The sequence below is a fragment of the Nocardia sp. NPDC049149 genome (assembly GCF_043197455.1).
Taxonomy (GTDB): Bacteria; Actinomycetota; Actinomycetes; order Mycobacteriales; family Mycobacteriaceae; genus Nocardia.
This window is the reverse complement of record NZ_JBICTD010000004.1, coordinates 795,054-850,496: the sequence shown is the minus strand read 5'-3', so window position 1 is coordinate 850,496 and position 55,443 is coordinate 795,054. Positions and strand designations below refer to the sequence as shown.

At 66.2% G+C, this 55,443-nt stretch carries 57 protein-coding genes and 4 pseudogenes (2 of these 61 running past the window's edge); 35 read left to right on the top strand and 26 right to left on the bottom strand.

All coding sequences use genetic code 11. From position 1 onward, the window contains the following. The 4 genes from ACGFNJ_RS19655 to ACGFNJ_RS19640 form a co-directional block, all read left to right on the top strand. Positions 1-292, top strand: the 3' portion of a protein-coding gene (locus ACGFNJ_RS19655) for a VOC family protein (protein ID WP_393449684.1). Its footprint begins 92 nt before the window's first position; 292 of the gene's 384 nt are visible here — the last part of the coding sequence; the start codon falls outside the window, past its left edge; its stop codon occupies positions 290-292. Continuing rightward, positions 252-803, top strand: coding sequence for a DUF2199 domain-containing protein (locus ACGFNJ_RS19650; RefSeq protein WP_393449681.1), 552 nt, complete (start codon positions 252-254; stop codon positions 801-803). The genes ACGFNJ_RS19655 and ACGFNJ_RS19650 overlap by 41 nt, the downstream gene beginning before the upstream one ends. Before the next feature lie 66 nt (positions 804-869). Further along, positions 870-1,520 carry a transcriptional repressor LexA gene (gene lexA, locus ACGFNJ_RS19645; protein ID WP_393449678.1) on the top strand — a complete coding sequence of 217 codons (651 nt, stop codon included), beginning with the start codon at positions 870-872 and terminating at the stop codon, positions 1,518-1,520. 33 nt (positions 1,521-1,553) lie between these two features. Then, positions 1,554-2,429: an NAD-dependent protein deacetylase gene (locus ACGFNJ_RS19640; RefSeq protein ID WP_393449675.1), complete on the top strand. Its 876-nt coding sequence runs from the start codon at positions 1,554-1,556 to the stop codon at positions 2,427-2,429. Between the two features lie 76 nt (positions 2,430-2,505). On the opposite strand, the pseudogene ACGFNJ_RS19635 reads toward ACGFNJ_RS19640, so the two are convergent. Then, a pseudogene (locus ACGFNJ_RS19635) lies at positions 2,506-2,641 on the bottom strand (phosphate ABC transporter substrate-binding protein PstS); the annotation flags it as partial. A gap of 462 nt (positions 2,642-3,103) precedes the next feature. Between ACGFNJ_RS19635 and ACGFNJ_RS19630 the strand changes: the two are divergent. From ACGFNJ_RS19630 to ACGFNJ_RS19620, 3 genes are all read left to right on the top strand, one after another. Next, positions 3,104-3,286: a DUF6011 domain-containing protein gene (locus ACGFNJ_RS19630; RefSeq protein ID WP_393449672.1), complete on the top strand. Its 183-nt coding sequence runs from the start codon at positions 3,104-3,106 to the stop codon at positions 3,284-3,286. 806 nt (positions 3,287-4,092) lie between these two features. Further along, positions 4,093-5,025, top strand: a complete 933-nt coding sequence (locus tag ACGFNJ_RS19625) for an alpha/beta fold hydrolase (RefSeq protein ID WP_393449669.1) — start codon at positions 4,093-4,095, stop codon at positions 5,023-5,025. Further along, entirely contained in the window at positions 5,022-5,480 is a 459-nt protein-coding gene (locus tag ACGFNJ_RS19620; RefSeq protein WP_393449666.1) for an SRPBCC family protein, read from the top strand. Before ACGFNJ_RS19625 ends, ACGFNJ_RS19620 begins: the two co-directional genes overlap by 4 nt. A 174-nt stretch (positions 5,481-5,654) precedes the next feature. Here the strand turns inward: ACGFNJ_RS19620 and ACGFNJ_RS19615 are convergent, their stop codons facing one another. The 3 genes from ACGFNJ_RS19615 to ACGFNJ_RS19605 are packed head-to-tail and all read right to left on the bottom strand — an operon-like array spanning position 5,655 to position 7,894. Further along, positions 5,655-6,275: a LysE family translocator gene (locus ACGFNJ_RS19615; protein ID WP_393449663.1), complete on the bottom strand. Its 621-nt coding sequence runs from the start codon at positions 6,273-6,275 to the stop codon at positions 5,655-5,657. Positions 6,276-6,317: 42 nt separating this feature from the next. Beyond that, positions 6,318-7,271: an ATP-grasp domain-containing protein gene (locus tag ACGFNJ_RS19610; RefSeq protein ID WP_393449660.1), complete on the bottom strand. Its 954-nt coding sequence runs from the start codon at positions 7,269-7,271 to the stop codon at positions 6,318-6,320. 8 nt (positions 7,272-7,279) lie between these two features. Further along, positions 7,280-7,894, bottom strand: a complete 615-nt coding sequence (locus ACGFNJ_RS19605; RefSeq protein WP_393449657.1) for a winged helix-turn-helix transcriptional regulator — start codon at positions 7,892-7,894, stop codon at positions 7,280-7,282. Between the two features lie 92 nt (positions 7,895-7,986). On the opposite strand from ACGFNJ_RS19605, the gene ACGFNJ_RS19600 reads away from it, so the two are divergent. The 4 genes from ACGFNJ_RS19600 to ACGFNJ_RS19585 all read left to right on the top strand — a co-directional run bounded on the left by ACGFNJ_RS19600 (position 7,987) and on the right by ACGFNJ_RS19585 (position 13,038). Further along, complete coding sequence (locus ACGFNJ_RS19600) at positions 7,987-9,198, top strand: pyridoxal phosphate-dependent aminotransferase (RefSeq protein ID WP_393449654.1); 1,212 nt, start codon at positions 7,987-7,989, stop codon at positions 9,196-9,198. A 42-nt stretch (positions 9,199-9,240) separates the two neighbouring features. Then, the gene (locus ACGFNJ_RS19595; RefSeq protein ID WP_069167238.1) at positions 9,241-9,699 is read left to right on the top strand and encodes a GNAT family N-acetyltransferase; all 459 of its coding nucleotides are present in this window, start codon (positions 9,241-9,243) and stop codon (positions 9,697-9,699) included. A gap of 467 nt (positions 9,700-10,166) precedes the next feature. Further along, a complete protein-coding gene (locus tag ACGFNJ_RS19590) occupies positions 10,167-11,819 on the top strand; it encodes a heme peroxidase family protein (RefSeq protein WP_393449650.1) in 1,653 nt (550 codons plus the stop codon). Positions 11,820-12,372: 553 nt separating this feature from the next. Next, on the top strand, positions 12,373-13,038 hold the full coding sequence (locus tag ACGFNJ_RS19585; protein ID WP_393449647.1) for a hypothetical protein: 666 nt from the start codon (positions 12,373-12,375) through the stop codon (positions 13,036-13,038). Positions 13,039-13,208: 170 nt separating this feature from the next. Here the strand turns inward: ACGFNJ_RS19585 and ACGFNJ_RS19580 are convergent, their stop codons facing one another. Next, entirely contained in the window at positions 13,209-14,018 is an 810-nt protein-coding gene (locus ACGFNJ_RS19580; RefSeq protein WP_393449644.1) for a hypothetical protein, read from the bottom strand. Positions 14,019-14,438: 420 nt separating this feature from the next. Between ACGFNJ_RS19580 and ACGFNJ_RS19575 the strand changes: the two genes are divergently transcribed. Then, the gene (locus ACGFNJ_RS19575; RefSeq protein WP_393449641.1) at positions 14,439-14,690 is read left to right on the top strand and encodes a hypothetical protein; all 252 of its coding nucleotides are present in this window, start codon (positions 14,439-14,441) and stop codon (positions 14,688-14,690) included. 59 nt (positions 14,691-14,749) lie between these two features. Here ACGFNJ_RS19575 and ACGFNJ_RS19570 read toward each other — a convergent pair whose 3' ends face one another. Then, on the bottom strand, positions 14,750-15,133 hold the full coding sequence (locus ACGFNJ_RS19570; protein WP_393449638.1) for a DoxX family protein: 384 nt from the start codon (positions 15,131-15,133) through the stop codon (positions 14,750-14,752). A gap of 175 nt (positions 15,134-15,308) precedes the next feature. On the opposite strand from ACGFNJ_RS19570, the gene ACGFNJ_RS19565 reads away from it, so the two are divergent. After that, complete coding sequence (locus tag ACGFNJ_RS19565) at positions 15,309-15,707, top strand: VOC family protein (RefSeq protein ID WP_393449635.1); 399 nt, start codon at positions 15,309-15,311, stop codon at positions 15,705-15,707. A 200-nt stretch (positions 15,708-15,907) separates the two neighbouring features. On the opposite strand, the pseudogene ACGFNJ_RS19560 reads toward ACGFNJ_RS19565, so the two are convergent. Next, a pseudogene (locus tag ACGFNJ_RS19560) lies at positions 15,908-16,360 on the bottom strand (SRPBCC family protein); the annotation flags it as partial. Positions 16,361-16,378: 18 nt separating this feature from the next. After that, positions 16,379-16,909 (bottom strand): annotated as a pseudogene (locus ACGFNJ_RS19555) (YbhB/YbcL family Raf kinase inhibitor-like protein); the annotation flags it as partial. A 120-nt stretch (positions 16,910-17,029) separates the two neighbouring features. Between ACGFNJ_RS19555 and ACGFNJ_RS19550 the strand changes: the two are divergent. After that, a complete protein-coding gene (locus ACGFNJ_RS19550) occupies positions 17,030-17,710 on the top strand; it encodes a GntR family transcriptional regulator (RefSeq protein WP_393449632.1) in 681 nt (226 codons plus the stop codon). 53 nt (positions 17,711-17,763) lie between these two features. Here the strand turns inward: ACGFNJ_RS19550 and ACGFNJ_RS19545 are convergent, their stop codons facing one another. Continuing rightward, entirely contained in the window at positions 17,764-18,564 is an 801-nt protein-coding gene (locus ACGFNJ_RS19545; RefSeq protein WP_393449629.1) for a GNAT family N-acetyltransferase, read from the bottom strand. Positions 18,565-18,981: 417 nt separating this feature from the next. Between ACGFNJ_RS19545 and ACGFNJ_RS19540 the strand changes: the two genes are divergently transcribed. Next, entirely contained in the window at positions 18,982-19,731 is a 750-nt protein-coding gene (locus tag ACGFNJ_RS19540; protein WP_393449626.1) for a dienelactone hydrolase family protein, read from the top strand. A gap of 37 nt (positions 19,732-19,768) precedes the next feature. Here the strand turns inward: ACGFNJ_RS19540 and ACGFNJ_RS19535 are convergent, their stop codons facing one another. Together ACGFNJ_RS19535 and ACGFNJ_RS19530 are read right to left on the bottom strand one after the other, a co-directional pair. Beyond that, positions 19,769-20,545 carry a class I SAM-dependent methyltransferase gene (locus ACGFNJ_RS19535; RefSeq protein WP_393449623.1) on the bottom strand — a complete coding sequence of 259 codons (777 nt, stop codon included), beginning with the start codon at positions 20,543-20,545 and terminating at the stop codon, positions 19,769-19,771. Positions 20,546-20,662: 117 nt separating this feature from the next. After that, on the bottom strand, positions 20,663-21,325 hold the full coding sequence (locus ACGFNJ_RS19530; protein WP_393449620.1) for an MBL fold metallo-hydrolase: 663 nt from the start codon (positions 21,323-21,325) through the stop codon (positions 20,663-20,665). A 107-nt stretch (positions 21,326-21,432) separates the two neighbouring features. Here ACGFNJ_RS19530 and ACGFNJ_RS19525 point away from each other — a divergent pair, with 107 nt between their 5' ends. From ACGFNJ_RS19525 to ligA, 3 genes are all read left to right on the top strand, one after another. Beyond that, positions 21,433-22,044 (top strand): TetR/AcrR family transcriptional regulator, encoded by a 612-nt coding sequence (locus ACGFNJ_RS19525; protein ID WP_393449617.1) that lies wholly within the window; start codon positions 21,433-21,435, stop codon positions 22,042-22,044. 154 nt (positions 22,045-22,198) lie between these two features. After that, positions 22,199-23,335, top strand: a complete 1,137-nt coding sequence (locus ACGFNJ_RS19520; protein ID WP_393449614.1) for a glycoside hydrolase family 3 N-terminal domain-containing protein — start codon at positions 22,199-22,201, stop codon at positions 23,333-23,335. Between the two features lie 36 nt (positions 23,336-23,371). After that, positions 23,372-25,363, top strand: a complete 1,992-nt coding sequence (ligA, locus tag ACGFNJ_RS19515; protein WP_393449611.1) for an NAD-dependent DNA ligase LigA — start codon at positions 23,372-23,374, stop codon at positions 25,361-25,363. A gap of 40 nt (positions 25,364-25,403) precedes the next feature. Here ligA and ACGFNJ_RS19510 read toward each other — a convergent pair whose 3' ends face one another. Next, positions 25,404-26,009, bottom strand: a complete 606-nt coding sequence (locus ACGFNJ_RS19510) for a hypothetical protein (protein WP_393449608.1) — start codon at positions 26,007-26,009, stop codon at positions 25,404-25,406. 101 nt (positions 26,010-26,110) lie between these two features. On the opposite strand from ACGFNJ_RS19510, the gene ACGFNJ_RS19505 reads away from it, so the two are divergent. The 5 genes from ACGFNJ_RS19505 to ACGFNJ_RS19485 all read left to right on the top strand — a co-directional run bounded on the left by ACGFNJ_RS19505 (position 26,111) and on the right by ACGFNJ_RS19485 (position 30,382). Then, complete coding sequence (locus ACGFNJ_RS19505) at positions 26,111-26,998, top strand: LLM class flavin-dependent oxidoreductase (protein WP_393449605.1); 888 nt, start codon at positions 26,111-26,113, stop codon at positions 26,996-26,998. Between the two features lie 153 nt (positions 26,999-27,151). Continuing rightward, positions 27,152-27,319: a hypothetical protein gene (locus ACGFNJ_RS19500; protein WP_393449602.1), complete on the top strand. Its 168-nt coding sequence runs from the start codon at positions 27,152-27,154 to the stop codon at positions 27,317-27,319. Between the two features lie 8 nt (positions 27,320-27,327). Continuing rightward, complete coding sequence (locus tag ACGFNJ_RS19495) at positions 27,328-27,819, top strand: hypothetical protein (protein ID WP_393449599.1); 492 nt, start codon at positions 27,328-27,330, stop codon at positions 27,817-27,819. 348 nt (positions 27,820-28,167) lie between these two features. Next, on the top strand, positions 28,168-29,766 hold the full coding sequence (locus ACGFNJ_RS19490; RefSeq protein WP_393449596.1) for an MFS transporter: 1,599 nt from the start codon (positions 28,168-28,170) through the stop codon (positions 29,764-29,766). Positions 29,767-29,851: 85 nt separating this feature from the next. Then, entirely contained in the window at positions 29,852-30,382 is a 531-nt protein-coding gene (locus ACGFNJ_RS19485) for a hypothetical protein (RefSeq protein WP_393449593.1), read from the top strand. Between the two features lie 10 nt (positions 30,383-30,392). Here the strand turns inward: ACGFNJ_RS19485 and ACGFNJ_RS19480 are convergent, their stop codons facing one another. Next, a complete protein-coding gene (locus tag ACGFNJ_RS19480) occupies positions 30,393-30,902 on the bottom strand; it encodes an Ltp family lipoprotein (protein WP_393449590.1) in 510 nt (169 codons plus the stop codon). A gap of 386 nt (positions 30,903-31,288) precedes the next feature. Beyond that, positions 31,289-31,453, bottom strand: a complete 165-nt coding sequence (locus ACGFNJ_RS19475) for a carbohydrate-binding module family 14 protein (RefSeq protein WP_393449587.1) — start codon at positions 31,451-31,453, stop codon at positions 31,289-31,291. A gap of 681 nt (positions 31,454-32,134) precedes the next feature. Between ACGFNJ_RS19475 and ACGFNJ_RS19470 the strand changes: the two are divergent. Next, positions 32,135-33,214, top strand: a pseudogene (locus ACGFNJ_RS19470) (IS110 family transposase); the annotation flags it as partial. Positions 33,215-33,379: 165 nt separating this feature from the next. Here ACGFNJ_RS19470 and ACGFNJ_RS19465 read toward each other — a convergent pair. Then, entirely contained in the window at positions 33,380-33,964 is a 585-nt protein-coding gene (locus tag ACGFNJ_RS19465; RefSeq protein WP_393449584.1) for a hypothetical protein, read from the bottom strand. 364 nt (positions 33,965-34,328) lie between these two features. On the opposite strand from ACGFNJ_RS19465, the gene ACGFNJ_RS19460 reads away from it, so the two are divergent. The 3 genes from ACGFNJ_RS19460 to ACGFNJ_RS19450 all read left to right on the top strand — a co-directional run bounded on the left by ACGFNJ_RS19460 (position 34,329) and on the right by ACGFNJ_RS19450 (position 36,780). After that, a complete protein-coding gene (locus ACGFNJ_RS19460; protein ID WP_393449581.1) occupies positions 34,329-34,643 on the top strand; it encodes a hypothetical protein in 315 nt (104 codons plus the stop codon). Further along, positions 34,637-35,794, top strand: a complete 1,158-nt coding sequence (locus ACGFNJ_RS19455) for a DUF6973 domain-containing protein (protein ID WP_393449578.1) — start codon at positions 34,637-34,639, stop codon at positions 35,792-35,794. The genes ACGFNJ_RS19460 and ACGFNJ_RS19455 overlap by 7 nt, the downstream gene beginning before the upstream one ends. Positions 35,795-36,222: 428 nt before the next feature. After that, positions 36,223-36,780, top strand: a complete 558-nt coding sequence (locus ACGFNJ_RS19450) for a hypothetical protein (RefSeq protein WP_393449575.1) — start codon at positions 36,223-36,225, stop codon at positions 36,778-36,780. A 275-nt stretch (positions 36,781-37,055) separates the two neighbouring features. Here ACGFNJ_RS19450 and ligD read toward each other — a convergent pair whose 3' ends face one another. Continuing rightward, positions 37,056-38,024, bottom strand: coding sequence for a non-homologous end-joining DNA ligase (gene ligD / locus ACGFNJ_RS19445; protein WP_393449572.1), 969 nt, complete (start codon positions 38,022-38,024; stop codon positions 37,056-37,058). A gap of 153 nt (positions 38,025-38,177) precedes the next feature. On the opposite strand from ligD, the gene ACGFNJ_RS19440 reads away from it, so the two are divergent. Together ACGFNJ_RS19440 and ACGFNJ_RS19435 are read left to right on the top strand one after the other, a co-directional pair. Next, complete coding sequence (locus ACGFNJ_RS19440; RefSeq protein WP_393449569.1) at positions 38,178-38,699, top strand: hypothetical protein; 522 nt, start codon at positions 38,178-38,180, stop codon at positions 38,697-38,699. 83 nt (positions 38,700-38,782) lie between these two features. Continuing rightward, positions 38,783-39,601 carry an SDR family oxidoreductase gene (locus tag ACGFNJ_RS19435; RefSeq protein ID WP_393449566.1) on the top strand — a complete coding sequence of 273 codons (819 nt, stop codon included), beginning with the start codon at positions 38,783-38,785 and terminating at the stop codon, positions 39,599-39,601. 90 nt (positions 39,602-39,691) lie between these two features. On the opposite strand, the gene ACGFNJ_RS19430 is transcribed toward ACGFNJ_RS19435, so the two are convergent. Next, positions 39,692-40,450: a nucleotidyltransferase domain-containing protein gene (locus ACGFNJ_RS19430; RefSeq protein WP_393449563.1), complete on the bottom strand. Its 759-nt coding sequence runs from the start codon at positions 40,448-40,450 to the stop codon at positions 39,692-39,694. Positions 40,451-40,698: 248 nt separating this feature from the next. Here ACGFNJ_RS19430 and ACGFNJ_RS19425 point away from each other — a divergent pair, with 248 nt between their 5' ends. Further along, positions 40,699-41,550: an ADP-ribosylglycohydrolase family protein gene (locus tag ACGFNJ_RS19425; RefSeq protein ID WP_393449560.1), complete on the top strand. Its 852-nt coding sequence runs from the start codon at positions 40,699-40,701 to the stop codon at positions 41,548-41,550. A gap of 58 nt (positions 41,551-41,608) precedes the next feature. Here the strand turns inward: ACGFNJ_RS19425 and ACGFNJ_RS19420 are convergent, their stop codons facing one another. Together ACGFNJ_RS19420 and ACGFNJ_RS19415 are read right to left on the bottom strand one after the other, a co-directional pair. After that, positions 41,609-42,046, bottom strand: coding sequence for a GNAT family N-acetyltransferase (locus ACGFNJ_RS19420; RefSeq protein ID WP_393449557.1), 438 nt, complete (start codon positions 42,044-42,046; stop codon positions 41,609-41,611). A gap of 20 nt (positions 42,047-42,066) precedes the next feature. Beyond that, entirely contained in the window at positions 42,067-43,326 is a 1,260-nt protein-coding gene (locus ACGFNJ_RS19415; RefSeq protein ID WP_393449554.1) for an MFS transporter, read from the bottom strand. Positions 43,327-43,632: 306 nt separating this feature from the next. On the opposite strand from ACGFNJ_RS19415, the gene helR reads away from it, so the two are divergent. After that, the gene (gene helR, locus ACGFNJ_RS19410; protein WP_393449551.1) at positions 43,633-45,849 is read left to right on the top strand and encodes an RNA polymerase recycling motor ATPase HelR; all 2,217 of its coding nucleotides are present in this window, start codon (positions 43,633-43,635) and stop codon (positions 45,847-45,849) included. A 145-nt stretch (positions 45,850-45,994) separates the two neighbouring features. On the opposite strand, the gene ACGFNJ_RS19405 is transcribed toward helR, so the two are convergent. The 3 genes from ACGFNJ_RS19405 to ACGFNJ_RS19395 are packed head-to-tail and all read right to left on the bottom strand — an operon-like array spanning position 45,995 to position 48,138. After that, positions 45,995-47,206, bottom strand: a complete 1,212-nt coding sequence (locus tag ACGFNJ_RS19405; protein WP_393449548.1) for a site-specific integrase — start codon at positions 47,204-47,206, stop codon at positions 45,995-45,997. Further along, positions 47,191-47,523 carry a carboxymuconolactone decarboxylase family protein gene (locus ACGFNJ_RS19400; RefSeq protein ID WP_393449545.1) on the bottom strand — a complete coding sequence of 111 codons (333 nt, stop codon included), beginning with the start codon at positions 47,521-47,523 and terminating at the stop codon, positions 47,191-47,193. The genes ACGFNJ_RS19405 and ACGFNJ_RS19400 overlap by 16 nt, the downstream gene beginning before the upstream one ends. A 51-nt stretch (positions 47,524-47,574) precedes the next feature. Continuing rightward, positions 47,575-48,138 (bottom strand): TetR/AcrR family transcriptional regulator, encoded by a 564-nt coding sequence (locus tag ACGFNJ_RS19395; protein WP_393449542.1) that lies wholly within the window; start codon positions 48,136-48,138, stop codon positions 47,575-47,577. Between the two features lie 86 nt (positions 48,139-48,224). Here ACGFNJ_RS19395 and ACGFNJ_RS19390 point away from each other — a divergent pair, with 86 nt between their 5' ends. Further along, on the top strand, positions 48,225-48,707 hold the full coding sequence (locus ACGFNJ_RS19390) for a DUF6463 family protein (RefSeq protein WP_393449539.1): 483 nt from the start codon (positions 48,225-48,227) through the stop codon (positions 48,705-48,707). An 18-nt stretch (positions 48,708-48,725) separates the two neighbouring features. Here the strand turns inward: ACGFNJ_RS19390 and ACGFNJ_RS19385 are convergent, their stop codons facing one another. Beyond that, complete coding sequence (locus tag ACGFNJ_RS19385) at positions 48,726-50,192, bottom strand: carboxylesterase/lipase family protein (protein ID WP_393449536.1); 1,467 nt, start codon at positions 50,190-50,192, stop codon at positions 48,726-48,728. Positions 50,193-50,288: 96 nt separating this feature from the next. On the opposite strand from ACGFNJ_RS19385, the gene ACGFNJ_RS19380 reads away from it, so the two are divergent. Then, positions 50,289-51,026, top strand: a complete 738-nt coding sequence (locus tag ACGFNJ_RS19380; protein ID WP_393449533.1) for a VOC family protein — start codon at positions 50,289-50,291, stop codon at positions 51,024-51,026. 561 nt (positions 51,027-51,587) lie between these two features. Here the strand turns inward: ACGFNJ_RS19380 and ACGFNJ_RS19375 are convergent. Then, positions 51,588-52,586, bottom strand: coding sequence for an Lrp/AsnC family transcriptional regulator (locus ACGFNJ_RS19375; protein WP_393449530.1), 999 nt, complete (start codon positions 52,584-52,586; stop codon positions 51,588-51,590). Between the two features lie 135 nt (positions 52,587-52,721). Here ACGFNJ_RS19375 and ACGFNJ_RS19370 point away from each other — a divergent pair, with 135 nt between their 5' ends. Beyond that, positions 52,722-53,633, top strand: coding sequence for an NAD(P)H-binding protein (locus tag ACGFNJ_RS19370; RefSeq protein WP_393449527.1), 912 nt, complete (start codon positions 52,722-52,724; stop codon positions 53,631-53,633). On the opposite strand, the gene ACGFNJ_RS19365 is transcribed toward ACGFNJ_RS19370, so the two are convergent. Together ACGFNJ_RS19365 and ACGFNJ_RS19360 are read right to left on the bottom strand one after the other, a co-directional pair. Then, positions 53,608-54,102 (bottom strand): HAD domain-containing protein, encoded by a 495-nt coding sequence (locus ACGFNJ_RS19365; RefSeq protein WP_393450051.1) that lies wholly within the window; start codon positions 54,100-54,102, stop codon positions 53,608-53,610. The two genes, ACGFNJ_RS19370 and ACGFNJ_RS19365, sit on opposite strands and share 26 nt — an antisense overlap. Before the next feature lie 47 nt (positions 54,103-54,149). Beyond that, positions 54,150-54,734, bottom strand: coding sequence for a TetR/AcrR family transcriptional regulator (locus ACGFNJ_RS19360; RefSeq protein ID WP_393449524.1), 585 nt, complete (start codon positions 54,732-54,734; stop codon positions 54,150-54,152). Between the two features lie 94 nt (positions 54,735-54,828). Between ACGFNJ_RS19360 and ACGFNJ_RS19355 the strand changes: the two genes are divergently transcribed. Next, positions 54,829-55,443: the 5' portion of an alpha/beta hydrolase family protein gene (locus ACGFNJ_RS19355; RefSeq protein ID WP_393449521.1), read on the top strand. It continues 312 nt past the right edge of the window; 615 of the gene's 927 nt are visible here — the first part of the coding sequence; the start codon lies at positions 54,829-54,831; its stop codon lies off the right edge, out of view.

The following is a 55,443-nucleotide window of genomic DNA, read 5'->3' as shown; positions in this document are numbered from 1 at the left end:
CGTCGACGAGATCGAGGACGACGAGGCACTGCTCAGCGCGCCAGGACCGGTCCCGAGTTTGCTGTTCATTCGGGTGCCGGAAGCCAAGACCGTGAAGAACCGGCTCCATTTCGACTGGATGCCCACCGAACGCACCCGCGACGAAGAAGTCGAGCGCATCATCGCCCTGGGTGCGACCCTGTACGAGGATCACCGCAAGCCCGACGGCCTCGGCTGGGTCACCCTCCTCGACCCCGAAGGGAACGAATTCTGTGTCGAGCGAAGCACACTCGAACGAGGCGTCGACGCCTGAACCTGACCCGGCCCCCGCCGCGGTGACGACCTGCGCCTGCGCGACCTGCGGCGGACCACGCGACTCCTACGACCAGCATTGGCGATTCACGCTGCCCGATCCGGTGCGCCGCGCGCCGGATCGGGAATTGACTCCGGGTACCTGGATGAGCGGGGACACCGCGCACAGCTCGGAGCTGATGATGGTGCCCAACCACGGCGCGTATGCCCGTGCGCTGCTACCGATTCGGCTGACCGAGGGTTACTCGATGACCTTCGCCGTCTGGCTGATGGTGCATCCGAACGATTGGCGGCGGCTCTGCGAGGACTGGTGGAGTCCGGAGTACGCGGACCTGCGCATCTACGGGTGGCTGGCGAACAACATCGAACCGTGGGATGTGCTGACCGCTCCCGTCCTCGCGGTGGTGCGTGACCCGGACAAGATTCCGTACTGCGACAGTTCACCCGAGGAGCGGCTGGAGCGGGTGCTGCACGAGGAATGGCCGCAAGAGTTACTGCTCAAGCACACCTGACGCGCGACACTCCACTGGAATGGCCTGTGCGCCGGTCGGATCGGCGCAGGCCTCTAGGATGCCCCGGTGACCTACGACGACCTCGAACATCTCGACACGTCCCGGCTGCCCGAGCGGCAGCAGCGCATCCTCGCCATCATCCGGGACTGGGTGCAGCGCGAGGGATATGCGCCGAACTCCCGCCAGATCGGGGACGCGGTCGGTTTGCGGTCGTCGTCCTCGGTGTCCAAGCATCTGAACAGCCTGGAGGAGAAGGGTTTTCTGCGGCGCAGCGAGACGATGTCGCGGCCGATCGATGTGCGGATGTTCCTGCAGGGGACCGTGCAGCAGGAGCAGCACGAGGATTCGGTGGCGGTGCCCGTTGTCGGCGACATCGCGGCAGGCACGCCGATTCTCGCGGAGGAACACACCGACGACATGCTGATGATGTCGCGCCAGCTCGTCGGCCGCGGCACCGTGTTCGGGCTGCGGGTGCGCGGCGACTCGATGATCGATGCGGCCATCTGCGACGGCGACATCGTGGTGGTGCGCCAGCAGCACGAGGCACATTCCGGCGAGATCGTCGCGGCGATGATCGACGGCGAGGCGACGGTCAAGGTGTATCGCAGGCGCAACGGGCACGTGTATCTCGAACCGCGCAACCCTGCCTACCAGGTCATCGACGGTGACGCGGCGGCCGTGCTCGGCAAGGTCGTCTCGGTGATGCGCCGCGTCTGATCCGGCCGCGGGCGGCCGTCGTAGGCTGGACTGATGTCGGATGCGAAATCGTCGGTCGGCGCGGAAATCGACCGGCTCGTCGAGTTGCTGGCCGGTCGCCGCATCGCGGTGCTCACCGGCGCCGGGGTATCGACCGACAGCGGCATCCCCGACTATCGCGGCCCGTCCTCGCCACCCCGGAATCCGATGACCTACCAGCAGTTCGTCGGTGACACGGCATTCCGGCAACGGTATTGGGCCCGCAACCACGTCGGCTGGCGGGCGATGGACGGTTCGCGTCCCAATCTCGGTCACCGGGCGCTGGCCCGGCTGGAGCGGATGGGTGTAGTCAGTGGTCTGATCACCCAGAACGTCGACCTGCTGCACACCAAGGCAGGGCATCGCCGGGTGATCGACCTGCACGGCACCTATGCACGCGTGTGCTGCTTGAACTGCGGTGCCTTGATCTCCAGGATGACGTTGGCCGAACGGCTGGAGGCAGCGAACCCGGGTTTCGCGGCCGACGCGAAAGCCAACGGTGTCGAAGTCGCCCCCGACGCCGACGCCGTGGTCGCCGACACCGACGGCTTTCGCATGGTCGACTGTGCGTCCTGTGGCGGCATGCTCAAGCCCGACATCGTCTACTTCGGCGAGAGCGTTCCCAAGGACAGGGTGGCTGCCGCATACGAACTCGTCGACGACGCGGACGCGCTTTTAGTAGCCGGATCATCGCTGACGGTCATGTCGGGGCTCCGTTTCGTCCGGCACGCCGCCAAACACGGTCGCCCCGTGGTGATCGTGAACCGCGGCCGCACCCGCGGCGACGATCTGGCCGCGCTTACTGTCGACGCAGGCTGCTCCCACGCACTCTCTGCACTTGTCGACGCACTCGGCGATACCCGAACCCTCGCGAACGCAGCAGCGGGTTAGCCGACTCTTCCTGCACTGCATGCATTTTGAACCGCATGCGCGGGCGCTATCCGATCTGCATGCGTTTGCATCGCATGCCATTGAAGACCTTGGCCGCGGTCGGGCCGTCGAGCACCGGATCCTTGACACCGTCGACGTTTGTAGGTGACGGCGATCGGACCGAACACGATCGGCAGGTTCCACACGGGGAGCCGCCGCTCTGCACGCGCTGCAAATCGGCACGCCGCGCCGCCGTGGCACCGAATCACGTTCCACCGGTAACGAACTCACTCTTGAGTCGCTTGAGCGAGGTCGGCAGTGCGAGCAACGGGCCCCGTCGTCCACGCGGGCACCAAGCGCATACAGGGATCGACACCGAATTCACGCTCGAGCCGCGATAGGCAAGGCTCGACAGTGCAAGCAAGAGGACCACGTCGTCCACGAAGACACCAAGCGCACATAGGGATCGACACCGAATTCACGCTCGAGCCGCTATCGGCGAGGGTCGGCACTACGAGCAGGAGGACTACTTCGTCCGCAAAGGCACCGAGCGCACATGGGCATCGACATGGGCGGTGCACTGCGGCACCCGTGGATGTACGCGCGCTCCGACCGCTGCGTATGCGCGCGAAAACTGTCGGTAGGTCATGCGACGCTTAGGTTGTCAGTTTGTGGGGCGGCCGGAGGAGAAGGACATGGCCGAGAGTGACGACAGGCCAACGGTCCGGCTGGTCACGCACTGCCGTCGATGTCACGGCTGGCTGGTATCAGCAGCATCGGTGGCCGACGGCATCGGTCCCACCTGCGCGGCTCGCGAGCGGGCCGAAGAACGCGCGAACGCTGCGCGCGAGTTGACGCTGTTCGACGTCGCAGCCTGACGAACCGGACTTCTCGACGCGAACCGTCGTCTGGCACGGTGTGCCGACGAGCGCCGCGCACGACATCGTCACCCCGGACGCGCTGCTGGGCTCGAAGCGTTGACCCTGTTCGCGGTCGCAGCCTGACCGATCACGCGGGTTCAGGCTGCTCGACGTCGCGGTTTGACCACCGGCCGACCACCCGAACCACTCGACGCGAGACTGTCCTCCGGCGCGATGTACCGACGACCGCCGCGTGGGAGTTGATTGTGTTCGCGTCGCAGCCTGACCATCGGCCGATCACGCGGGTTCAGACTGTTCGAGTCGCGGCTTGACCCATAGGCCCACCGCCCGGACCGCTCGACGCGAGCCCTCGTCCGGCGCGGTGTGCCGACGAGTGGTACATGGCTGCGGCAAAGTGCGAGAAGAACTCACCGTGGTGTGCCACTCGTGGATTCGAAGCGAGCGGCTTCGCTGGAAGGGGATCCGGGCGGAGCCGGGCTCGCTGGGGACAGGTTCGCCGAGAGGGGATCCGCCAGGAGGGATCCGCCGGGATCGGGCTCGCGGGGAGAGGATCCGCGGAGAGAAGACTCGCCGGGAGGAGATCCGCGGGGAGCAGGTTCGCCGGGAGCTGGTTCGCCGGGAGCTGGTTCGCCGGGAGTGGATTCGAAGGGGGAGCCCGGGAATGGGACTTCCGGGTCGATCAATCCCTCCCACTTAAACATACATCGGGGTGGTGGGCTTGCGGCAAGGGCCAGGGGGTGGCGCATACTCGCAGGCCGGAGCTGGTGCGGGGGCTGCAGTGGTGCGCGCACAGGGAGGAAGAGATGACTGAGGAGACGGCGCGCGAGGTCGGTCCGTCGGGGCTCGACATCGTGTACGAGCGGTTCGGTGATCCGAGTGTGCCGCCGGTGTTGCTGATCATGGGTGGCGGCGCGCAGATGATCAATTGGCCCGACGGGTTCTGTGCTGAGCTGGCGGGCCGGGGACTGTTCGTGATTCGGTTCGACAGTCGTGATGCGGGCCGGTCGACGCATCTGTCCGATGCGGCGGCTGTCGATATCTATGCGGCGATGGCCGGGGATCTGTCGACTGCGGCCTACAACCTGTCGGACATGGCGGCCGATACCGTCGGTCTGCTGGACGCGCTGGGGTTGGGCAGTGCGCATCTGGTCGGCATGTCGATGGGCGGGATGATCGCGCAACTGGTAGCGGTCGAGTATCCCGATCGGGTGCGGACGTTGACCTCGATCAGCTCGACCACCGGCGATCGTGCGGTGGGACAGGCTGATCCGCGCGTGCTCGGATCGTTGGGGCCGCAGCCGACCGACCGCGCGGGGTATGTCGAATGGCAGGTTCGGGCCTCGCGTGCGCTTGGTTCGCCTGGTTTCGAGTTCGACGAGCAGGCGGTGGCTGCGCGTGCCGCGCTCAGCTATGACCGTGGCCACGATCACGAGGCGATGATGCGGCATTTCGTGGCGGTCCTCGCGTCTGGTGACCGGACCGCGCAATTGAAGGCTGTGCGGGTCCCGACGCTGGTGGTGCACGGTACTGCCGATCCCATGTGCGATATCAGCGGTGGTCGTGCGACCGCGGCGGCGGTTCCCGGCGCTGAACTGGTGACTTTCGACGGCATGGGCCACAATCTGCCGCGCGAACTGTGGTCGCCCCTTGCCGATCACATCGCCGCGCACACAACCCGAATCGGACACGACTCCGGTAGCGGCACATCCGTTCCGGATGGTTCGATCACTGCATGACCGACAACATCGACGCTCCCCGTGTCGTCTCCGCCAGCCGCGATATCGCCGCCGACCCGGCGCGGATCTTCGAGCTGATCGCCGATCCCGCCAAGCAGCCGCTGTGGGACGGCAACGACAACCTCGCCGAAGCCGCTGCGGGGCAACGCGTGCACAGTGTCGGCGCAGTGTTCGCCATGACCCTCACCAAGGGCACCGTCCGCGAGAACCATGTCGTCGAATTCGAGGAAGCCCGCCGGATCGCCTGGCTCCCGGCCGAACCGGCCCAGCGGCCGCCGGGCCACCTGTGGCGCTGGGAACTCGCGCCGGTCGACGACACCGTCACCCGCGTCACGCACACCTACGACTGGACCGGGCTCACCGACGAGAAACGGGTGCCGCGTGCGCTTTCCATCACCACCGACACACTCCGTGCTTCGATAGACCGCCTGGCCGACCTCGTCGAACGCAGCTGACGCGACGCCGATGCCGGTTGGTTCACCGCCGGCAGGCACCGGGCGACGTCGACAGGCGGACAGTTCAACGGTGGCGCACCCCGAGGCCGGCCGATTGCGGATGTGACCTTGGCGAATACGACGGCGGCCCCGAGGGTTCGGGCGCAGGTGGTCTCGGCGCATCGCCGATCCGGCTTACGGCGCCTCGACGGCCAATTTGACGCCGAGGCCGACGAATACGGTCGCGGTGACCCGGTCGAGCCAGCGCCGCACCTGCTCGCGCAGGAAAACCGCCCGAAGCTTCGCCGCAAGCACCAGCAGACCGCTCATCCACAGCAGGCCGATGGTCACGTGGATCGCCACGAGTCCCGCGCCCCACACGATCGAACCGGCCGGAATGAACTGGGGCAGCAAGCTCATGTAGAACACGCCGACCTTCGGGTTGAGCAGGTTGGTCACCAGCCCGGCGCGGAACGCCGACCGCGACTGCGGCTCGACACCGGTCGGCAGCTCGTCGGAGCGCTTGCGCTGCAAGCTCTTCCACAGTGCCGAGCCGCCCAACCAGATCAGGTACGCGGCCCCGGCGATGCGGACGATCTCGTAGGCCAGGTGTGAGGCGGTGAGCACGGCGGTAAGTCCCGCGATGCTCGCCGAGCCCCACACCACGCAACCTACGTTGATTCCGAGCAAGGCCAGGAGTCCGGCACGCCATCCACCGAGCACCGCGTGCCGCAGCATGAGCATCGTGTCCAGACCGGGCACCATGACCGCGAGCAGGGCGACGACGACGAACCCGAGCAACAATCCATCCGACATGCGCACATTCCAGCACCGAACCAGGCGATCCGACAACGCAAATCAGCTGGCGAGGCGGACGATCTCCTGGCAGAGCGTCGGAAAACTCCATCCCGCGGCGCGGGCGGCCAGCGGCAGCAGGCTCGCATTCGCCAGCCCGGGTAGGGAATTGACCTCCAGCACACGCGGCGTGCCGGAGGCGTCGAGCATCATGTCGACCCTGGCGTAGGAGTTGTCGCCGAATCCGAGTGCGGCCGTGGATTTTCTGGCCAGGGTGAGGAGCTGGTCGGTGAGCGCGTCGTCGATGGGTGCGGGGCAGATCTCGCGCGAGCGGCCGATCTGATATTTCGCCTCGTACCCGAACCAGCCCTCGCCCGGTTCGATCAGCACGGGCGGCAATGCTTGTGCGCCAACGATTCCCACGGTGAATTCCGGACCGGGCAGGAACTCCTCGACCAGGACCGGGCCTTCGATCCGCGCGGTTGCCGCCTCGACTTCCTCAGCGCTGCCGCATCGGTAGACCTCGAGGCTGGATCCGCCGAGCGCGGGCTTGACGATCCAGTTCGCACCGTCAGGCAGCGGCTGGTCGGGCAGTGGTGCGCGGGGGACAGGCACCGCGGCCGCCGCCAGCGTGGCGATCGTGTCTATCTTGTTCCAGGACAACGCCATTGCCTCGGAACCGACCCCGGTGCTCGGTATCCCGCGTGCTTCCAGCAGCGCTTTGAGTTCGCCGGATTCTCCGATGCCGCCGTGCAGCGCCAAGAAGACCACATCGCCGTCGAGGCTGCGCAGGAACACGTCGTTGTGCATGTTCGACCGGAAGGCGATTTCGAGACGCTTGGCCTCGGATTCCGGCGGTGCGGTCGCGGCGATGTGCGCGTCGAAGGCCGCGGGCTGCGGCCACACCGCGGGATCCACCTCGTCGACGGCGTAACCCAGGCTGCGGAATGCGGCGGCGACGGCGGCGCCGGACGCGGCCGAGACGGCGCGTTCGTTGCTCTCGCCGCCACCGAGCACGGTGATCTTCAGTGCAGTGTCCCTTCATGTGACTGACCTCGAAAGTCAGTGTCTGCGTTGACGATGTCGGCCAGTGGCCGCGCGCCGGTGGCGACCTCGGTCGCGCTTGCCAGATCCAGATGCAGTTCGAGGTCGGCCTCATCGGCGGGGCCGTCGTGGTGACTGATGCCGTCCCCGCCGATGCGGTAGTGGAAGGTGCTCTCGCCGATGTGCACCGTGACAGTCCCTTTCGGCACCAGCTCGGCGACGGCACGTCCCAACGGCAGCGCGAACCAATGCGCGCGCACGGCGTCGGTGGGCTGGCGTTCGTTGAGAAGTGTTGTCCCCCACACTGATAGCGCGTCGAGCACGGGACGAAGCGCGACGCCTGTCTCGGTGAGTTCATACACCGTGGTCGCCGCGCGCGGACCGGTGCGGCGGCGGGTGAGCACGCCGTCCTGTTCGAGCTCTTTGAGGCGGGCGGCCAGCACATCGGTGCTGATCCCGGGCAGATCGGCGAACAGGTCGCTGTAGCGGCGTGGCCCGGAACTCAATTCGCGGATCATCAGCAGATTCCATCGATCGCCGACGACGTCGAGGGCGCGGCTGACGGCGCAGTAGTGGGCGTAGCTTCGGCGTGGCACGGGTCCACTGTAACGAAGCGCTTGGAAATTCCAAGTGCAAACTTGGAACTTCCAAGTAGAGTGAGCGGCGTCCGCACCGAGAAGGGATGTTCATGCAGGTCAAGCAGTCGAGCAAGTTGTCGGGTGTCTCATACGAGATCCGCGGTCCGGTCGCCGAGCAGGCCGCACGGCTCGAAGCCGAGGGACACCATGTGGTGAAGCTCAACACCGGCAACCCGTTGCTGTTCGGGTTCGAGGCGCCCGCGGGCATCCTGCAGGACATCGTCCGGAATCTGCCCGGCTCGATGGGCTACTCCTCGTCGAAGGGGCTGCTGTCGGCGCGGCGTGCGGTGGTGCAGTACTACCAGAGTCTCGGTGTCGAAGGGGTGGACGTCGAGGAGGTGTTCCTCGGCAACGGCGTTTCCGAACTGATCATGATGGCGATGACGGCGCTGCTGGAGAACGGCGACGAAGTCCTCGTCCCCGCCCCGGACTTCCCGCTGTGGACCGCGGCGACCGCGCTCAACGGCGGCAGGCCCGTGCACTACCGGTGTGACGAGGGCGCGGACTGGTACCCCGACGTGGCCGACATCGCCTCGAAGATCACCGACCGCACCCGGGCGATCGCGATCATCAACCCGAACAACCCGACCGGCGCGGTCTACCCGCCCGAGGTGCTGCGCGAGATCCTCGAGATCGCGCGCAGGCACAACCTCGTGGTGTTCGCCGACGAGATCTACGACAAGATCTACTACGACGGCCTCGAACACACCGCGCTCGCCTCGCTCGCCCCGGATCTGTTGTGCGTCACCTTCTCCGGGCTGTCGAAGTCCTACCGCTGTGCCGGACTGCGCTCGGGGTGGATGGTCGTCTCGGGCCCGACGCAGCACGCGGAGAACTATCTCGAGGGGCTCACGATGCTCGCCGGTCTGCGCCTGTGCTCGAATGTGCCTGGCCAGCAGGCGATTCAGGCCGCCCTCGGTGGGCATCAGAGCATCTACGATCTCACCTTGCCCGGCGGACGGCTGCGCGAACAACGCGACCGCGCCTGGGAAGCGCTCAACGCGATCCCCGGCGTCTCCTGCGTGAAGCCCAAGGGTGCGATCTACGCCTTTCCGCGCATCGATCTCGAGATGTATCCGATCCGCGACGACGAGCAATTCGTGCTGGATCTGCTGCTGCAGGAGAAGATTCACATCGTGCAGGGCACCGGCTTCAATTACCCACGCCCCGACCACTTCCGGATCCTGACCCTGCCGCACGCCGACGATCTGGAAGCCATCATCGAACGCATCGGCCGCTTCCTGGCCACCTATCGCCCATAGCCGCCCAGGTCATGATCAACAGACCATGGCATGATGCACGCGATGTCTGACCAGCTCCGGATCCGTCCCGCCACCGCTGCCGATTACGACGCCATTGCGAACGTGGTCGACGCGTGGTGGCAGCGGCCGGTGACGGCGGCGGTCCCGCGGTTGTTCCTCGATCACTTCGCGGGCACCAGCCTCATCGCCGAGCGCGACAGTCGGCTGATCGGCTTTCTCGTCGGCTTTCTGTCGCCGCACGAACCGAATACCGCCTACATCCATTTCGTCGGCGTGAATCCGCGTCATCGGGGCAAGGGGCTGGCGCGCGATCTGTACGACCGGTTCATCACGCTCGCCCGGGCCGCGGACCGGCAGGTCGTCAAGGCGATCACCAGTCCGGGCAATCAGGGCTCGGTCGCTTTTCATCGTGCGCTCGGTTTCACCGTCGTCGGCCCGGTCCGCGACTACAACGGGCCAGGACGGGACATGATGACGTTCGAGCTGTCACTGAGCTCGTAACCGGTTGTGTCCGGCGCACTGTCGGCATCATGATCAACAATGGTTGTGTTGGCGGTAAATAGTCGTCCGGTGCTTGCTCGAATCGCAATAGCCGCCAGTTGCCCCCGAAAGTTTTGGCTGATCGGGTGGCGATATTCGTATAGCATGGGGTCAGTCCGGAGGGATGGGGTCTCCGGTATTTGATCAAATGTATTGGGGAGGAGTTCAATTCGCGCGCAGGCGGTCGCCTGCGCGGCCTGATCGCGGGCGGATAACCGCTGCGTTCAGTTCGGAATGAAAAACTCGCGCGCCGCATCGGCGATGTCTCGGAACGTAATTCGAGGGTCGCTGCGGGTCGGGGTATTTGACATTTTTTCAATCGACCGACCGATATGTTCGGTCGGCGATATGTCACGCAAACAATGGGGGGCGGCTGCCATGCCGGCATTCGTCCGGAATCACTCACCGAGAACCATCCGGAGGTTCACATGAAAAGGCACGGCAGCGACAGTTTCTACGTAGTCGGCGAGGGGGTGCTCGAGTTCGACAGGGACGGCCAGCCGACCACACGTCAGCCGTTGACGGTCGAGGAGCTGCGCCGATTCCGCTTCTCCCGGCTCGGACCGGTCGGCGCACCGATCGACGAGATGACCAGGGTCGCGTTGGCGAACGCGATCACCGCCGTTGTCCCGCAACCGGATTCGGCGGACCCGCCGATCCCGGCCGGGTTCACCTACCTCGGCCAGTTCGTCGACCACGACATGACCATGGACCGCACCGACGCACAGCTCGGCGCCGACGTCACCGTCGACGAGCTCGTACAAGGCCGCTCACCGGCCCTCGACCTGGACTCGCTCTACGGCAGAGGACCGACCGACCCGCACGACCGAATCTGCTACGCCGATGACGGGGTAAGTCTCGCGGTCGGGACCACCTCGCCGACGACCTTCCCCGACGCGCAGGTCGACGTCGAGATGGAAGGATTCGACCTGCCGAGGGCAGGCACGGGGGCCACCGCCGCCGACCGGCGACGTGCGCTCATCCCCGATTTACGCAACGACGAGAACCTCGCGGTCGCGCAAACTCATCTGGCGTTCATCCGATTCCACAACCGCGTCGTCGCCGAACTCGCGCTCAAGGGCAGGCAACGACTGTTCGCCGTTGCCCGCGAACTCGTTGTGCGCCACTACCAGTGGATGCTGGTCACCGATTTCCTGCCGCGCATCGTCGATCCAGCGATCGTCACCGACGTGTTCCGTAACGGTCGCCGCTTCTTCGACACCGACAGCCACCCGGGCCTCGGGGTGAGCCCGACGATGCCGATCGAATTCTCCGTCGCCGCGTATCGCGTCGGCCACAGCATGATTCGCGGCTCCTACGAATGGAACCGGGTGTTCAACATCGCCGGTCCTGGTTCGAACGCCAGCCTGCTGCTGCTGTTCACCTTCACCGGCACCAGCGGCAACTTCCAAGGCGGCTCACAGCTTCCCGAACTCGACGACCCCAACTCGGGTTTCGTCGACACCCTGCCGACCAACTGGATCGCGGACTTCCGCAGGCTCTACGACTTCACCGAAGTCGACCGACCCGACCTGGTGCCCCCGGCCACCGCGGGCGGCGGCAACGTGACAAAGCGCATCGACACCTTGCTGGTCGACCCGCTGAACATGTTGCCAGCGGGCACTTTCGGTGGACGGGGCACCAAATTCCCTGACATCCAGCGCAACCTCGCCTACCGCAACCTGACGCGGGCCCGCATGGTTCGTCTGGCCAGCGGGCAGCAGATGGCGGAGTTCCTCGGGGTCGCACCGCTGACCACGGAGCAGATTCTGCAGGGCGACAACGGCGCCCGCCTCGACACGCTCACCGCCGAGCAGCAGGTGCGCGTCGCTACCGAAACCCCGCTGTGGTTCTACATTTTGCGCGAAGCCGAGCTCAACAACGGGCTGCTCGGGCCCGTCGGTGGCCGCATCGTTGCCGAGGTCTTCCACCGCGCCATCGAAGGCAGCCGCACCTCGATCGTGCGGGAACCGGCCTGGCGTCCCCTGTTCGGTCCGGACTCGAACACCTTCCGCATGACCGACCTGCTGCTGTTCGCCTTCGAAGGGAAAGCTGATCTGCTCAACCCGCTCGGCGACTAGCGGCGAAAAGGCAACGGGCCCAGTCGGAGTGCTCGGCTCCGGCTGGGCTCCGCTGCGCTAGGTGGCACAGGATTCGCGGCCGTCTCCTGCGTGAGCTTCGCGCCATCGACGACGCGTCGGCCACCTCGCAATCAGCTACTTGACCAGCGCCACCGAGTTCGCCTACGGGATCTCACGGCTCGTCTTCGCCCTGCTTGGTGTTGTTGATCGACGCGATGCGACGGATCGACCGGTCCGACGTGCGACCGCCTGCGTTCGAGGACGACTACGCACGGACCGGAGTGCCGCCGGACGGTAGGTGCTCGTGATCGGCGCGTGGGGTGGCGCGTGGTGCGCGGCGGAGCCGGCGGCTATCCGCGCCGAGCGCGAGACCTCCGCGCAAATGCCGGAGTAGACGAGGTCGACGGTCGTCTTCCCCGTGATTCACGAGCACTCGGCAACGACACGGTTACCATTCCGCATACCCAGCGTCGAGCCGCCGTCGAGGCCGGTGATCGGCGTGTCGGCAAACCCTTGGCTATGATCTGTCGGACCGAGTCACTATCCTGCGAGGATGGTCAGCACTGATTCGGCTCTGCGCCGCCTCCTGCGCGATACGGGAAAATTGCTGCAGCCGTACGGGTTTGATGGCTCCGAGCCGTCCTGGGTGCGAGTCGAGCCCGACGGCGTCGCCTCGATCACCCGCACCAGGGTGACCCGCACCTGGACCGCTGGCCAGCAAGTGCTCGGGTTCAGCTTGCGCCTGAACGCCACCCCGCGGTCGTGGTGGGAGTTCAGCAACTGGCGTAACGCCAGGCTCGGCCTGTCGGCGACACCGCTGGAAAAGGCGAGCGGCCCAGGCCTGATCGAGACCAACGGCCTACCGGACGAGCTGACCACGGCATGGACCGTCCGCACCGACCCCGCACAACCGGGCCAGCATGTCCTGCAGGCCGATATCGACGCGATCCGCGCGCAACTACCGCGTCGCGTCCACGCCTACGCCCGCCGCGCGATCCGGCTACTGGAACCGGACCAGTACCTCGACGAACTCCTGACCCACCCCGACCCCGAGCTCAGAACCTGGGAAGCGATCGTCGTCCTGCTCGCCGACCGCGGCCCGTGCCCGGACCTGGACACCGCGATCGAGCGACTCCGCGAATGCTCGGCAGCACAGGACGCATCGATCTACGCCGAGGACGCCATCACCTACGCACACGCCCGAGCCGCCCTCACCTGAACATCAGTGCTCGAACATCACCGAGCACCGCAGCCTCGGCCGGCGATCATGGTTGACCGTGCCACCGAAGCGGTTTCGCTGAATCAACGTCGATGCAATCGCCGCGGATATCGCGCATGGTGCGGCCGAGCGCGCCGACCGTTGGCTCGGCGCTGAGCCTGCTGCCGACATCACCGCTGCCGCACCCCGTTCCCGGGCAGCGACGAGCGCACCAACTGCGCCACCCGATGGGCGCGTGACCCGGCCAGATCGAAGACGTAGTCACCGTGGCGGGTGTAGACGCCTAGTCGTGGGTACAGCGACCGATGCAGGACGCCCTTTCGCGGATGACCGTCGGCTCCGGCGCGCGGGGGTAGTTTGCGGGCATCGGTGATATCGGCAATGTCGATGCCGAGCACGATGTCTCGGCCCCACGCCTGCTTTTCGACGGCGGAGGCGGCGAAGACGATCCCCACCGGGTACACGGACAGCCGTCCGGCGACCGCGCCCCTGGCGGACAGCTCGTGCGCCCGCTCGTCGGTGTCGGGGTCGTACACCCACGCCGCCGACCACGACCCGATCGGTTCGACGCCCTCGACCATCCGCGCGGACTCCGCGGCGTCTCGGACGCCTGCCCGATCCAGGATCGCAGGCAACACCTTCGCGCGAATCCCCGTGGCCCCGCCGCCCTTTCCGCTCCGGTACCAGCGTGGCGCCCACCAGCTCGGCAGATGCACCATCCCGGCCACCACCAGGACCGCTCCGAACAGCATGGGCAGTGCGACCACCGAGGTCACCAGCCCGAACACCCCCGGCGCAACCCGCTGCGCAAAGCTGAGCGCGCCGCCGCCGAGGGTCAGCAACCCCAGCCCCGGCGCGACGGCGAACAACAACCTTCGCCCGCTCGCATCCCGAACCCACCCGCGCGCCCTAAGTGAGTGCCCTCGCCACGTCCACGCGGCGGTCACCACCAGCAGCGCACCCGATACAACAATGACCAACTCAGCGAACATATCTGGTACCCGATCGGATTCATTCGTTCAACACTCTGCGCCAGGCGACATCGGTGGCGAATGGACTCGTGTCCCGGATTGGGTTGCTGTACAACACAACTGATCCGGCTCCTGGCATACAGTTTGCCCCCGGCACGCCTAGGTGCATCGGTGAAACTACTCGAATCCGAATGTGCAGTCCCACTGGTTGATCCGGCTACCGAACCGTCGCGCTGCGGCCGAACGGGCTCATCACATGTCAATTCCGCGCTGTTCTGGGCTCCGTGCTTTCGGGAGTCGTGTGCGGGTTCATTCAGCGCATGTGGCGTGGATCACATTTTGATTTCCGTGGAACCTGGCGGGAACTTGCGCGTCTAAATCCATGACAGGCAACACCATTCGAGACAGGGGAGTTCTATGAGGTTGCGCATGACCATGGTCTTGGCTTCCGCCGCGATTGTGGGTTCGGGGTTGATCGCCGCGCAGGCGGCAGCGAGTCCGATCGTTCTCGGCGTGCAGGTGCCCGCACGCGTCGTCGACGGCCCGAACAACGGGTGCGTGCCGCCTCCGCTGGGGGAGGACGGCAAACCGTTGCCGCCGCCGAAGGGACCCGACGGTCGTCCGCTTCCGCCCCCGTCCGACCTCAACGGTCTGCCCTGCCCGCCTCCGGGTCAGGCCTGACGGCGGCACCGGTCCGGCGGGCCCGAGACAGGCGATCTGGGCCCGCCGGACCGGTTCTGTCAGCCGAGGAAGGTGTCCGAGGCGAATCCGCCCCAGGCCACAAAGACAGCCAGCGCGAGGTAAACCGCATTCACCAGCACGAGCTTGAATTGGCCGAGCCGCCCGTGCGTGATCATCGCACCGATCATGAGCACCACCCAGCAGGCCGCCGTCACCGCCACCATCCGGGGCGCGATATCGAGCACGGCGGGCAGAATCAGGCCGACCGCGGCCAACAACTCGAGGATTCCTAGCGACTTCACGAAGCCGACGTCGGCGGCCTCGACCCATTCCCCGCCGGAATGCGCGGCCAACTTCTCCTTGGGTATGAACGTCTTCGTGAAGCCGCCGCTGAGAGCGACCACGGCGAGCAGTCCGGTGCAGATCCACAGGGCGATATTCATCAGTTCCTCCTCGACGACGATTCGCACACAAGACACCGGATCGCCGATCCCTGTGACAGTCAAGCAAGATGGCGTGCGCCACAGAGGCGCGGCAGGGGGCGCAGCATCCGAAATGGCAATTGGTACGCGTCCTCTCGATTGCGCCACCTGAAATCAGTGGTACAGAGTGGCATTCGTGCACCTCGAACTGATCACCATCGTCGTAGCCGACTACGACCCGGCCATCGACTTCTTCGTCACCGCACTGGGGTTCGAGCTCGTCGAGGACGTGCCAGCACACACCAATGACGGCCGCCCGAAACGCTGGGTCGTCGTCCGCCCGCCCGGCGCCACCACCGGGATCCTGCTGGCCAGAGCCGACGGCGCCTATCAGCTCCCTGCCATCGGAAACCAGGTCGCCGGCCGCGTCGGCTTCTTCCTGCGCGTCGACGACTTCGCCGCCGAACACCGTCGAATGCTGTCCGCCGGTGTGCAATTCGTCAGCCAACCACGCACCGAGCCCTACGGTCAGGTCGCCGTCTTCCTCGACATCTCCGGCAACCGCTGGGACCTGCTCGGCCCGGCAGCGCCCTGACTCCAAGCCGCCGAGGTCGGATCCAGTCTGTGGCTGTTACCTCGGCGGACGCCCGCTGGTCTGACCGCCCGGCCAGCCGTCGTACTCGTCGGCATCGAAGTTTGTTGCAGCACAACGTGGTCGCGCTGCGTCGGCGGGGTCGCCTCGGCGTTCGCAGTGCGTACTGTGCAGCGGCCTGGCGCGATCGGACTTCCGGATGGTCAGGGGTTGCGGCGGCGAACGATGCGCTCGAGGATGCCGAGAGTGGCTTTGAGGGCGGATTCGGGGACTACCGGGAAGGTGAGGCGCGCCTTCCAATCCGGGTGGACTTCGGACCAGTCGTAGTACGAGGTGACCAGGGTGCCGTCGCCGGTGGGCTCGAGGCGGTAGCCGTAGATGTGGCGGGCATGTGGTCGGACGCGGGCACCTTCGACGGTCCAGGCGATCTCCTTGTCCTGGTTGAACTTTGTGATGACAACCTCGACCTCGTATCGGCCCAGCGGAACATCGCCGAGAGCTTCGCGGTCCATGTGGACCAAGAAGCGGTCGCCGGGCTGGGCGACCGGGTCGCCTTCGGCATCGATGAGCATGCCGGAGGCATCGATGTCCACATGGCCTTTCGGGTCGGTGAGGATCGCGAAGAGGGCCGCAGCCGGTGCGGGGATGACACGGGAGACCTCGATCCGTTCGCTGCCCGGTGTTTCCGCCGTCGCGATCAGGATCGCGCGACCGAGGACGTGACCCGACATGGTGAAGCCGAGCAAGGCAGGGGTGGCGTCCGCAGAGACGCCGATGGAGTCGACGTCGAGCGCGTGAACCACGACGAAGTAGCGATGCGGCCCATGCCCGGCCGGTGGTGCGGCGCCGAGGAATTGGGTTGTGCGCGCGTCGTTGGACACCTGATAAGCGCCCGCGGGCAGGCCCGAACCAGCCTCGTCGCCCGCACCCTCGGGGAGCTCGGTGACGGTGGCGGGGATGTCGGCCACGGCCCAATGCCAGAACCCCGAGCCAGTGGGGGCGTCGGGGTCGTAGACGGTGACGGCGTAACTCTTGGTGCCTGCCGGAGCGCCACTCCAGGACAGCTGCGGGGAGAGGTCTTTCCCGCCGGGGACGCCGGCGGAGAGCTGCTCGGGTGACCAGGCGGCGCCGTCGGTGACGCTGGTGCTGGTGACGGTGAAGGAGGCCGCCTCGGGGAGGCGAGCGAAGGGGTCGTTGGCGCTCATCGCGTCGGTCCTTTCAAGCACGTGGTGCGAAGGCGGGTAGATGAACGTCGATGTTTCATCGCCCGTGATCGACAGTAGCAAAGATAATCGATTATTGAAGAGATCGTCTATGATGCTGGCATGACCTCGACGGCCGCCACCCCGGGCAAACAGATGCTCTCCGAGCAGGTCTACGCACACCTGCGGGGTGCGATCATGCGCGGAGACTTCGCCCCCGGTGCCGCCCTGAAACCGCAGGACCTCGCGAAGGAACACGGCGTGAGCTTGGCTGTCGTCCGCGAGGCCCTCGTGCGATTGGTCGGCGAAGGCATGGCCGACCGGCTGCCCAATCGCGGCTTCGCCGTCCCCGCGTTCTCCGATCGCCGCTGGCAAGACATCGCCGAGGCGCGCCGGACCATCGAACCGGTCCTGCTCCGGATGTCCATCGAGCGCGGCGACCTCGACTGGGAGGCGCGCGTGCGGGCCGCCCACCACCGGCTGTCCCGCACGCCGGCATGGGTGCCCGAGGAGGGCAAGCATTACAGCGAGGCGTGGGCCGAAGCGCACCGGATCTTCCACCGCACCTTGCTGGACGGCTGCGGCAATCCCGTCCTGCTGCAGACCTTCGACCGCATGTGGACCGCGAGCGAGCTGGCACGCCGCTGGTCAGGACTGCGCAACCCCGACCGCGACGGCGACGAAGAACACCGCAGGCTGGAGGAAGCAGCATTGGCGCGCGACGCCGACACTGCCGCAGCGATATTGGCGCGGCACCTCACGTTGACCGCGGCCGGACTGACCGAGGACACGACGGCGTCGTAGTATCGAAAACGCCTGCGCCCCAAGTGGAATCGGTCCCGGCCGGGAAGCGTGGCTCAAGGCCACGGCCGACCGGTGTCGTAGATGATCCGATCCGACTCGCCGAGCAGCCGGTACATTTCGACCCGGAGACCATGCGGACCTTCTGCCTCCCTGCCCGTCCAGCCGAAGCCGTGCCGTCGATAGACGTTGTCGGCGCGCAGGTTTTCTTCGCGGACCCAGAGAACCACCCGCCGGTAGTCGTTGTCTGTGGCCCAATCCACCACCGACTGAATCAAGTGGTTCGAGGCGCCGCTGCCCTGGGCTTCCGGCGCCACGAACATGGATACCAGCTCGACGGTATCCGGCCGCTCGTGTTTCACCACCGCTACCGCCCCGGTCGGTTCGCCGTTCTGGAGGGCGACGAACTTGGCGTGGCGTGCTTGCGCGCGCCGGCGCCATTCCTCGGCGGAACGCGCGAACATTTCGTCGAACGTCGTCTTGTACTCCGCAGGCGCTGCGGCGAGTGTCCTCAGCGAGATCTCACGATCCAGCTGCCAGTCATCCGGAGTCAGTTGCCGTATCGCCGTCGGCGTCTCGTGGGCAGGCGGACCGTGCGGCGGCCCGGCGGACAGTAGCGGCGGGTCCCAGTCCATCGGGCATCCGTTCGAGTCGAAAGGCCGCCCGTCCTGGTCACGTCGACCGCTCGTCATCCACGAGCCGAGGTGCCATTGCGCTGGTACGGGACTCGACAAGTCGCCGTCGGTGTATGTCCGGACCGCGGTCTCGATGGCTCGTGCGCCGATGTGCTGGCCACGGGCGGCTGCGGCGATTTCTGTCGTCGCACGAGTCGCGTGCAGCTCCACTCTGTCGGTCACTCCGCGCATGAGAGCCCTCAGGATCTCCGCCCTCAGCACCCAGCTCGCCCAACCTTCCTGGACCCTCCACGAATGACTCCTTTCGGCCCTATCGGACCACAGTCGGAGCCGGACGAGAAAGCGGGGAACCTCAGCGCAGCACGGGACAATTCGATCGGCCCGCGGCGGTGGGGGAGTGCTGCTGCGGTCGAAGGGTTCGCTGATCAAGGCGGCGGACTGTGCGCGGATGGGCTATGCTCGTCGGCGATGACTACCGGGACTGCCTCGCGGCGCACACGGATTGGTGACCCGGTGCTCTTCTGAGCGCCGTGCGGGCCGATAGGTGCCCGCTGGTGGATCGCGGAACAGGGTTCGCGCGTGGCCCGCCTCCGTCGTATTGATCACAGCTTCGACAGATCAACTACGACAGGACAATTCATGCCATCCACGACTCTGCAGATTACCACCGCCGACGGCTCGGCCGACGCCTTCGCGGCCTTCCCCGACGACGGCGAGCAACACCCAGGGGTGCTGTTGTACATGGACGTTTTCGGCGTGCGGCCCGTGTTGGAGCAGCGCGCCCGCGAACTGGCCGAACACGGGTATTACGTGCTCGTCCCCAACGTCTACTACCGGCACGGCACGACACCGCTGGTCGAACTTCCCGAGCACATCAGCAACGACGCCCGGATCGCGATCGTCGACCAGCTGATGCCGTTTGTCGAGGCGCACACCGTCGACCGGGTCCTGCGGGACGCCGACGCCTACGTCAGCTTCCTCACTGCCCAACCCGAGGTCAGCGCCGGACCGGTCGCCGCGATCGGCTACTGCATGGGCGCGGTTCTCGCGCTGCGCACCGCGGCAGCCGACCCGGACCGGGTGGCGGCCGTCGCCGGATTCCACCCGGGCCTGCTGGTCACCGACGCACCGGAAAGCCCACATCGCCTCGCCCCCAGGCTGACTGCCCGAATCCACCTCGCCCACGCCGAACCCGACATGACACCCGAGGCCATCGCCGAACTCGACCATGCGTTGGACGCCGCAGGGGTCGACTACACCTCCGAGATCTACCCGGGCACCGTGCACGGCTTCACCATGTCCGACACCAGTGCCTTCAACCCTGCTGCCCTGCAACACCATTGGGATCGCCTGATCCCGCTCCTCGCAGGCACCCTGACTACCGGGTGATCGGTGGCATCGCGGATACGGTGCTGCCGAGGATGTTTCAGAGTTGCCGGACGCGTAGCACACCGGTCAGCAGCGGCAGGGTGAACTCGTCGGCTGTTTCTGGTGTGCTCGCGAGGAAAGCACGAATCCTGTCGAGGAGGGCCCGGCGTTGCTGTCCGGGCATGACCAGCACCCCGGCCCTCGTCGCGAGCGTCGCGACGAGGGAGTCCGCGGTGCGACGCTGCCCGTGCGGGAACTCGGCCTGCTCGGGCAAGCCGAACCGCGCGGGCACACCGGTGCGGGGAAGGTGCAAACCCGCCGTCGCGCCGCGCCAACTGCTGAACGTGTCTCGCGCGCCGATGGCCGCGGATCCGCTGACCCGCTCGAGTCCGGCAATCCAGTCGACGCGGTCGTCCACGACGTTCCACAATCCGGCCAGAATGCCACCGGGCACAAGGACTCTCGCGATTTCGGGCCCCGCGACGGCCATATCGAACCAGTGCATCGCGTTTCCCGCCAGCACGGCATCCACGGACGCATCGGGCAGCGGTATGGCCTCGGCACTACCCGGCAGGGCCCGCACGGCCGGCCACGCGCGGCGCAGCTCGGCCAGCATCGCCGGGTCGGGCTCGACCGCGTTGACTTCGGCACCGAGCGCGACCAAAGTCCCTGTCAGCTTGCCGGTTCCGGCACCGAGGTCGAGCACGCGCAGGCCGGGCGCGGGCGCCAGTGCCCAGCGCACCGCCTCCGGCGCGTAGTCCGGACGATGCTCGGCATAGGCCGGGGCCGCCGCGCCGAACGACGAGGCCAGCCGAACTCGTGCGTCCTGTTCCATACTGTCAACCCTACCGACGCCGCAGATGCGCACTGCGCGAATGAGTTCGGCGCCTCAGCCTTGCGCGCAGCTGTTCGGGTCCGCTCGGCGCCGGAGCGTATTACGCACGGCCGCAGATCATTCACGCAGGGTCGAGGCAAACTCCTGCACATGGCCTGCACCGTGCAGCGGACGTCCGTGACCGAAGCAGACCACGCGGGGTTCGAGCGCGGCCAGGCGACGGATCGACGCCCGATTGCGCTGCGGATCGAGACAGAATCCCGGTGGCGCCTCGCCGATCTCGCCCCCGAGGACCTTCGGGCGCCGGTTCAGCACATCACCGACGATGAGCAACCGATCCGACTCGCGCCACAGCGAGATCGAACCGTGGGTGTGGCCGGGAGTCTCGAGCACCTCGAACCCGGCGACCTCGTCGCCCTCACGCAGCCGCCGATCGACCGGATGTGGCGGGCCTGCCCAATGTTTCAGCTGCCAGCGCACCACCGGATGATCAGGCGCCGCCTCCGCCAGCGTGCCGTGTTCCAGCGCGTCCGCATCCGCCGCGCCGCACGCCAGCGACAACCCGAGCCGCTCACACACCACATGACTGGATCCCTGATGATCGGGATGGGCATGTGTCACCACATGCGAGCGCACCCGGCGACCGGCGAGCTGCCGCAATATTCGGCGCGCCGCCCAGCGCGATCCCGAATCCACCAGCACGTCACCGACCAGGTACGCGTTGTAGGCATATTTCGGCCTGCCATCGAGCAGATAGACCTCGTCAGCGATCTTTTCCATCGTCATCCCCTCCTGCATACGCTTCCGTATGGATACGCAACCGTATCCATACGGCACCGTATGTCGCCGATGACCGGCCTGTCAATACGGCACCGTATTCTCAGGGCATGGCTGCAGATCCGAGCGCGAAAGAGTCGACACGACTGTCGGCGCAGGACTGGGTGTGGGCGGCCTTGCGGGCCATCGCCGCGGGCGGGTTGACCGCGGTCGCGGTGGAACCGCTGGCCAAAGCCCTCGGCGTGACGAAGGGCAGCTTCTACGCGCATTTCCGCAACCGCGACGAACTCGTCGCCGCCGCGCTCGACCAGTGGGTGCGCTCGCACGGCTACGAATCCCTGGCGCCCTTCGAAGAGATCGACGACCCGGCCACGCGGCTACGGCGCCTGCTCGAGGCGATCGTGACCGCGGGAGAGACCGGCCCGCCCTCGGTGCAACTCAGTCTGATCGGCGAATCCGGCGACGAACGGGTCCGCGCGGCGGTGCAACGGGTGGACCGCACCCGATTGGACCTGTTGACACGCACCTATCGCGAACTCGGTGTGCCGCCCGCACAAGCCGCACACCGCGCGCGTCTGGTCTATGCCACCAGCCTCGGTCTGCTCCATCTCGCCGAGCACGACCGCGACGACGCAACCACCGACGAGCAGCGGGCCGCATTCCGCGGCGAAGCCGTCGCGATCTTCCTCCCCGATCCACACCCGACAGGCTCGGGTGCCTGAGCATGTACCGCGGGTGATGCGGAGGGAGCGTTGGTGATTCGTTGTTGCAGACCGACGCAGGCCCGATTTCTCGATCGCGCGCAGTGAAGTTGCGTACGTAGCGACCGGAAGTGCGGAATCATTGTTCCCACCTGGGTGATTAGGAGGCTCCGTGATGCCGCAGCCGACTACTTGGCGCGAAAGTCGCCGTCGGACCGGGTTTTTGGCGGCCGCGCTGGCGCTGCTGCTGGCGTATGCCGTCTCGATGGGGGCCTCGGCCACCCGGGCCGCGGCCCAGCCTGCGGGCCTGACACCGCAGCAACTGGCGGGACAGCGGGTGATCTACTCCTATCCCGGCCTGACGCCGCCGCAGTCGCTGTTCGACGACATCCGCGCGGGCCGGGCCGCAGGCGTGATCTTCTTCGGGGAGAACATCTCCGGTACCGACCAGATCGCCGGGGTGGTCACCCGGCTGCGGCAGGCGCAGGCCGAAAGCCCGATCCCGGTGCCGCTGTTGTTGATGACCGACCAAGAAGGCGGAGTCGTGCGACGGCTGCCCGGAGAACCGGTGCGCTCGGCCAAGCAGGTCGGTCAGTCCGCCGACCCGGTGGGCGCCGCCCTCGACGCGGGACGCGCGGCGGGTGCGAATCTGCGCGGGGTCGGCATGAACGTCAACCTTGCCCCGGTGCTCGATGTCTTCGACACGCCAGGCAATTTCATCGACCGCACCCAACGCTCCTTCAGCGACGACCCCTACGTCGTCGCCGCGCTCGGGTCCGCGTTCACCCTCGCCCAACAAGCCACCGGTGTCGCCGCCACCGCCAAGCATTTCCCCGGCCTCGGCACGGCGCCCGCAGGACAGAACACCGACACCGGCCCGGTCACTCTCCCGGTGACCCTGTCGCGGCTGCACCAGGTCGACGAGATGCCGTACCCGGCAGCCATCGTCGCAGGCGTCAAACTGGTGATGATGTCGTGGGCGATCTATCCTGCCCTCGACGCCGACCACCCTGCCGGCCTGTCGCCCACGATCGTCGATCGGGAATTGCACGGCCGCAACGGTTTCCGCGGCGTCACCATCACCGACGCGATCGAGGCCGAGGCGCTGAGTGCGTTCGGGACCACCGGCGAGCGGTCGGTGGCCGCGGCGCTGGCCGGGATGGACCTGATCCTGTGCTCGGCCCGCGACACCACCCAGGGCACGGACGCGACCACCGCGCTGGCCGACGCCTACACCTCCGGCCGACTCGACCCGCAGACGTTCACCGCGGCCGTCGGCCGCGTCACCGCGCTACGCGCCGGGCTCCCGTGAACGAGAATGTCGGTGGGTATCGGTAGCGTCACAGGCGTGGAAACAGGGGAACGTATCCAAGAACTCGCCGACCGCATCGTCGCGCTGCGCGACGCCTACTACCAGGGCTCGCCGCTGGTCGCCGACGCCGAGTACGACGCGATCGAAGACGAGTTGCGCGGCCTGATCGAGGCGAACCCCGACCTCGCGCCGGACCCGAACCCGCTCGATCACGTCGGCGCGCCCGCGGTGCTGCACGCCCCGATCCGGCACGCGCGCCCGATGCTGTCGCTGGAGAAAGCGACCAAGCCCGAGCAGGTCGTCGCGTTCTTCGATCGGTTTCCCGGCCAATCGGTGGTCGTGATGCCGAAACTCGACGGCTTGTCGCTGTCCCTTGTCTTCGAAGACGGGCGGCTCGCGCGGGCGGTGACCCGCGGCGACGGCACCACCGGCGACGACGTGACCATGCTCGTGCGCGCGCTGGTGGACGGCGTTCCCGAACGGATCGACACCCCGGGACGAGTCGAGGTGCGCGGCGAGGCGGTGATGCTGCGATCGACCTTCGCCGCCTACAACACCGCGCATCCGGACAAGCCACTGATCAACCCGCGCAACGCCGCGGCAGGCACGCTTCGCGCGAAGGACCCGGCCACGGTCGCCGAGCGACGCCTGCAATTCTTCGGCTTCGACCTCGATGCCGCCACCGACGACGCCGCAGTCGACCTCGAAGAAGGACTGCGCGCGCTGGGCATCGCGGGCGCGCAGATGCGCCACTGCGCCGACGCCGAGCAGGCCCAGGCCGCGATCACCGCGATCGAACAAGGCCGCAACCAACTCGACTACGACCTCGACGGCGCGGTCCTGCGGCTGGCCGATCGAGATGCCTACGCGGCCGCCGGAACTCGGTCGAACTCCCCGCGCGGCGCGCTGGCGTTCAAATTCGCCGCCGAGGAGAAGACGACGTTGCTGGTTGATGTGGTCTGGGACGTCGGCAAGACCGGCAAGATCGTCCCGGTCGCCTGGTTGGAGCCGGTGTTCGTGGGCGGAACGACGGTCACCCGCGCCACGCTGGCCAATCAAGAGGTGATACGCGCCCGCGACATCAAGGTCGGCGACACGGTGCTGGTGCGCCGCGCGGGCGATGTGATTCCGTTCGTGGCAGGCGTGCTCGACGCCGCCAAACGGACCGGCCAGGAGCGCGAGATCGTGCCGCCCACCGTCTGCCCCTCGTGCGAGCAGCCGGTCACCGAACAGGGCAACAGCCGAGAACTGTTCTGCACCAACGCTTCCTGCCCCGCACAGACGGTGCGCAGGCTCATCCACTGGGCGTCCCGGGCAGCGGCGGACATCGACGCCATCGGGCAGAAGTGGATCGAGCGACTCGCCGAAGCAGGCATCCTCGACAGTCCCGCGGACTTCTACACGCTCACGAAAGAGCGTCTGCTCGAATTCGACGGCATCGCCGAGATATCGGCCGCACGCATGATCGAGTCGATCGATGTGAGCCGCCAGGTCGGCTTGCGCCGCGCACTGATCGGGTTGGCGATCCCGATGGCCTCCGACGGCACCGCCGCCCGCCTCGCGCGTGCCGGCTTCGGCTCGCTGGAAGAGGTCGCCGACGCGGGCGAGGAACGCCTGGTCGCCGTGGAAGACATCGGCCCGAAGGTCGCCGCCTCGCTGGCCGCGCACCTCACCCGCCTACGCCCGGAACTGGAGCGACTGCGCAAGGCAGGCGTGTCCCTCGACGTGCGCGCCGAAGACCTCCCGCCGGTCGTCGCCGCCGGTGCGCCGCTGGCAGGCAAGACGGTGGTGATCACCGGCGCCATCAGCGACCCACGCTCCGGCGAAAAGGTCGCGCGCCCCACATTCCAGCGCCTGTGTGAAAAGGCAGGTGCGACAGCGGCATCCTCGGTCTCGGCCAACACCGACATGCTCATCACCGGCGCAGGCGTCGGCGACAGCAAACTGACCAAGGCGGAAAAACTCGGCGTCGAGGTCGTCGATCAAGGCGAGATCTGGACCCTGCTCATCGCCGCCAAGGTCGTCTAGGTTCGCGCCGTGCGGGACGGGGACTCGGTGCGGCTGCCGCTCAGACGGGGTCGATGGGATCTGTGCCGGTAACTCGAGTCGTTGGGCGGGCGGGTGCGGCGACGCGGCTGCCCAGTGACGCGTAGACGATCGACGCGACAAGCAACGCGAGCAGCCCGATGCTCATGGCGGGCACGGCAATCGACTGCGCAATGTTCAGGTACTCCGGCGTGCGGCTGTTGTATCCGTCCACACCCAGCAGCCGCCCGGCGGGCGATTGCCAATCGTCGGCGTCACCACCGTCGGACATGAACCAGCAGAAGACCGTCAGCCCCACCAGATACACCCACAGCAGCGCCAGCACCACGCTTCGGCCTACCGCCCCCGCGGCCGCGAAAGAGCTGGTAGCGGAGAACATTCCCCGCGCCATCCAGCCCGACGCGGCTATACACATCAGCCAGACCGGTGCGCCGAACACGAACAGAAAGACGAAAATCCACCCGGGATCCACCAGCAGCCGCGCCGCCAGATCCACCACTTGAACCACCAGAACCGCCGCCGCGGTGACGACCGCCCACGTCCGCATCCCACTCATCACCGCCGCCCTTCCCACGCTCGAGTTCTTGCTTGCGACTTCGAGTGTGCGCCGCCGCCGCGACCGGATCATGAGTAGTCCTACCGCCCGGTGCGCGGTACTTCCACGACCCTGGACGCGGCGGGCCGCTACCGAGCTGACCGGCGTGTCCGCGCGGCTGACATGATCTCGGTGTGAACCTACGATTCGGTATTCAGTTGGCGCCGACGGTCACCGAGCTGCCGCAGCTGCGCGCGATGGCCAAGGTGGCGGACCGGGAAGGCCTGGACCTGCTCGGCATCCAGGATCACCCGTACTCGGGCGGACTGGCCGACACGTTCGCGGTGATCGCCACGGTGCTCGCGGAAACCGAACGGCTGCGGGTGTTTCCGGATGTGGCCAGTCTGCCGTTGCGCGGGCCCGCGATGCTCGGGAAGCAGGCCGCGACCTTGGATCTGCTCAGCGGCGGACGATTCGAACTCGCGCTCGGCGCCGGCGCGTTCTGGCCCGCGATCAGCGCCATGGGCGGTCCGGTGCGATCGAATCCCGAAGCGCTGCAAGCCCTCGAGGAAGCCACCGCCATCATCCGCGCCATGTGGCATCCCGGCACGAAAGCGAAAGTCGAAGGCGCGCACTACACCGTCAAAGGCGTGCAGTCCGGACCCGCCCCCGCGCATCCGGTCGGAATCTGGTTCGGCAGCGTCGGCCCGAAAGCCAACGCCCTCACCGGGCGCATCGCCGACGGATGGACCGCACCCATCCCGCACTACCTGCCCTACGAGAAATGGCAAGCGACACAAGACATCATCTCGATAGCCGCCATCGACGCCGGACGCAACCCGGCCGACATCACCCGAATGGCCCAACTCGTCGGAACGATCACCGACACTCCTGGACCGGTCACCCTGCGCGGCGAGGAGCCGATTCGCACCGACGCCGCAGGCTGGGCCCGCATCCTCGCCGATCTCGCCACCGAAACCGGCTTCGACACCTTCGTGTACTGGCCCGAGTCCGCCGACGACACCCAACTCCGCCGCTGGATCAGTGACGTCGTCCAGACCACCCGCGCGTTGTGCGCCTGACAGTCGAAACCTGTTCGGGTAAGACATGATCGAAGTTCGACCACACGGTGCTGCTGTGTGGTCTGATCGGCGTACAGACCTCGGGGAATCGCTCTGTCAGACTCGGTGCATAGACACGAATTGTGTGATTTCCCAATCTGGAGTGGATCCATCATGACTGATTACACGCAGAAGGCTGCCGAGGCCATTTACAGCGAGACACGGAAGAAGAACGAAGATCCCGGTGCAGGTGAGAAGCAACGGCAGCGGGTGCTCAAGCAAGAAGCAGAGGATGCTCTCAAAGCGCGATTGCGGCAGGTGAAAGACACCAATCAGCGCTAGGAGCCGAGGTGCCCGACCAACAGGCGTATGACGCGAGCATCGTGGATCCAGCCCGCATTCGTTCTTATGCGCGCAAAATTGCCGGACAAGTGCAAGGCCGCCGACCCACTGTCACCCATCAGTACCGCGGAATTGTGACCAGGGGTTGGATCATCAGCAACTACCGCGAAGAAGGGGCGCGTGACTCGGGGCGGTTCAGCAGTTGGGAATCCGGCCACCTGTTCTTCCTGCGCGAGGACGGCGAGCTGATGCGCGGACAGTATCAGGTAACCACCGATCGGTACGACGATGCCTGCGATCCACTGCGTACTCCGGACTGCTTCGAACTCGAGTTCTTGGCAGACAGTGACATGACGTGGCTCGATCGACCACCCGCCGATCTGCACTATCGCAAAGTCCGCTCCTCCAGCGGTGAGCGAGAAGAGATGCGTGCCAAGTACTACCTGAAGGTGCACGCGAAGGGTGTCGGGCTTTCGGTGGCGCTGAAGCGATTGACCTGACCCCCACTGCTCGATGTCGCGAACCTCTGCTACCGAACTGGGTGACGACCAAAGGGTCATGTGCTGCGGATTGGCTTCGGCGGAGCAGGAGCCGCAACGACGGTGTGTGACTGCTCGCTGGAGGGCATGAAATCCGCTCGGTAGCAAGTCTTCGGAAGGCATGAAATTCTTTAATTCGCAAATCTGCTACAGGCACGAAATTGTTTAGCGCGCAAATCCCGTGGAGGGCATATAAGCCATTCGGTCGCAACAGTTTTGGATAAGAATCTCTGTAATTGACAGCGCGGTTGCACTTTGCTTAGTGTCGCTGTCGTTCAGGTTTTCGCCGATCGATATCCGAAGGTGTTCATGACCACGCCTCCACCGCTGCCGAAATTCAGGCAGCAGTTGATTCTTGCCGTTCTCATGGTGTGTTCGCTGCTGATTTGGCTGGACAACACCGTCCTCAGCACCGCGCTGGAGACCCTTGCCGACCCGGTCCGTGGACTGGGAGCCAATCCCGGTCAGCTGCAATGGGCGACCGGCTCGTACACGCTGGCCTTCGCCACATTGATGTTCACTGCAGGCGCATTGGGCGACCGCTTCGGTCACCGGACCGTGTTCTCCAGTGGGCTGGTGATCTTCGCCGGGTCCTCGCTGTTGGCGGCCTACGCCGGCGACGCAGGCCAGCTGATTGCGGCTCGCGCCGCGATGGGCGTGGGCAGTGCGTTGATCACGCCCGCCATGCTGGCCATCCTGATGTGGACCTTCACCGGGCCCGCGCGGACTGCCGCGATCAGCATTTTCTCGACCTCGGCCGGTGTCGGAATGGCCGCAGGCCCGGTGCTGGCCGGGTTCCTGCTCGACCATTTCTGGTGGGGCTCAGTGTTTCTGATCAATGTCCCGGTCGCGGCACTGGCATTGGTCGGGCTCCTCGTGCTGGTTCCGAATTTCCGCAGCCCCACGCTGCGACCGCTGGACTTCGCTGGAATGTCGTTGTCGATCGGCGGGCTCGTTGCCTTGGCCTACGGGCTGATCCAGGCGGGACAGGTGACCGCGTGGACTCGTCCCGATGTCTGGGCGCCGATCGTAGTCGGCCTGGTGCTGCTGGCCGTGTTCGTGCTCGCCGAACTGCGGGTCAAGCAGCCCAGCTTCGATCCGCGACTGCTCGCGCACCGCACATTCGGTGGCGGCAACGTGGCGCTCGGCTTGCTGCTCTTCGCCGTCGCCGCCATCACCTTCTACAACGCCTTCTATCTGCAAGGCGCACTGGGATTTTCGCCGATGCAAGCGGGGTTGGCCAATATCCCGACCGCGCTCGGTGCGCTCGTGGGCGCGCCCCTGGGCGCACGCCTGGTGCGCCGCCTGTCGCTACGCCCCGTCGCCGTGCCCGCGCTGACCGTGGCCGCGCTGACCATGGGCGGGTACGGGTTCCTCGGACTGCACACACCACTCGTCTGCATCGAGATCCTGTTGCTGGTCCAGGGTCTCGCGATCGGCATCGTGATCGGCCCCGTGACCGCCGCGTTGATCAGCAACCTGCCGCTGGAACAGGCCGGTGCGGGTTCGGCCGTCACCAACACCGTGCGACAGACCGGCAGCGTCATCGGCATCGCAGTCGGCGGCACGATCATGTCGATCGCCTACCGACGTGCGATCGAACCAGCGCTGCAAGGCGTACCCGGTGCGGTGCAGGATCAGGCGCGAGTTTCCGCCGAACAGGCCCGCCACGCTGCCACCACCATCAGCCAGCCCAGTCTTGCCCAGGCTGCCGACAATGCGTTCATCCACGCGATGCACGTCGGCGCGGGCTGGATCACCGTCATCGCACTGCTCGGCGCTGCCGTGCTGCTGATCACCTTGCCTGCTGCCGGAAAACAGAAGAATTCCGTGGAGCTCGGCAACGACTCTCACGGTGGGGCCGACAACCAACCCCACTATGAGAGCGCCGACGCGGGCAGCCGTTGATGCGTTGGACACCGGGCACAGACCCAGGGTTCGGCAGTCGACCATCAGCGTTGCCTCTGATGCTATTTCGGCAACGAGTCAACGCATGGAACAATTCTCGGCCGTGGAACTGACACCGATCGGCGATCGTCTCTTGGGCGCCACGGTGTGTGGGCTCTGGCGGCTCGCAGCCGTATCGGATGATGGACAGATCCCGTTGACCGGCACCCTGGTTCTCGAATCCGAGCGTGGTTTCGTGACGCTGTCGTACTCCCAGGACGGGCTTTCGGTTCGTGGCCCGGACATGCTCAGCGACATTCGTTGGGACACAGAGCCTGAGCTGCTGCCGAGCAACCAGGGCAACGCCGAGGAATGGATCGAACTGATCCCCATCGAGCATCAGATCGATGCTCCCGAGTTCCCGTTGTTCGTCGATGGAGTGCGTGCTTGGTTCGGTATCGGGGCCTACCTCGACACGTTCGGAATCGAGCTGACGAGCGGAGACCGCACGCTGGTTCTCGCGACAACCGATGGTTTCGACCTGAATGTCTCCAGTCTCCAGCAGATTCGGCGGCGCGCCGAACTGGTCGCCACCCACATGAACCTGCGCTTGATCGAACAAGAGCAGACGCTGTGACGACCGGTTGTCAGTAGGCGGCATTGACTCCGTACTCGGCCTGGGCGCGCGTGAAGCCCTCATACACCAACTGATTGATCAGTCCGGACCGAGAGAACGAGGTGTACTCGAGATACTGCTTGGCGCTCTTTGCCGCCTGCTCGTTCCAGTTCACATTCAGGCTGTCCACCGCGAACGTAGCGTCTGCGGTAGAGAAGCCTTCATACTCGAGCTGGTGGATCAGACCGCCGCGGGAGAAGGCAGAGTAGTCGAGGTACTGCCGGGCAGACCGGATGGCGTTGCGCTGGCTGGCGGTGATGTCCTGCTTGGCCGGGGAGAATTCGACCGCAAGTGTCGATACGGGCGCCGCGATATTCAGCTGAGCGACGTCGGCCGCTGCCGGAGCGCTGTTCCATGCGGGTGCCGCCAGGACGAGAGCCAGTACCGGGGCGCTGACCAGCCACACCCACGTCTTCTGCTTCTTCGGCGAGCCTACGGCCGACAGGTAGCTGGGCTGTGGGGTGGGGAACGGCTCGGTCATCTGTACTCCTGCTTTGCTCATTACGCCGAAATCGCCGTCCGCGAATGATTCGAGGCAACCCCAGCGGAACGGACTGGGGATCAACGCAAGACGACAACAACAAGCCTATGGTCGGCACGCCCCCGCCACAGTCGTCCGAACAACCTACTCCGGTACAACCCCAACCAGCAGTGACACCGAAACCACCCACACAGAACGCAAATGGGCAAACCCCGGAGGTTCACCCCGATCGGGCAGGCCCGGACGGCGAGCCAGCCGAACGCACTCAACTCGGCTAGTAGCGCGCGTTCCCTTGGCCGAGTTGACGCTGATCAACGCGCGCTCCGCGTGGCATTGTCGCTCACGGCAGAGCCACGGGTTGCCGAATGTGTTGTGGCCGAGGGCCGCTAGGGGTTCAGGCAGGTTCCGGACTTCGGGTCGAAGACCAGTCCCGGCGGGCAGTCTTGCGTCTGAGTCATACCGTTGCTGCATGTGACGAACTTGGTGCGGTCGTTCGGATAGGGGTAGTCGCCGTCGGCCTTACCGGTGCAGAAATCCGCGGGAACGGTCATGGTTGGGAATCCCTTCGTGGGTGGAGATCAGACGGTTCCAATCAGAGCATGCGATGCGCTCGATTCGTCTGGCTTCCAGGCATGTTCAGCGGCGCACCGACACAGAACGCCGATCCCGATCCACTCGCGACGAGTGCGCGGTATTCGGCTATGAGCGCGCGTCCATGCCAGGCCGCGTGTTAGGCGCACAAGCGGACCTTTCCGAACGCAGCGCGAGCCAAACCCGCCATGGCATGGTCCCGCGCCCGGATCGTGGTGGTGCGCACAAGTTCGCCCCATGACTTGTGCGCATCGGTACAGAATCTGCGCGGGATCGAACCCACAGACTTCGCATAGGGCAGGAGTGGTCGCTGTGGCACACGATAATCGGCTACTTAACACTGGTGGTAGGACTTGATCCCGGCCAGGATCGGGTCCAGGTGCCCGGTGAGAAGCTCCCTAATCGGCTGCCCGCCTGCGTCATTGGTGTGGCTCTCACATGGCTTGCCTCTCACCGGTCACCGTGCCGGGAATGGCTGAAGAGGGGTTTGCCCAAGCTCGAAGTAGCGGTGCCTTCCCGCACGGACCTCACACACCCGAGACGGGAAGGATCACACTGGTAGTGGTCATCATCGGAATGGACCCACACAAACGCTCAGCCACGATCGAAATCATCGACCACACCGGCAAAATCCTAACCACGGGCCGATACGGCACCGACAACACCGGCTACAGCGAAATGCTCACCGCTGCACAGCGATACACCGAGCGGGTGTGGCGATCGAGGGCTGCAACGGCATCGGCCGACATATCGCCGACCGCCTGGTCCATGACGGGGAAACCGTGATCGACGTTCCCGCGAAACTCTCGGCGCAAATTCGAGTCTTCGCCACCGGCAACGGCCGCAAGACCGACCCGGTCGACGCACATTCGGTAGCCCTGGCAGCGCTGCGCGCGCCGGATCTGCGTCGCGTCCAGGCCGATTCGGAGCTGATCGCGTTGGACATGCTCGCCGATCGCCGCGACGAACTCGGCCGCGCCCGCACCGACACCGTCAACCGGCTCCACCGACTGCTGCTGGAATTGCTGCCCGGCGGAGCGAAGAAATTTCTCTCAGCCATGCAAGCACGCAAGCTGGTCGCCACCGTCAAACCCCGCGATCCGGCAGGCAAGGTCCGGCGCCGTCTGGTGGTCGAGTTGATCGGCGAGCTGGAAGCCATCGACCGAAAGACCAAGGCCGCGGACAAAGAACTTCGCCAGCTCGTCAGCGAGCGGGGTTCGACGCTGGCCGACCTCAATGGCATCGGGCCGGCCGGCGCGGCCCGGCTGCTGGCCGATGTCGGTGACATCCACAGGTTCCGAGACCGGGATCGGTTCGCCTCCTGGAACGGCACCGCACCTCTGGACGCTTCTTCCGGCCAGCAGCAACGACATCGGCTCTCCCGTGCTGGAAACCGCAAAATCAACCGGGTCCTGCACACCATGGCCATCGTTCAACTACGTCGTCCCAGCACCGGGCGCACCTACTTCGACCGTCGCAGAGCCCAGGGCAAGACCTCTATGGAAGCAATGCGGGCGCTGAAACGGCGCCTGTCGAATGTCGTCTACGCACGCATGCTCGCCGATCAGCGTAGACGGGAAACGGCAAGCCCGGGAGGGCAATCGGGGACGACTATCAACTCCAGCGCGACCGGCTCAACCCCGCACACCGGCACTTCGGACAAGCCACAACCCGGACTTACCGCTAACCAGAATAGTCCCGACCTGCAACCCACGTCTTGACACGAGAGGGGAGCCATCACCGGGCATTTGTACGGCCCAGATTCCGGCCCCGGGTTGACAATCCAATCAGCCGCGGAGGTCCTTGACGCAAGACATCTCGACCCCAGTGTTCCGGCCGGACCGTGGTAGAGGAGCGGGATTGTGGATCGAGAACGAGCAGCTTCGCTACGAGTACAACACGGCAGCGACGGAGATCCGGTCGGGGTCGAAGGTCGTCGTCAGGGTCTTCCCACCGTGCAATTCGGTGACGCTGATCGTGCTGTCACCTATGAACGATATCCGTGTCGGGCACGGCCCTTCGTATTCGACCCACACGAGTGCCTGCCTGCTGAACAGCCCGTCGCGCTCTCGAAGCCATACGCGGCAGCCGAAGTCGAAGTCGTGGTAAGGCACCACGACCGCTTCGTGGCGGCCGTCGGGGCTCAGCACGATGTCCTTGACGTCGCCGTCATCGGAGGCCCAGGCTGCTATGAACGCCGTCAACATCCATAGCGGTAGCGTCACCAGCGTCACGACGGCAACAAACGTTCTCCACACCCACTTGCGGTACCGAGACAGCCCAGGGTTGCACGCAAAGCAGAGCACCACGGCGATCGTCCAGAATATCGGGGTCGCCATGAGGGGGATGGCGTCGAGTCGGTAAAAGCGGACTGCCAAACCGTCGGGCCTGGCAATGAACCATGTCGCGATCGCTGCGGCAAATAGCGCAGGGATGGCAAGCAACCCGACGAGCCGTACTCGTCGCCGCATCTGATCCGCCCTGCGCACGCCCGTACCCGATACGGGTGGCTTCTCTTCGAATATCTTCTCGGCCAACGATTTACCCACTCGCACGATCTGTGTCCGAGCTCCTCACGTCCGGAGGCGGGCCGCTAGCCTAGCAGTGTCTGTCCGCCGTTCACGAGCCCCGAAAGATCCCGGCAAACCGTCCTGCGCATCGCCGACCATCATGTGCCCGCACATCGGTATTACTGCGGGGCGGCAGCGCGTTGGGCCGGTAGGCAAGCCCCCATAATTCTGGGCTGATCAAATACCAAAGCAGCTGGTGCAGACACCGTTTCGCCGCCATACTCATTAGTTCTTTGTTTTCAGTTGACGGAGCGGGAGGTCCGGCATGACTGGGTTCGAAGTCGAGATCAAAGGACTGCGGCAATCCGCAGCGTCCGCGATCGAGGCGGGTGCGGAGGCAGGCAAGATCGATCTCGGTACCGCGGTCGGCACGGTGGCCGGCGCGCTACCCGGGTCGGAATCCGCGGGGGCGATACCGCGATTGGCGGATGCGTGGGACCAGCGGGTGCACGGGTGGAGCAGCGACATCCACGAATTCGGCTCGACCGTGTCGAAAGCCGCCGACATGTACGAAAGCAACGAGCGCGCGGCCGAAAAGGATTTCCACGACTCCATTCTCGACTGGCTCACCTCATGGTGAGCTACGGGGAGGTCCGCCGCTGGAACCCGGACGTGATCGACACCGTCGGGCGCGCGGTGCGCGACCGCAAGCACAGCCTGCTCGGCCTGTCGGACGAACTGGCGTCCTCGGCACTGTCGCGGCGTTGGCACGGCGACGGCGCCACCGCCGCCAAGAAGAGCCTCGCCGGACTCAACGATCGCGCCGAGCACATCGTCGCCGAGGCAAGTGCGGTGCAGAAGGCCCTGTTCTCTGCCTCCGACGGCGTGTATGCCGTGCGGCAGCAGGTGCTGAATCTCGATGCCTTTGCCAGCAGTTGGCAGTTCGCCATCACCGCGGACGGCGCGATCGTCGACAACGCGCCCGACGCCCAAGCCGACCCGCTGCGCGGTCTGGTCCGCGGCCAACTGCCGACGGCGGTGCAGGCCATCATCACGCAGGCCACCGAGGTCGATCGCGCACTCGCCGCGGTGTTGACGGCCGCCGCCAGCGGTGCGATCTCCGACCGGGGCGCGAGCTCGCTGGCCGAAGCGGACCAGAAGATCCAGTCGCAGCTGACACCGGAGGAGATTCTCGCGCGGTACCAGGTGAATCCGGACCCGAACGGCATGACGACCTTGCTCGGCAAGACCGTCACGTCGACGGAGGCCGCGATGCTCAAGCAACTGGGCCTGCTCGGCCTGAAGAACTTCAGCGACCTCAAAGACGACGCGTTCGCCACGGCCGACAAGCGATTCCCCAGCAAGGCAGACCGGAACGACGATCACAACGACGCTTTCCGGCACGCGTATTGGAACGCCTTGATGACGCGTAAATACGGCGCAGACTGGGCAAAGAGATACGCCACCGCACACGAGGGGATCCCAGGCAATCCGCCCGAACGCGAAGCGATGGACCTGTACAACAACGAGGTCGGTCGCAACATCGCCATCGCCCATCCCAATGCTTCTCCGGAGCAGCTCGCCGGGCTCGTCGAAGACGCGGTGAAACGCGGGGACACGGTCGTCATTCCGGCGCGAGGCGGCCTCGACTACAGCGATCGGGTGGCGCCGGACCAGACGGGGCACCCGACCAAGGAGGCTCCCGAGGGCGGTGTGGAGCCGAAATCAGGCTCCGGCGTTGGCAGCGGCTCGGCCGCAGCCTCGGGACCGCTCTCCGGGTCAGGCTCGTGACCAGCGCGGGGAGGAGGGATCAGCTGACGGGGGTACCGAAACGCATACTGACGCCTCCCCAGATCGAGCAGTACGCGGGTCGCGACTAGCTGCCAGGCACGACGTGTCGATATCCGCCCGGGGTGCTGCCTGGGGCGCAATCGGCAACGTGGTGCATCGCCGACACCAGATAACCTCTACCCGTTGCTCTTTGGGCCATGCGGCGGGTTCGGCAGAACGCGCGCCACGCGGCTACTCGAGGCCGGTGTCTGGCCCTGATCTGGTTCAGGCGCTGATGTGGTGCAACGGTGCCGATCTGACATCAGTCGTGACGAAACTGTTGTCAACCAACGAGACTCGTCTCAGGCATCATGAGGATGCGGGACCGTGACGGCACTCTCGCGGACGACCGTTCGAATCGGCCAGGGGACCGTGATGGGGGATGGACGATGGTGGACCAGCCAGACACCGAGAATGCTTCGCGCATAGTGCAATGCGCGCTAGCTGAGTTCGCGGCTCTCCGCAATGAGTTGGACGATTTCAGCCGCGCTCAGCGGACGATCATGAATCTCAACATCAGCGGCAATGCTGTCATCGTCGGATTTGTCCTGTCCCACAAGGCAGGCCCCCAGCTCCTGTTGGTGGTTCCATACCTGTCCATTACTCTGGGGCTGCTGTACCAGACTTACCTGCTTCAGATCGAGCGCATTGGCGACTACGTAAACGACGTCATCCGCCCACTCTTGGTCGACAGCACAGGAGACGACCGAGTCTTTGGTTGGGAACGTGACCTCCGCGCGAATCTGTACCTCAAACCCGGGACCAAGCTGGCGGGGCGGCTGTCGTTCGTTTTGCTGATCCTAATAACCCCGGCAGTTGGCCTGCTGTGGGTGATTCCGTTCCTCAACCATGGCTGGTATTGGCTTGCCTGGGTCGGCGGGCTCGCGCTGTATGTGCTTCAGCTGGTCAACTGGGCGAGGTACTCGCGGCATTTCTATTGGGCGTGAGCAGGGACGTTGGTCCCGCGCACGGATCGTGGTGGTGCGCACAAGTTCGCCCCATGACTTGTGCGCATCGGTACAGAATGTGCGCGGGATCGAACCCACAGACTTCGCATAGGGCAGGAGTGGTCGCTGTGGCACACGGTAATCGGCTACTCGCGCGTTCTGGCGTGGGGTGTTCTCGTGCAGTGTTGGGCTGGGTGCAACATCGTTGCGTTTGAATCGGATCATGTGACTTCGCCGGCTGCCGGACGGGTACATCACCGTATTTCAGGACGCTGCTAGTGATCTGGCAAAGGCACTGTGACTTCGTGTGGGGACTTGTCGGGGCGGAGGCCGCGCCAGGACGGGTGGCGGAGTCCGTCGCCGGTGGCTTCCCGGAATTCGATGTCGGCGACGAGCCGTGGCTCGACCCAGCGGGCCGCGGCGATCACCGCACGGGGCAGCGGAGTGTCGAAAGGGCTTTCGGGAGAGGCGAGTTCGTCGAGGTCGGCTTGCAGGGCGCGGCGGTCCTGCATGGTCCAGCCGGTGCCGACGTTGCCGATGTGGACCAGGCGGCCGTTGTCGTAGGCGCCGAGGATCAGCGAGCCGAAGGTTTTGGCATAGCGCCCGCTGCCGGGAAGCCAGCCTGCGACAACGGCTTCGGTGGTGCGACGCAGCGGCGTCTTGATCCAGGCGGGGGAGCGGCGACCGGGTTGATAGGTGGAATCGCGGCGTTTCGCGACGATTCCTTCCAGACCGTTTTCCGCGGCGATCTCGAGCATGGTGGCCGCGGGCACACCGGAGTAGTAGGGCGGGGTGCGGATGAGGGGGGTGTCGATGGCCCATTCCTCGAGCCTGGCGCGGCGTTCGGTGTAGGCGAGGTCCATGATGGATTCACCGTCAACCATCAGCAAATCGAAGACGAGGTATTGGACCGGCACTGCGTGCAATAAATCCTCGGTGGGTTTCACCACGTGCATTCTGCGTTGCAGTCGATGAAATGATGGGACGCCCGTGCCCGGTTCCGGCGCGACGATCTCGCCGTCGACCACGATGCCGCCACTGGGCTCGAGCTCTGCGAATGCGCTGACCAGCTCGGGGAACGAGCCGCCGATGTCACGATTGTTCCGACTGTAGAACCGGCATTTCCCGCCTTCGCGGCGCCCGATCGCACGAATGCCGTCCCATTTCATCTCCACGGCCCACAGCCCAGCATCCACCGGTGGTTGTCCGGAGACAGCCAGCATCGGTGCCGGCGTTGGCAACACAAAGGCAGCATATATTCAGCTAATGCAAAATTGCGCTCAGTGGTAGTCGCATCGTGATGTGGCGGCACCCGACCTTCCGGGGCTACCCCCGTCGGCCCGGCACTGATGCAATGAATGTGTCGAGCAAGCACTTCGCCTGAACCGGGACCGCATATGAGCTTCGAGCCGCGACATCTGACCGCCCTGCCGCCGCTGACGGTCGACGGGCACGGCGTGAAGCGATACGAGATCAGTGTCGCGCCAACGGGTGTGCCTGCACCCATCGCCGAGAGCGCGTACACGCTGCTTCCGGAACTACTGCCCGCACCAGGGCCCTACCCGTCGGCGACATTCACTGTCCTGCATCGCAGTCTGATCGCCAGCTACCTGCTCGCCTACACCTGGACCCACAGCGACATTCTGATCCTGCGCAAAGCTGTCGCGGGTGCGCCCGACCTCGGCGCGCCGGACGACGACCCCGCGCACTTCGCCACGACCACCGCCGACTGGATCGGCTGCGTGTGGGAACTCGGGCCGCTCGAACACGAACGCTCGTCCTGGGTTCGCCACGTTCTGAGTCCGGCCGAGCCCGATCTCGCCGCCTACCTCGCCGACTTCATGACCGCGGCGTTCGCCGGTGCGCCGACCACTCCACCAGCTCAAATTGAGGCGACCATCTCGGCCTTCCCATCCTGAGTGGACTGCCTCGGCCCGCTTGCCCTGAGCGGACCGCCACGAACACTTGCTTCGAGTGCACTCCAGGTGGCTACCGTGGCGGGATGAGCAAAATCTGGTTCATCACGGGAGTATCGCGCGGCTTCGGGCGTGAATGGGCCCTTGCCGCGCTGGAACGCGGCGACAGTGTCGCAGGGACCGCGCGCGACACGAGCACCCTCGACGACCTGGTCACCAAGTACCCCGACACGTTCCTGCCACTGCAGTTGGACGTCACCGACCGAGCAGGTGACTTCGCGGCCGTCCAACAGGCCGCCGAACGGTTCGGCCGACTCGACGTCGTCGTCAACAACGCGGGCTACGGCCAATTCGGCATGATCGAGGAACTGTCGGAGGACGAACTCCGCGCTCAATTCGAGACCAACGTCTTCGGCGCTCTGTGGATCACCCAGGCCGCGGTGCCGATCCTGCGCGCTCAGGGTAGCGGCCACATCCTGCAGGTCTCGAGCATCGGCGGCATCGCCGCGTTCATAAACCTGGGCGCCTACCACGCGTCGAAGTGGGCGTTGGAAGGCTTCTCTCAGGCGCTGGCCCAAGAGGTGGCGGAGTTCGGCATCCACGTAACCCTCATCGAGCCAGGCGGATTCGGCACCGACTGGGCCGGTCCCTCCGCCAAACATGCCACCCCGATCTCCGCCTACGACGGTGCCCGCGAGCGGCGGGCAGCCCAGCGCGGCGCCATGCGCAGTGGTGACCCCGCTGCCACTGCCACCGCGATCCTTACCGTCGTAGACGCCGAAGAACCCCCTTTGCGCATGTTCCTCGGCGAAATCCCGCTCACCATCGCCACCGCCGAATACGAGTCCCGTCTGGCACTGTGGCGCGAATGGCAGCCGGTCGCGGCCGCCGCTCAAGGCAACTGACCGCGTCCTCGCGTTCGAGCATGTCCCGTTCATGGGTGCACGGGACATGCTCGTGCCCAACCACTTTCGTACCGACGGCACCACGCCGGATCAGTCCGAGGTCAAGGCCAACAGGTACTGGATGCGCTCGGCCACAAGGCGACGGACCACACCGGCCCGGCGGATCCGCCCGATGAACGAAATGGTCGTAGGTTGACGATCTCGTCGACGCCGGACCTGATCGATCAGGGCGGCGGGGACGGCGAAGCGCTCGAACCGTTGCAGGGCTTCGGATTTGGTCGGCAGCCTGTCCTCGAGCAAGGTGACCTCGGCGCGGGCCACGGTGAACAGGCTCAGATCGATGTAGGAGTCCTGGAACCAGATCGAGGGTCGACGAAGCGCAGGGATCCAGTAGTTGCGCAGGTCTCTGCGGACCGCTTCGCGCAGCTCCGCTGAGGAAACCGGCGGGATCGTCGCGCTGATCGGCGGACCGAACACGGCAAATCCATGGCGCAGCAACTCGGCTCGGGCAATGCCGGTGCACGATCGCTGAAACAGCATCTTCGCCGCCCAGGTGACGTGCGCCGCCGTGACATCCGCGAGCTCGCCGATCGGCACATACACGCAGTGCAGCTTGTCCGCCGCACGGTACTCGGCGATCAGGGTGCGATGGAGGTCTCGGAGCTGTTGGCGCTGTTGGTCATTCAACGGACCGTCGACAAGCGCCACCAAGTCGAGATCGCTGACTCCAGCCCGATAGTCCTTGGTCGCCAGCGATCCACCGACATACAGTGCGACCACGCCCGCGATCGGACGGACCGCCGATCCGAATTCGGCAAGAACCTCGGCTACGTCGGGCGGCACATCCATGCCGCCATCACATCACGGACTGAGGTGGTCGTGCAGGAGAGCTCGGCGCCCATCCGCAGCCGGTCCGAAGCACGCGAGGACAGTGATGCGGCCGCGAAGATCGGTGGAATCGTTCCGCCGGATGGTGATCACAAACTCCTTGCCTACGGCCGCGCATATTGGGGTATTGCAGGGGCAGGTCGCGGTTGTGGCACCATTGCCCCCGTATGCCTCTAGTTTCTGATTTCGCCCGTGACAGTCTCGCGGGTTTGTCCGTTGGTGATGCGCTCGGCGCGCAATTCTTCGTACCCGGCCGCTCGGTGGCTGATCTTCTCGCGGGCCGAGTGCCTGCTGCCCCCTGGGAGTGGACCGACGATACCGAGATGGCCTGTTCGGTCTACTCGGAGATCTGCCACCGCGATCGCATCGATCGCGACGCGCTCGCGGCCGCATTCGCCGACCGTTGTGAGCCTTATCGCGGATATGGTGGCGGCACCGTCGTTGTGCTGCACGAGATTCGAGACGGTCGTCCGTGGGCCGAAGCGGCGGGCGGCGCGTTCGACGGGCGCGGGTCGTGGGGGAACGGTGCGGCGATGCGTGTCGCCCCGCTCGGGGCGTACTTCGCCGGCGACCCCGATCGTGCTGCGGCACAGGCGGCGTTGTCGGCCGAGGTCACCCACCGGCATCCGGAAGCGATAGTCGGTGCCATGATGGTGGCCGTCGCGGCAAGTCATGCCGCGTCGACCCGCGAAAGCGGTTGTACACCAAGCGAATTACTGGACGCAGTCGAACCGTATTTCATCGATGGCCGGACGGCGGCGGGTGTTCGCCGTGCCAGGAACCTCCTCGGCCGCTCGGTCGTCGAAGCCGCCTACGAGCTCGGCAACGGCGCGGAAGTCAGCGCACAGGACACGGTCCCGTTCACCCTGTGGGTGGCCGCCACCTTCCTCGACGACTATCCCGCCGCCGTCACCGCCTGCGTCGAAGCAGGCGGTGACGCGGACACGACGGCCGCTATCGTCGGCGGAATTGTAGCCGCGCACACGGGAATCGGAGGTCGCGGCATACCGGAGACGTGGTTGCAGGCCCGGGAGCCCCTGCCGGTCTGGGCGACCGCGTGACGGTCAATACGGACTATTCAGCGGTCCAAACGGCTTTCCTGCGTGCGCAGTCAGCGGATCAGCTCGTCGGCGAGAACCGGTAGACCTGCGAGTCCCGCGGCTGGAACCCGAGCCGCTCGTAGAGTCGGTTGGCGGCGGTCCGTGAGGCGCGCGAGGTCAGATCGAGAGTCCTTGCGCCCGCGGCGGTTGCGCGGGACTTCGCCTCTTCGATGAGAGCGGCGCCGATGCCTTGGCCGCGAGCGCTGTCATCGACGACGACGTCTTCCACGCGCGCGCGAAGGCCCGACGGGATCGGGAACATCACCAAGCTCAATGTGCCGACAAGCTTTCCGTCGCTGCGGGCGACGAGCACCGTCGTCGATTCCGCAGATACCAACTGCGCCAACGCCGCACGGTCGAGTCGCTTCGCCGACTGCGACAACTGCGGTAGGAGTCGCTCGAAAGCTTCCACGGTCTCTTCGTCGACGACCCTCAGCACTTCTACGGTGACAGCCACGCAGGCACTGTACCCGTCACCTAAACCGCCTCGGCGTGGGCAATAGGCAAGCGGGCGTGGCGGAATGGGGACACGGTCAGCGCGGCCACGGACACGGTGAGACCTGCGACGCCGATCCACAGTGCGGTGCGGACACTGAAGGTGGCGGCCAGCAGGCCGCCGAGTGGTGCGCCGAGGACGATGGCGCCGCGGTTGAGCGAGCGCGTGATGGCGCTTCTCCTGCCGAGCAGGTGGTCGGGGGTTACCGACTGGCAGTAGCCCATTTCGAGGGGGCTGGTGCTGCCGACGGACAACCAGAACAGGAACTGCCCGGCACAGAGGATGGCGAAGGCGGAGGTTCCGTTGTGCGCCAACGGGATCAGCGCGTATCCGGCGGGCGACAGCCAATTTGCGGCAATGACGGCCGGACCGACCTCGAATCGGGTGCCGAGTTTCGTGGCGAGCGAGGAGCCGATGACCGCGCCGAGACCGCCGACGGTGAGTGTCATTCCGTGTGCTGCGGCGTCGAAGCCGAGGTCTTTGACGACGTAGTAGGCGTAGAGGGCTGACACCATCGAGGTGAAGAAGAACCACGCGTGACTCGACAGGGCGAGCGGGCCGAGCGTGCGGTGTCCGTACACCCAGCGCAGGCCCTCGCCGATCTCGGCCCGCACAGTGCGTGCCTCGCGCGTCGGCTTGCGTTCCACCACAGGAAGTTTCGCGAGGACGACGCCGGAGATGAGATACGACACCGCGTCGATGAGGATCGCCGTCGGCGGACCGAGGAACTTGATCAACCAGCCTGCGATGCCTTGACCCGCGACTTGCGCTACCGCCGAGGACTGTTCGAGCCGAACATTGGCTTGGGTAAGGAGCCGGGCAGGCACCAGGCTCGGGAGAAACGATTGGTGGGCAGCGTCATACAGCAGCGATACCGCGCCGAACACCAGCACCAGCCCGATGAGCAGCGGCATGGTCAACGCGTGCACGAGCGCGGCCAACGGGATCAGCGCGAGCACTGCGGCGCGAATGAGGTCGGCTCCCACCAGGATCGGCTTGCGCCGATGTCGATCGATGAGCACGCCGGCGAGCAAGCCGAGCAGCAGGTACGGCAACCACTGTGCCGCACGCAGGATCCCGAGTTCGAGCGGCGCGGCATCAAGTGTCTCGACAGCGAGCAACTGCAGCGCTTGCGCGGTGATGTAGGTGCCGAACATCGACACGCTGTCCGCCGCCCAGAATCCGACGAAGGTGCGTGACCGCAGTAGGGGATAGCGATCCTGAGTGTCCTTGATCGGCAACCCCCGCCCCCTCCGCTCGCAGCTTCAGCGTATCCAGCTTTGCTGCCGCACAGCGTCATTCGAAAGGCGGACCGGCTGTCGTGCGGACGGCAGACAGCCGTTCAGGAGACTGGGGTGTTCGGCGTCACATTTCGCCGGAATACGGAGGGGGGAGGAGAACTCGCTCCCTTCCATATTCACTGTATATCGCACAGGGGGGCTTGCGGCAAGGCCGGGGTGATGGCGCACAATCGCTGGCCGAGGCCAGAAGCTGCGGAAATGGGAGTCGCGACGGGCGGCCGCGGAGGGATGTGAAGGAGTGTGGCTATGACCGAGGTGACGGTGCAAGGGTACGCCGCGGAATTGGAGTCCGAACGCGACTACGTGGCCGGGCTCTACGCGCGGCTCGATGCCGAGCGTGCGCGGGTGAAGGGCAAGTACAGCGCGGCGCTGCGCGACAAGGGCGGATCGGCCATGGAACGGGATTTCGAGGTGCGTGCGCTGGCCAAGGAGATGACGCGGCTGGATGTCGCCGACGAGGGCCTGTGTTTCGGCCGGCTGGACAGTCTCTCGGGTGAGCACTCTTACATCGGCCGGATCGGGCTGTTCGACGAGGCGAACGAGTTCGAACCGTTGCTGCTCGACTGGCGCGCGCCCGCCTCGCGCGCGTTCTATGTCGCGACCGCGGCGAACCCGGAGAACATGCGCAGGCGCCGCCAGTTCCACACCCGTGGGCGTCGCGTGGTCGACTTCACCGACGAGGTGCTCGGCCGTCCCGGCGACGCCGAGCGGGGCGACGCGGCGCTGCTCGCGGCGGTCAACGCGCCGCGCGGTGCGGGCATGCGCGACATCGTGGCGACGATCCAGGCCGAGCAGGACGAGATCATCCGGCTCGAGCACTCGGGTGTGCTGGTGATCGAGGGCGGCCCCGGCACCGGGAAGACCGTGGTCGCGCTGCACCGCGTCGCCTACCTGCTCTACACCCAGCGGGAGCGGATGGAACGGCACGGCGTGCTCGTGGTCGGCCCCAACCCGGCGTTCTTGAACCACATCAGCCACGTGCTGCCGTCGCTGGGCGAGTCCAACGTGGTCTTCGTGACCACCGGCGACCTCGTGCCCGGTCTGCGGGTCACGGCCGAGGACACTCCCGAGGCGGCGCGGCTCAAGGGCTCGCTGAAGATCCTCGACGTGCTGGCGGGCGCGATCGCCGATCGGCAGCGATTGCCGGAGGAACCGCTGTCGCTCGAGTTGACCGACGTCACGGTCCGCATCGACGCCGCGACCGCCGAATGGGCCAGGGAGGAGGCGCGGGCGAGCGGGCAGCCGCACAACGCGGCCCGCACGGTGTTCACCGAGATCATCACCTACGTGCTCACCGAACGCGCGATCGCCCGCATCGGCGACGGCTGGCTGACCCGTGCGGACAAGGATGCATGGGAGCAGCTGCGCACCGACCTGCTCGAGGAGCTCGCGGGCAACGAGGAGTTCATCGCCGCGCTCGACGCGTTGTGGCCGATCCTGACACCGGAAGCCCTACTGGCAGAGCTGTATACGTCACCGGAGCGGTTGCGTGCGGCCGGCGCCGATCCGGCGTTGCTGCGCGCCGAGGGCGACGCATGGACGGTGTCGGATGTCCCGCTGCTCGATGAGCTCGTCGACCTGCTCGGTCGGGACAAAGCCGCCGACCGCGCCGCCGAACAAGTCGCCGAGCGGGAACGGAAGGAGGAAGCCGAGTACGCCGCGGGCGTGATGGATCTCCTCGTCGACCGCGCGGACATGATGGACGACGAAGACCACCTGTTCGCCCAGGACATGCTCTACGCCGAGGATCTCGCCGACCGATTCGTCGAGCGCGACACCAGGGAGGTCGCCGAACGCGCTGCCGCGGATCGGGATTGGACCTACCGGCACGTCGTGGTCGACGAGGCGCAGGAGCTGTCCGAAATGGACTGGCGGGTGTTGATGCGGCGCTGCCCGAGCCGATCGTTCACCGTGGTAGGCGATCTCGCGCAACGCCGTTCGGCGGCGGGCGCGACCTCGTGGGACACGATGTTCGAGCCGTATGTGCCCGGTAGGTGGGTGTATCGATCGCTGACGGTGAACTACCGCACCCCCGCGGAGATCATGAGCGTTGCCGCCGCGCTGCTCGCCAAATTCGCACCCGAAGTGCAAGCGCCGGAATCGGTGCGCGCGTGCGGTGTCCAGCCGTGGTCCAAGCAGGTCGATGCTGGCGAACTGTCCACCGCGATCGAGGAATTCGTCCGCGACGAAGCCGGGCGCGAAGGCACAAGCATCGTGATCGGACCACCGGACGTGCCAGGCACGGTGACGGCGTCGGAGACGAAGGGACTCGAGTTCGACGCCGTGCTGGTGGTGGATCCCGAGCGGATCCTCGCCGAAGGTCCACGCGGCGCCGCCGAACTCTACGTGGCACTCACCCGCGCCACTCAACGCCTCGGTGTCCTGCACCAGGGGCCGCTGCCGCAAGCCTTGACCGGACTCGTAGAAGTCGGGACGCCTGCCCACGTGGGTAATTCGCAGTAGGCGTGCAGTATTCGGTGTACGCCGAACGTGAACGCTGGCCCCACCGGCGGCGCGGAAGGCCCGTCGGCCACCAGGTCGACGGGGATCAGCCGAGCGGTGACTGGCGGCCGCTGGCGACGAGTCGGTGCTGCTCGCGTCCTGGCGGTCAGAGGCCGAGTTTGGTTACGGCGTTGTCTTCCAGCGGGTTTGCGGTGCGGATGTAGCCGTGCACGGTGCGCGGGTTGGACCAGCGCCCCTGACGCATGATTTCGCGGTCGCTGGCGCCACCCAACGCGGCTTGGGTGGCGAAGCCTGCACGTAAGGAGTGGCCGGAGAAGAGGTCCGGGTCGAGGCCTGCGCGGGCGGCGTAGCGTTTGACGAGTTCGGCGACGGCGCGGCCGGACATCGGGGTGGCGGCGACCGTGCCGTGACGATTGATGGTGGGACACAAGGGCAGATCGGGTTGCGCCGACAACGCGGTCCCGGTGAAGCCGTGGCATCGGTGGATGTCGGGGTCTCCGCTCGGCTCTTCGGTGAGATGGGCGCGCAGACCCGATGTGCCGTCGGCGGCGTCTATTTCGAGGAGGTGCACCCAGTCGGCGAACGCACAAACCGGGCACGTCCGTGGACGCTGGCCGCGAGGCAGTGCGACGCGTTGTTCGGCGACACCGGTGGGGTCGGTCTTCGTCGACGGCAACCGCACCAGCAGGACGGGTTCGCCGGTGGTGTGGTCGAGCTGAACCTCCACATCGGCGATGCGAAGCCCGGCGAGCTCGCTGCGGCGCAGCGCCCCGGCGAACCCGATCAGCAGCACGAGCCGGTCGCGGCGCCGGGCGGGTTCGGTGGGCCAGCCGGGTTCGGGGAGCCCGGCAAGGAGTTGATCGAGGGTGTGCAGCAGCACGGGACGTTTGCGTTTCGGTTGGCTACGCCGGGTGCGGCGGATACCACGCAGGGTGAGGCGGACGACGTCGGAACGGGTAGGGGAGGGCAGTCCGTTGGCGGCATGCACCGCGGCGATGGCGGCGGATTTGCGTTCCAATGTGGCTGCGCTGAAGGCCCATTCGCCGGAGTCGCGGCGGGCATCGGCCGCGGCGGCCAGGTACACGGCGACGTCGAGCGGGTCAGCGGGCATCGCCTGCCTGCTCTCGGCAAGACACCAGGCCGACCAGGCGATCCAGTCGGTGCGGTACGCGCGCAACGTATTCGCCGACTGCGAAGCCTCGAGATAGCGGCGCAACGACCCGGCCTGGTTGTCGTCGAAGCGCTCGCGGACCAGACGCAGCGCCGCCGCGTCCACCAGCACGCTGCGCACACCCCTGCGCAACTCGGTCCGCACCGACTCCGGCACCGCGACGACCGCGTTCAACTCCTCCACCACTGCGCTCCCTGCCCTAGCCCGACCTCCCCATTCTGCTGTCGCAGCAGGCAGTTTCGCGGGATCGGCGCGTCTCGCGCGCGTCGAACGGAACGTGCCATCGCCGCAGCCGCAGCAGGCCATGCGGCACACTGCTTCTCGCTGAAGTGCCGGGCCAGGTCCTCCCACTGTTCGTCCGACAGTCCGCCGTCGGTCGCCGGGCGGGTGGCGGCGTCGGCGAGGGCCAGCGCCGCACGTTCGGCATCGTCGAAGAACGGCGAATGCCGCCAGGTGGCGACCGTGGCGATCTGATCCTCGCTCGCCCCTGCGGTCCGCGCCATCGGCGCTCGCGGCTAGATCACGCCTCGGCTGGGTTCGCCGATGTCTGAGGCTCAGGTCAGGGTTTCCGAGGCCGAGAACAGTAGTCGCGCGGCACGGTTGAGCACTTCTGCGCGGGTTTGCTCAGGATGATCTACCGCGATCAGGTCGCCGGCGATGGCGGCGGCGAAGGCGAGCAGGCAGCGGGCCTCGAGGTCGGCCTTGTTCGCGTGGTGCGGTCCGAAGGTGGTGCGGAGCAAGTCCATTCGCTGGTTGTCGACGTGTCGGAGTCGTGCGGCGACCGCGGGGTCGCGGCGTGCCCAGCTGCGGATGGCCAGGTCTATCGGGAGGAGATCGGCGGCGAAGGTGAGGTGAGCGGCTCGCGTTGCCTTGGTGAGGGTGTCGCCGCCTTCGCGGGCGAGTTGTTCGAGGACATCGTCGACACTGCGCTGCTGCCAAGCGTTCAGCATCTCGGTGAGCAAGGCGTTGCGATCGGCGAAGTAGCCGTAGAACCCGCCTTTGCTCACTCGAAGGTCGCGCGCCAGTGACTCGATCCGCACCGCGTCCGGCCCGCTCTCGGCCAGCACGCGCAGGCCAGCGTCGATCCACGCCTGGCGAGGTGTGCGCGCCGTTGCCATCCTTGACCTCCGTCACATCATCTATACGGGCCCGTATATCGGCCGATAACCTCGGTCTATACGGTGCCGTATAGATGGAGGATTCGATGACACTATCAAGCAGCACAGGCATTTCAGGTGCAGGCGGAGTCCGCGGGAACGGCAAACGGGCGTACCTGACTCAGGCGGCAGGCTGGATCACCCTGGCGTTCGGTGCGGTGCACATAGTGGTCGCTCCGCTCGAAGCTCGCGAGGTGTGGTCGCGAGCGTTCGCCGACGGATGGTGGAACACCTTCACGCTGGACAAGGCGACCACCTTCCCCGAATCCGAACAGGCACACGCCTTCTGGGTAAGCCTCGGCAGCTTCGGCGTGCCGATGGTGGTGCTCGGCAGCTACCTCGTGTGGGCGACACGCCACCAGCAGCGGGTACCCGGATGGCTCGGCTGGCTCCTCCTCGCGTGGGCCGTGATCCTCGTGACCGCGATGCCCGCCGCACCTGGTTGGGCGATTCTCCTCATCGGCGCACTGATCGTGTTCGGCGACAAGCGCATTCGGCATGGGGTGAGACCGGAAGCGCACGCGGTCTGACCGCGGCGCGGTGGTCCGTCAGGGGGCCCGTCGCAGGTCCGAGGTGCCGAACTGGTGCTGGTGCCAGAGGCCGCGCGAGCGTTCCTCGGGGTAGGGCTGGGTGATCGGGTCGGCGGTGTACACGCGGGTGGGGCGGGTGTCCGGGTCGTAGGGCGTCCAACCGGGGTCGCCGGTCGTCACGAAATCAATCCATTCCGTGCGTATTTGGTGCGAGAGGCGAAGGTATTCCTCGACGGCGTCGGGGTGCGCGGACGGATGGTTGCGTATGTCGTCGAGGCTGAGGGTGCCGAACACGAGCAGGAAGTCGAGGCAGTGCGAGGCACCCTGATCCCGGTTGAAGCTCCAGAGCAGCTCGTAGTTCCAGACCTGCCCGCCGCCTGCGTGTTTGGCGTCCGCGAGATGCAGGCTCGGCATGCGAAACAACCAGTCGGCGTTGACGAGTTCGTACAGCTGCGCGGAGGTGTATTCAGGGTAGGCGGCGCGGTAATCCGAAGCGGGCGCGAGACGTTCGAGCGTCACGTCCACCTCCTGATCGGTGATCTCGTCGTTGCGCCGGGTATTCATCAGGCGGTATTCGTCACGCGTGTGTCCGACGAGAAGATCCACGCCCCGCGTGGCGCCGTCGGCCAGTGCGCGCCACGGGGCCTGCGGGAGCACGTCACCGTCGACGACGGGCGAGAACGGGGTCGGCGTCAACGCCATCGGTCCCCATGCGTCGACGAAATCCGGCATCGTCTGGATGATCGAGTCCGTCGCCTTCACCAGTGCAAGCGGCGAGATCCCCGCCAACTCGGGGGCGGTGGCTCGCACACCGAGTTCCGCGGCGATTGTTGTCGAGACTGCCTCGGCGAGCCCAGTAGAGAAAAACGTGCTGGGGACGCTCTGCGCTATCGCCCGACGAAACAATCCGGCAGAGGTCGGCATACTGAGAAGCGCCGCAACGGAACCCGCGCCTGCGGACTGACCACACACGGTGACATTGCCCGGATCGCCACCGAAAACGGCGATGTTGTCCTGCACCCACCGCAACGCGGCCGATTGGTCGAGAAGACCGCGATTGTCGGGGGCGCCGGCGAGATGGGCCCACCCCTCGAATCCGGTGCGATAGTTCACGCTGACCAGCACGACGCCCGACCTGGCGAGGATCACACCGTCGTAGTGCGGATTCCGGGTGCTGCCCTCGAGATACGCGCCGCCGTGAACCCACACCAGCACAGGTAACCCGGCGGCCCCGAGATCAGGGGACCAGACGTTGAGGGTCAAGCAGTCATCGCCCATCGGCATCGCGCCCGATTGAGGAACGGCCGGACCGAACTCCAGCGCCGCACGGACCCCGTCCCACGGCGGCACCGCGACGGGCGCCGCGAATCGCCGCTCACCGAACGGCGGCTGGGCGTACGGGATTCCGCGGAAGACCGCGACTTCGTCCTCCCACCTGCCGCGCAGTACACCGGTGGCAGTGCGGATTTCAGGTTCGGCATGCACTGGGCAGTATTCCCTTCTGCAGATCAGCCATTCTAGGCGGCAGCCCAGATCAGGCCGTTCGTCGCGAAGATCCCAGTCGAACAATAGGATCTGCGGATGGCGATGCAGCTTGTTCAGGTCAACATGAAGGCGCTAGACGAAGTCGCGCTCGGCCGGTTCTGGGCGGAGGCGCTCGGCTGGCGTTCCTCCAGTGAGGAACCCGGCGTGATCAACCTCGAACCCGAAGGCTTCACCTGGCCCGACCCTGCGGCCGTCTGCGTCGACATCGTCATCTCACCCGAGCCCAAGACCGTGCCGAACCGGGTGCGCCTCGAGCTGTCCACCACGTCCGTGGCGCAGCACGCGGAGTTGGTGGCGCGCCTCGAAGACCTCGGTGCGACGCCCGTCGACATCGGCCAGGACGACGCGCCGTGGCGGATGCTGGCCGACCCCGAGGGCAACGAGTTCTCCGTGCAGCAGCCGCTCGAGATCTACCGAGACATCGGCCCGATCGGTGCGGTAGTGGTCGACTGCGCCGACCCGCAAGCCATGGCGCGGTTCTGGAGTGCGGCGGTGGACTGGACCGTGCACGAGGTGACCGACGATCACGCGATGCTGCGTTCGGCCAAGGACGTCGGGCCGTATCTGCGGTTCCTCCGCACCCCCGAGCCCAAAGTTGTGTGGAACCGCGTCCATCTCGACGTCGCACCGTTCCGCGGCAACGATCGCGCGCCGGGCATGGACCGATTGCGAACCCTGGGCGCCACCGACATCGACTTCGGCGACACCGAGGTGTCATGGTCGGTGATGGCCGACCCGGAAGGCAACGAATTCTGTGTACTCGGCCGCAACTGAGCGGACGCATGCCAGCCACCTCTGCCGACGGATAGCGTGGGCGATCAGCTGTGCGCGAGCGTGCTGGCCGGATGTCGAAACATGTACGGGTTCAAGCAGTTCTGCCGTGCGGTCCGTTCATCGGACCGTGAGAGGTCATTGAAACTCAGGTGAGATCAGCGCCTTCGAGACTTCGACGCGTATCAGCTACTCGATTGCCGGAGGACACATGAGATTCACGAAGCTTTCAGCGGTGTGCGCGACCGTCGCGGCATCGGCGGCCGGTTTGGTCGGGGTGGCCGGTCCCGCGCAGGCGGAGGTCGGGTATCACCTGCTCTAGAACCGGGGCGCCGGACTGTGCGCGACGACGCAGGACGATCCTCAGAACGGATTCAAGAACACCGCCAGGTTCGCGCCGTGTGACGCCAACGACCGCCGGCAGTGGTGGTTGCAGGCCACCACCCGCCGCCAACACGTCCTACGTGACCATCCGCGACGACTTCCCCAACGAGGACCCCCGTATGCAATGGGATCGTCTCGCCAGCAACTGATTTCGCTAGTGGTTGCTCCTCGTACGAGGGCTCATTCGGTTGTGGACCGCGGGCCGCGGGGAAGTTCGGTCGAGAGGTGCCCCGCGGCTTTGACCGTGACCAACACCGGCGTGACTTCGAGCGCCGTGATGCCGTCGATACGGCCGAGGCGGGTCGTCAGATAGCGGTGCAAGGCGGCGGGGTCCGCACACATCGCCTGTGCGACCAGATTGCTCGGACCTGTGGTGGCCAGGACGAATGCCAGTTCCGGATGCCGCGCCAAGTCCGCGCCGACTCGATCGAGCAGCCCCGGTGGCACCGACATCCACAGCAGTGCCTGAACGGTGACGCCGAACAGCGCCTCATCGATTTTGACGTCGAAGAACACTTCCTCGCGTGCACGCAATTCGGCGAGCCTGCGTGCCACTGTCGCCGCGGACCAACCGGTGGCCGCGGCGAGCTGGGGCAGGCCCGCGCGTCCGTCGGCTTGCAGCGCCGTCAGCAACGCATCGTCGGCAGCCGATACTGCATGGCCGGATACCGGGCGCGCATGAGCGGGCGCGAGTTGTCGTTGTTGATGGTCGGTGAGCGTCGCGGCCTGTCCGCGCCACGGTGTCGGCCCACCGAGGTAGGTGTGCAGCACGTAGTGGGCCGACACGGTGGTCACTCCGGCAGCACGTGGAATCTGTTGCAGCAGAAGTGATTGCGCTTCATCGTTCGGACGGGCCGTGCGCACGATGAGCAGAATCTCGGTGCCGCCGGACAGCAATTTGATCCACGAGGTGTCCGATCGGCGGGCGAGCGACTGCGCCACCGTGCGGGCCGCCGCGGTGGTCGCACCCAAGCGCACCAGCCAGCGGGTGTGGTTGTCGTGCTCGAGGTGACTCGATCCCACGACGCGCAGGCCCGCCTCGGTGCGTAACCGCCGGTAGCGGCGGGCCACCGTCTGATTGGACACGCCGAGAACCTTCGCGATGCGGCTGAACGGCGCCCGCCCGTCCACGTGCAAGGCGTGCACGATGCCGCGATCCAGCTCGTCGATGGTGGTCATTCCTCTCACTATCGCGGCTTTGATGGAAAATTTCGACCAGTTCAGACGGGCACGTGGAGTTATCGGTCGTCACTGATCAACGCTGATCGCTGTCGCGGGACAGGCCCCGACGTGAACGCCCCTCGAAGGACTCTGATGATTCTCGTTACCGGTGCCACCGGCACCGTCGGCCGCGCAGTGGTCGACCGACTCGTTGCCGCCAACGTGCCTGTGCGCGCGCTGACCCGCAACCCCGACTGCGGACTTCCCGACGCCGTCGAGGTGGTGGTAGGCGACTTGGGTAACCCGACCGACATTGCCGTCGCCATGCGCGGGGTCGATCGAGTTTTCCTGCTGTCCACCGGGCCGGACATCCCCGTCCACGACGCCAACGTGCTGCACGAGGCCACCTGCGCCGCCGTCGCGCACGTGGTCAAACTGTCTTCCGGCCGTACCGGCGACGACACCGCCACCGATCCGATTCCCAGCTGGCACCGGCTCGGCGAACAAGCGCTGCGCGACAGCGGAATCGGGTGGACCGTCCTCGGCCCGCTCGGGTTCATGGCCAACACGCTGCACTGGGCCGGGTCGATCCGCCACCAGGACAGCGTGTTTGCCACCTACGGCCATGGCCGCATCGCGGTGATCGACGAACACGACATCGCCGCGGTCGCGGCGGCCGTGCTCACCAGCGACGGTCACGACGGTCGGACCTACCGGCTCAGCGGGCCGGAGGCGTTGAGCCCCAGCGAGATGACCGACACGCTCGCCGAAGTCCTCGGCAGACCGCTGCGGTTCGTCGAAGTCGAGCCTGCCGTCGCGCGTCAGACGATCCTGCAGCACGGGCAGTCCGAAGTCATGGCCGACGCCATCATGGCCTTGCGTGCCACCGCGCTGGAGTCGTTCACCTCTACCGTGTTTCCGACAGTCCAGGACATCACCGGCAATCGACCGAACTCGTTTCGCGAGTGGGCTATCCGGCACAGAGCCGACTTCGAGAATGCGCGCGTGCAGGGGGGAGCGCCTCGCCACGAATTAGCGTTCAGGCTTGGAGCCAGGTGGCGATGACGTCGAAATCGTTCGGCCGCAAGCCGACTCGGGGATCCACGCGATAGAGGAGGGCTCGGCCGGTGTGCTGGGTGGAGACCCATTCCTCGTCGCTGTCGCTGATCTCGTCATCGATCCAGAGGAACGTGCGGCCTGCTGCTCGTTCGACCAGCGCGCGCGTCTTCCAGTGCAGGCCGAACCAGGTGTCGATCGGATCGGTCGTTGACTCCGGCCACTCCATCACTGCCAAGGTCGGCAACCCGAGAAGAGGGCCGATGTACTGGTTGGCGTCGTGCGACCAAGTGGTGGCCCAGATCAGCTCGCACCCGAGATTCGACAGGAGTGGACCCAACGCGGGATCGAGCTGTGCCACAAGCGGATTCGCCGCATCCTCGTCACAAAGCGAGGCCGATTGTTTGTCTGTTCCGCCGAATGGGAGCAACGGTCCATCGACATCGAGGAACAGCAGGGGACGGTCGGGCCTATCCATCACTTGTGCAGACTAGCTCGATCTCGTCACGTGACGGTCGCGGCAGGTCACCGTGTGCGCAGTCCTGCGACGAGCAGGGCGACGAGCCGACGGGCGTCATAGCGAGGGTCGGATTCCGCACCGATGCACAGGTTTCCGATGCCGCGCATGAGTTGGTAGGCGTCGATGTCGGCGCGAATTTCACCGGAAGTGACTGCGGCGTCGAGGAGTTGGGTGCAGACGGGAACCAGGCGATCGAGAAAGTAGGTGTGCAGGGTTTCGAAACCTGCCTTGTCCGCGTGCATCGCAGAGGGCAGGCCGTGCTTGGTGACCAGGAAGGCCACGAAGAGGTCGACCCATTGTTCGAGGGCGGCGTGCGGGGTCGGGCTGGTCGCGAGCAGGGCAGGACCTGCTTCGGCGCAGGCGTCGACCTGGTGACGGTAGACGGCGATGACGAGGTCGGCGCGGGTGGGGAAGTGGCGGTAGATCGTGCCCATGCCGACGCCTGCCTTGGCGGCGATGTCGCGGACCGGTGCCTCCACGCCCGAGGTGACGAAGACAGCCGCGGCCGCGTCCAACAGGGTCTGCTGGTTGCGGCGGGCGTCTTTGCGTTTGGGGGCGGCCTCGGTCGGCTGTCCGCTGCTGTCGTTCAACGCGTCGGTCCTTTCGTGGTTGTAAAACGGAACAGTGCTCCGTATCGTTTGTGGAGCAACGTTCCGCTTTGCTCAATCATGCCAGGAGAGTTCCATGCTCGAGTCGAACACCACGCAACAGGCGCCGACAGCGGTGATAGCTGTGCAGCCGGTCGTCCTGTCGGCCCCGGGCCGCGGCGCGGATCTGCAGGTTCGCGTGTCCGCCCCGGTGACCGGCAGGGACTTGCCCGTCATCGTTTTCTCCCACGGCTACGGCGAGTCCATGAAGGGCTACGCACCATTGGCGGACTACTGGGCCGCGCACGGTTTCGTGGTCATGCAACCCACCCACCTCGATTCCAGGACACTCGCCATTCCGGCCGAAGACCCTCGGACGCCGAATATTTGGCGCTTCCGCATCGAGGACCTCACCCGCGTGCTGGATGAACTCGACCTGCTCGAAGCCGCCGTACCCGGTCTCAGCGGACGCGTCGACCGCAACCGCATTGCCGTGGCAGGCCACTCGTGGGGAGCGCAGACGGCAAGTACCCTGCTCGGCGCACGTGTCCTCGACGCCGACGGCGTACCCGGCGCGGACATGTCCGACCCCCGCGTCAAAGGGGGTGTGCTGCTTGCCCTTGCCGGCCTCGGCGATGAGCTCACGCCGTTCGCCGCCGAACACTTCCCCTTCCTGCGGCCGTCCTTCGACACCATGACCACCCCGGCCCTC

Coding starts and splice junctions, on each gene's coding strand:
- ACGFNJ_RS19640 (WP_393449675.1), top strand. CDS start 1,554: ATGTCGGATGCGAAATCGTCGGTCGGCGCGGAAATCGACCGGCTCGTC.
- ACGFNJ_RS19630 (WP_393449672.1), top strand. CDS start 3,104: ATGGCCGAGAGTGACGACAGGCCAACGGTCCGGCTGGTCACGCACTGC.
- ACGFNJ_RS19625 (WP_393449669.1), top strand. CDS start 4,093: ATGACTGAGGAGACGGCGCGCGAGGTCGGTCCGTCGGGGCTCGACATC.
- ACGFNJ_RS19620 (WP_393449666.1), top strand. CDS start 5,022: ATGACCGACAACATCGACGCTCCCCGTGTCGTCTCCGCCAGCCGCGAT.
- ACGFNJ_RS19615 (WP_393449663.1), bottom strand. CDS start 6,275: ATGTCGGATGGATTGTTGCTCGGGTTCGTCGTCGTCGCCCTGCTCGCG.
- ACGFNJ_RS19600 (WP_393449654.1), top strand. CDS start 7,987: ATGCAGGTCAAGCAGTCGAGCAAGTTGTCGGGTGTCTCATACGAGATC.
- ACGFNJ_RS19595 (WP_069167238.1), top strand. CDS start 9,241: ATGTCTGACCAGCTCCGGATCCGTCCCGCCACCGCTGCCGATTACGAC.
- ACGFNJ_RS19590 (WP_393449650.1), top strand. CDS start 10,167: ATGAAAAGGCACGGCAGCGACAGTTTCTACGTAGTCGGCGAGGGGGTG.
- ACGFNJ_RS19585 (WP_393449647.1), top strand. CDS start 12,373: ATGGTCAGCACTGATTCGGCTCTGCGCCGCCTCCTGCGCGATACGGGA.
- ACGFNJ_RS19575 (WP_393449641.1), top strand. CDS start 14,439: ATGACCATGGTCTTGGCTTCCGCCGCGATTGTGGGTTCGGGGTTGATC.
- ACGFNJ_RS19570 (WP_393449638.1), bottom strand. CDS start 15,133: ATGAATATCGCCCTGTGGATCTGCACCGGACTGCTCGCCGTGGTCGCT.
- ACGFNJ_RS19550 (WP_393449632.1), top strand. CDS start 17,030: ATGACCTCGACGGCCGCCACCCCGGGCAAACAGATGCTCTCCGAGCAG.
- ACGFNJ_RS19540 (WP_393449626.1), top strand. CDS start 18,982: ATGCCATCCACGACTCTGCAGATTACCACCGCCGACGGCTCGGCCGAC.
- ACGFNJ_RS19535 (WP_393449623.1), bottom strand. CDS start 20,545: ATGGAACAGGACGCACGAGTTCGGCTGGCCTCGTCGTTCGGCGCGGCG.
- ACGFNJ_RS19530 (WP_393449620.1), bottom strand. CDS start 21,325: ATGGAAAAGATCGCTGACGAGGTCTATCTGCTCGATGGCAGGCCGAAA.
- ACGFNJ_RS19525 (WP_393449617.1), top strand. CDS start 21,433: ATGGCTGCAGATCCGAGCGCGAAAGAGTCGACACGACTGTCGGCGCAG.
- ACGFNJ_RS19520 (WP_393449614.1), top strand. CDS start 22,199: ATGCCGCAGCCGACTACTTGGCGCGAAAGTCGCCGTCGGACCGGGTTT.
- ACGFNJ_RS19510 (WP_393449608.1), bottom strand. CDS start 26,009: ATGATCCGGTCGCGGCGGCGGCGCACACTCGAAGTCGCAAGCAAGAAC.
- ACGFNJ_RS19500 (WP_393449602.1), top strand. CDS start 27,152: ATGACTGATTACACGCAGAAGGCTGCCGAGGCCATTTACAGCGAGACA.
- ACGFNJ_RS19490 (WP_393449596.1), top strand. CDS start 28,168: ATGACCACGCCTCCACCGCTGCCGAAATTCAGGCAGCAGTTGATTCTT.
- ACGFNJ_RS19485 (WP_393449593.1), top strand. CDS start 29,852: ATGGAACAATTCTCGGCCGTGGAACTGACACCGATCGGCGATCGTCTC.
- ACGFNJ_RS19480 (WP_393449590.1), bottom strand. CDS start 30,902: ATGACCGAGCCGTTCCCCACCCCACAGCCCAGCTACCTGTCGGCCGTA.
- ACGFNJ_RS19475 (WP_393449587.1), bottom strand. CDS start 31,453: ATGACCGTTCCCGCGGATTTCTGCACCGGTAAGGCCGACGGCGACTAC.
- ACGFNJ_RS19465 (WP_393449584.1), bottom strand. CDS start 33,964: ATGCGGCGACGAGTACGGCTCGTCGGGTTGCTTGCCATCCCTGCGCTA.
- ACGFNJ_RS19460 (WP_393449581.1), top strand. CDS start 34,329: ATGACTGGGTTCGAAGTCGAGATCAAAGGACTGCGGCAATCCGCAGCG.
- ACGFNJ_RS19455 (WP_393449578.1), top strand. CDS start 34,637: ATGGTGAGCTACGGGGAGGTCCGCCGCTGGAACCCGGACGTGATCGAC.
- ACGFNJ_RS19450 (WP_393449575.1), top strand. CDS start 36,223: ATGGTGGACCAGCCAGACACCGAGAATGCTTCGCGCATAGTGCAATGC.
- ACGFNJ_RS19440 (WP_393449569.1), top strand. CDS start 38,178: ATGAGCTTCGAGCCGCGACATCTGACCGCCCTGCCGCCGCTGACGGTC.
- ACGFNJ_RS19435 (WP_393449566.1), top strand. CDS start 38,783: ATGAGCAAAATCTGGTTCATCACGGGAGTATCGCGCGGCTTCGGGCGT.
- ACGFNJ_RS19430 (WP_393449563.1), bottom strand. CDS start 40,450: ATGGATGTGCCGCCCGACGTAGCCGAGGTTCTTGCCGAATTCGGATCG.
- helR (WP_393449551.1), top strand. CDS start 43,633: ATGACCGAGGTGACGGTGCAAGGGTACGCCGCGGAATTGGAGTCCGAA.
- ACGFNJ_RS19400 (WP_393449545.1), bottom strand. CDS start 47,523: ATGGCGCGGACCGCAGGGGCGAGCGAGGATCAGATCGCCACGGTCGCC.
- ACGFNJ_RS19395 (WP_393449542.1), bottom strand. CDS start 48,138: ATGGCAACGGCGCGCACACCTCGCCAGGCGTGGATCGACGCTGGCCTG.
- ACGFNJ_RS19390 (WP_393449539.1), top strand. CDS start 48,225: ATGACACTATCAAGCAGCACAGGCATTTCAGGTGCAGGCGGAGTCCGC.
- ACGFNJ_RS19380 (WP_393449533.1), top strand. CDS start 50,289: ATGGCGATGCAGCTTGTTCAGGTCAACATGAAGGCGCTAGACGAAGTC.
- ACGFNJ_RS19375 (WP_393449530.1), bottom strand. CDS start 52,586: ATGACCACCATCGACGAGCTGGATCGCGGCATCGTGCACGCCTTGCAC.
- ACGFNJ_RS19370 (WP_393449527.1), top strand. CDS start 52,722: ATGATTCTCGTTACCGGTGCCACCGGCACCGTCGGCCGCGCAGTGGTC.
- ACGFNJ_RS19365 (WP_393450051.1), bottom strand. CDS start 54,102: ATGGATAGGCCCGACCGTCCCCTGCTGTTCCTCGATGTCGATGGACCG.